The organism is Streptomyces sp. NPDC050418 (assembly GCF_044458745.1).
Lineage (GTDB): Bacteria > Actinomycetota > Actinomycetes > Streptomycetales > Streptomycetaceae > Streptomyces.
This window is the reverse complement of the sequence record NZ_JBITIG010000009.1, coordinates 228492-286162: the sequence shown is the minus strand read 5'-3', so window position 1 is coordinate 286162 and position 57671 is coordinate 228492. Positions and strand designations below refer to the sequence as shown.

Annotated in this window: 48 protein-coding genes and 2 tRNA genes (2 of these 50 cut by a window edge); 24 read left to right on the top strand and 26 right to left on the bottom strand. The window is 71.5% G+C overall.

The annotated features are described in order from the left end of the window. The 3 genes from aroA to ACIBI4_RS23520 form a co-directional block, all read left to right on the top strand. A protein-coding gene (aroA, locus tag ACIBI4_RS23530) for a 3-phosphoshikimate 1-carboxyvinyltransferase (RefSeq protein ID WP_399205957.1) crosses the window boundary here: on the top strand, positions 1-992 show its 3' portion. Its footprint begins 337 nt before the window's first position; the window shows 992 of its 1329 coding nt (coding positions 338-1329); its start codon lies off the left edge, out of view; it ends in the stop codon at positions 990-992. A gap of 13 nt (positions 993-1005) precedes the next feature. Continuing rightward, a complete protein-coding gene (gene rsgA, locus ACIBI4_RS23525; RefSeq protein WP_399205956.1) occupies positions 1006-2016 on the top strand; it encodes a ribosome small subunit-dependent GTPase A in 1011 nt (336 codons plus the stop codon). Between the two features lie 186 nt (positions 2017-2202). Beyond that, positions 2203-2526 carry a DMT family transporter gene (locus tag ACIBI4_RS23520; protein ID WP_399206088.1) on the top strand — a complete coding sequence of 108 codons (324 nt, stop codon included), beginning with the start codon at positions 2203-2205 and terminating at the stop codon, positions 2524-2526. A gap of 57 nt (positions 2527-2583) precedes the next feature. On the opposite strand, the gene ACIBI4_RS23515 is transcribed toward ACIBI4_RS23520, so the two are convergent. Continuing rightward, positions 2584-3189, bottom strand: coding sequence for a TetR/AcrR family transcriptional regulator (locus ACIBI4_RS23515; protein ID WP_399206087.1), 606 nt, complete (start codon positions 3187-3189; stop codon positions 2584-2586). 132 nt (positions 3190-3321) lie between these two features. On the opposite strand from ACIBI4_RS23515, the gene hisN reads away from it, so the two are divergent. The 6 genes from hisN to ACIBI4_RS23485 all read left to right on the top strand — a co-directional run bounded on the left by hisN (position 3322) and on the right by ACIBI4_RS23485 (position 8296). Continuing rightward, positions 3322-4122: a histidinol-phosphatase gene (gene hisN / locus ACIBI4_RS23510; RefSeq protein WP_399205955.1), complete on the top strand. Its 801-nt coding sequence runs from the start codon at positions 3322-3324 to the stop codon at positions 4120-4122. Between the two features lie 166 nt (positions 4123-4288). Continuing rightward, on the top strand, positions 4289-4693 hold the full coding sequence (locus ACIBI4_RS23505; RefSeq protein ID WP_399205954.1) for a cyclic nucleotide-binding/CBS domain-containing protein: 405 nt from the start codon (positions 4289-4291) through the stop codon (positions 4691-4693). Between the two features lie 127 nt (positions 4694-4820). Further along, a complete protein-coding gene (locus ACIBI4_RS23500) occupies positions 4821-5237 on the top strand; it encodes a Fur family transcriptional regulator (RefSeq protein WP_399205953.1) in 417 nt (138 codons plus the stop codon). Positions 5238-5439: 202 nt separating this feature from the next. Then, positions 5440-6264: an ABC transporter ATP-binding protein gene (locus tag ACIBI4_RS23495; protein ID WP_399205952.1), complete on the top strand. Its 825-nt coding sequence runs from the start codon at positions 5440-5442 to the stop codon at positions 6262-6264. Then, a complete protein-coding gene (locus ACIBI4_RS23490; RefSeq protein WP_399205951.1) occupies positions 6261-7127 on the top strand; it encodes an ABC transporter permease in 867 nt (288 codons plus the stop codon). The genes ACIBI4_RS23495 and ACIBI4_RS23490 overlap by 4 nt, the downstream gene beginning before the upstream one ends. 32 nt (positions 7128-7159) lie before the next feature. Then, entirely contained in the window at positions 7160-8296 is a 1137-nt protein-coding gene (locus ACIBI4_RS23485; protein WP_399205950.1) for an ABC transporter substrate-binding protein, read from the top strand. 61 nt (positions 8297-8357) lie between these two features. Here the strand turns inward: ACIBI4_RS23485 and ACIBI4_RS23480 are convergent. The 4 genes from ACIBI4_RS23480 to ACIBI4_RS23465 form a co-directional block, all read right to left on the bottom strand. Next, positions 8358-8431: transfer RNA gene (locus tag ACIBI4_RS23480), tRNA-Met, on the bottom strand. A 69-nt stretch (positions 8432-8500) separates the two neighbouring features. Then, the gene (locus tag ACIBI4_RS23475; protein ID WP_399205949.1) at positions 8501-10348 is read right to left on the bottom strand and encodes a tetratricopeptide repeat protein; all 1848 of its coding nucleotides are present in this window, start codon (positions 10346-10348) and stop codon (positions 8501-8503) included. Positions 10349-10624: 276 nt separating this feature from the next. Continuing rightward, a tRNA-Met gene (locus ACIBI4_RS23470) sits at positions 10625-10698 on the bottom strand. Positions 10699-10746: 48 nt separating this feature from the next. Further along, positions 10747-13659, bottom strand: coding sequence for a UPF0182 family protein (locus ACIBI4_RS23465; RefSeq protein WP_399206086.1), 2913 nt, complete (start codon positions 13657-13659; stop codon positions 10747-10749). A gap of 199 nt (positions 13660-13858) precedes the next feature. Between ACIBI4_RS23465 and ACIBI4_RS23460 the strand changes: the two genes are divergently transcribed. Continuing rightward, positions 13859-14416, top strand: a complete 558-nt coding sequence (locus ACIBI4_RS23460) for a PPA1309 family protein (protein WP_399205948.1) — start codon at positions 13859-13861, stop codon at positions 14414-14416. A gap of 61 nt (positions 14417-14477) precedes the next feature. On the opposite strand, the gene ACIBI4_RS23455 is transcribed toward ACIBI4_RS23460, so the two are convergent. The 4 genes from ACIBI4_RS23455 to ACIBI4_RS23440 form a co-directional block, all read right to left on the bottom strand. After that, positions 14478-15566, bottom strand: a complete 1089-nt coding sequence (locus ACIBI4_RS23455) for a PDZ domain-containing protein (protein WP_399205947.1) — start codon at positions 15564-15566, stop codon at positions 14478-14480. A 57-nt stretch (positions 15567-15623) separates the two neighbouring features. Next, a complete protein-coding gene (locus ACIBI4_RS23450; protein WP_399205946.1) occupies positions 15624-15812 on the bottom strand; it encodes a hypothetical protein in 189 nt (62 codons plus the stop codon). 164 nt (positions 15813-15976) lie between these two features. Further along, positions 15977-16438 (bottom strand): molybdenum cofactor biosynthesis protein MoaE, encoded by a 462-nt coding sequence (locus tag ACIBI4_RS23445; RefSeq protein ID WP_399205945.1) that lies wholly within the window; start codon positions 16436-16438, stop codon positions 15977-15979. Positions 16439-16654: 216 nt separating this feature from the next. Beyond that, on the bottom strand, positions 16655-17761 hold the full coding sequence (locus ACIBI4_RS23440; protein WP_399205944.1) for an SDR family oxidoreductase: 1107 nt from the start codon (positions 17759-17761) through the stop codon (positions 16655-16657). Between the two features lie 191 nt (positions 17762-17952). Between ACIBI4_RS23440 and ACIBI4_RS23435 the strand changes: the two genes are divergently transcribed. Together ACIBI4_RS23435 and ACIBI4_RS23430 are read left to right on the top strand one after the other, a co-directional pair. After that, on the top strand, positions 17953-19410 hold the full coding sequence (locus ACIBI4_RS23435; RefSeq protein WP_399205943.1) for a zinc-dependent metalloprotease: 1458 nt from the start codon (positions 17953-17955) through the stop codon (positions 19408-19410). Then, positions 19407-19931, top strand: coding sequence for an NUDIX hydrolase (locus ACIBI4_RS23430; RefSeq protein ID WP_399205942.1), 525 nt, complete (start codon positions 19407-19409; stop codon positions 19929-19931). Before ACIBI4_RS23435 ends, ACIBI4_RS23430 begins: the two co-directional genes overlap by 4 nt. Before the next feature lie 63 nt (positions 19932-19994). Here the strand turns inward: ACIBI4_RS23430 and ACIBI4_RS23425 are convergent, their stop codons facing one another. The 4 genes from ACIBI4_RS23425 to ACIBI4_RS23410 form a co-directional block, all read right to left on the bottom strand. After that, on the bottom strand, positions 19995-20750 hold the full coding sequence (locus ACIBI4_RS23425) for an AIM24 family protein (protein WP_399205941.1): 756 nt from the start codon (positions 20748-20750) through the stop codon (positions 19995-19997). A gap of 17 nt (positions 20751-20767) precedes the next feature. Beyond that, positions 20768-21448: an AIM24 family protein gene (locus tag ACIBI4_RS23420; RefSeq protein WP_399205940.1), complete on the bottom strand. Its 681-nt coding sequence runs from the start codon at positions 21446-21448 to the stop codon at positions 20768-20770. 13 nt (positions 21449-21461) lie between these two features. Next, positions 21462-23108 (bottom strand): TerD family protein, encoded by a 1647-nt coding sequence (locus ACIBI4_RS23415; RefSeq protein ID WP_399205939.1) that lies wholly within the window; start codon positions 23106-23108, stop codon positions 21462-21464. 124 nt (positions 23109-23232) lie between these two features. After that, positions 23233-23901, bottom strand: a complete 669-nt coding sequence (locus ACIBI4_RS23410; RefSeq protein WP_399205938.1) for a M48 family metallopeptidase — start codon at positions 23899-23901, stop codon at positions 23233-23235. Between the two features lie 165 nt (positions 23902-24066). Between ACIBI4_RS23410 and ACIBI4_RS23405 the strand changes: the two genes are divergently transcribed. Together ACIBI4_RS23405 and ACIBI4_RS23400 are read left to right on the top strand one after the other, a co-directional pair. After that, on the top strand, positions 24067-25290 hold the full coding sequence (locus ACIBI4_RS23405) for a ThiF family adenylyltransferase (protein WP_399205937.1): 1224 nt from the start codon (positions 24067-24069) through the stop codon (positions 25288-25290). Positions 25291-25377: 87 nt separating this feature from the next. Further along, positions 25378-26880 (top strand): ABC1 kinase family protein, encoded by a 1503-nt coding sequence (locus ACIBI4_RS23400; protein ID WP_399205936.1) that lies wholly within the window; start codon positions 25378-25380, stop codon positions 26878-26880. 71 nt (positions 26881-26951) lie between these two features. Here ACIBI4_RS23400 and ACIBI4_RS23395 read toward each other — a convergent pair whose 3' ends face one another. The 5 genes from ACIBI4_RS23395 to ACIBI4_RS23375 all read right to left on the bottom strand — a co-directional run bounded on the left by ACIBI4_RS23395 (position 26952) and on the right by ACIBI4_RS23375 (position 30975). Continuing rightward, positions 26952-27161 (bottom strand): hypothetical protein, encoded by a 210-nt coding sequence (locus tag ACIBI4_RS23395; RefSeq protein ID WP_399205935.1) that lies wholly within the window; start codon positions 27159-27161, stop codon positions 26952-26954. A gap of 116 nt (positions 27162-27277) precedes the next feature. Beyond that, entirely contained in the window at positions 27278-27622 is a 345-nt protein-coding gene (locus ACIBI4_RS23390) for a hypothetical protein (protein WP_399205934.1), read from the bottom strand. Further along, positions 27619-27984, bottom strand: a complete 366-nt coding sequence (locus ACIBI4_RS23385) for a WhiB family transcriptional regulator (protein ID WP_399205933.1) — start codon at positions 27982-27984, stop codon at positions 27619-27621. Before ACIBI4_RS23385 ends, ACIBI4_RS23390 begins: the two co-directional genes overlap by 4 nt. A gap of 173 nt (positions 27985-28157) precedes the next feature. Further along, positions 28158-28487 carry a hypothetical protein gene (locus tag ACIBI4_RS23380; RefSeq protein ID WP_399206085.1) on the bottom strand — a complete coding sequence of 110 codons (330 nt, stop codon included), beginning with the start codon at positions 28485-28487 and terminating at the stop codon, positions 28158-28160. A 235-nt stretch (positions 28488-28722) separates the two neighbouring features. Next, positions 28723-30975, bottom strand: a complete 2253-nt coding sequence (locus ACIBI4_RS23375) for an ATP-dependent DNA helicase UvrD2 (RefSeq protein ID WP_399206084.1) — start codon at positions 30973-30975, stop codon at positions 28723-28725. Positions 30976-31065: 90 nt separating this feature from the next. On the opposite strand from ACIBI4_RS23375, the gene ACIBI4_RS23370 reads away from it, so the two are divergent. Further along, positions 31066-31308: a mycoredoxin gene (locus ACIBI4_RS23370; protein ID WP_399205932.1), complete on the top strand. Its 243-nt coding sequence runs from the start codon at positions 31066-31068 to the stop codon at positions 31306-31308. A gap of 65 nt (positions 31309-31373) precedes the next feature. Further along, positions 31374-32285 carry an adenosine kinase gene (locus tag ACIBI4_RS23365; RefSeq protein ID WP_399205931.1) on the top strand — a complete coding sequence of 304 codons (912 nt, stop codon included), beginning with the start codon at positions 31374-31376 and terminating at the stop codon, positions 32283-32285. Here the strand turns inward: ACIBI4_RS23365 and ACIBI4_RS23360 are convergent. From ACIBI4_RS23360 to ACIBI4_RS23330, 7 genes are all read right to left on the bottom strand, one after another. After that, positions 32282-32725, bottom strand: a complete 444-nt coding sequence (locus ACIBI4_RS23360) for an OsmC family protein (protein ID WP_399205930.1) — start codon at positions 32723-32725, stop codon at positions 32282-32284. The two genes, ACIBI4_RS23365 and ACIBI4_RS23360, sit on opposite strands and share 4 nt — an antisense overlap. Before the next feature lie 75 nt (positions 32726-32800). Continuing rightward, the gene (gene nudC, locus ACIBI4_RS23355; RefSeq protein WP_399205928.1) at positions 32801-33748 is read right to left on the bottom strand and encodes an NAD(+) diphosphatase; all 948 of its coding nucleotides are present in this window, start codon (positions 33746-33748) and stop codon (positions 32801-32803) included. A gap of 68 nt (positions 33749-33816) precedes the next feature. Beyond that, positions 33817-35214 carry a dipeptidase gene (locus ACIBI4_RS23350; RefSeq protein ID WP_399205927.1) on the bottom strand — a complete coding sequence of 466 codons (1398 nt, stop codon included), beginning with the start codon at positions 35212-35214 and terminating at the stop codon, positions 33817-33819. 82 nt (positions 35215-35296) lie between these two features. Then, on the bottom strand, positions 35297-38890 hold the full coding sequence (locus ACIBI4_RS23345; RefSeq protein WP_399205926.1) for a UvrD-helicase domain-containing protein: 3594 nt from the start codon (positions 38888-38890) through the stop codon (positions 35297-35299). 93 nt (positions 38891-38983) lie between these two features. Then, positions 38984-39676 (bottom strand): hypothetical protein, encoded by a 693-nt coding sequence (locus ACIBI4_RS23340; protein WP_399205925.1) that lies wholly within the window; start codon positions 39674-39676, stop codon positions 38984-38986. Between the two features lie 75 nt (positions 39677-39751). Then, the gene (locus tag ACIBI4_RS23335) at positions 39752-43210 is read right to left on the bottom strand and encodes an ATP-dependent helicase (protein ID WP_399205924.1); all 3459 of its coding nucleotides are present in this window, start codon (positions 43208-43210) and stop codon (positions 39752-39754) included. A 290-nt stretch (positions 43211-43500) separates the two neighbouring features. Beyond that, complete coding sequence (locus ACIBI4_RS23330; RefSeq protein WP_399205923.1) at positions 43501-43878, bottom strand: MGMT family protein; 378 nt, start codon at positions 43876-43878, stop codon at positions 43501-43503. A 245-nt stretch (positions 43879-44123) separates the two neighbouring features. Here ACIBI4_RS23330 and ACIBI4_RS23325 point away from each other — a divergent pair, with 245 nt between their 5' ends. Then, complete coding sequence (locus ACIBI4_RS23325) at positions 44124-46790, top strand: flippase-like domain-containing protein (protein ID WP_399205922.1); 2667 nt, start codon at positions 44124-44126, stop codon at positions 46788-46790. A gap of 21 nt (positions 46791-46811) precedes the next feature. Here ACIBI4_RS23325 and ACIBI4_RS23320 read toward each other — a convergent pair whose 3' ends face one another. Further along, the gene (locus tag ACIBI4_RS23320; RefSeq protein WP_399205921.1) at positions 46812-47555 is read right to left on the bottom strand and encodes a YwiC-like family protein; all 744 of its coding nucleotides are present in this window, start codon (positions 47553-47555) and stop codon (positions 46812-46814) included. A gap of 156 nt (positions 47556-47711) precedes the next feature. Here ACIBI4_RS23320 and ACIBI4_RS23315 point away from each other — a divergent pair, with 156 nt between their 5' ends. The 7 genes from ACIBI4_RS23315 to ACIBI4_RS23285 all read left to right on the top strand — a co-directional run. Then, positions 47712-51371: a nitrate reductase subunit alpha gene (locus ACIBI4_RS23315; protein WP_399205920.1), complete on the top strand. Its 3660-nt coding sequence runs from the start codon at positions 47712-47714 to the stop codon at positions 51369-51371. Between the two features lie 4 nt (positions 51372-51375). After that, a complete protein-coding gene (gene narH, locus ACIBI4_RS23310; RefSeq protein ID WP_399205919.1) occupies positions 51376-52911 on the top strand; it encodes a nitrate reductase subunit beta in 1536 nt (511 codons plus the stop codon). Beyond that, positions 52908-53585, top strand: a complete 678-nt coding sequence (gene narJ, locus ACIBI4_RS23305) for a nitrate reductase molybdenum cofactor assembly chaperone (protein WP_399205918.1) — start codon at positions 52908-52910, stop codon at positions 53583-53585. The genes narH and narJ overlap by 4 nt, the downstream gene beginning before the upstream one ends. Next, positions 53585-54313, top strand: coding sequence for a respiratory nitrate reductase subunit gamma (gene narI / locus ACIBI4_RS23300; protein WP_399205917.1), 729 nt, complete (start codon positions 53585-53587; stop codon positions 54311-54313). The genes narJ and narI overlap by 1 nt, the downstream gene beginning before the upstream one ends. Continuing rightward, positions 54310-55470, top strand: a complete 1161-nt coding sequence (locus ACIBI4_RS23295) for a TIGR04053 family radical SAM/SPASM domain-containing protein (RefSeq protein ID WP_399205916.1) — start codon at positions 54310-54312, stop codon at positions 55468-55470. Before narI ends, ACIBI4_RS23295 begins: the two co-directional genes overlap by 4 nt. A gap of 123 nt (positions 55471-55593) precedes the next feature. Beyond that, positions 55594-56970 (top strand): protoporphyrinogen oxidase, encoded by a 1377-nt coding sequence (gene hemG, locus ACIBI4_RS23290; RefSeq protein ID WP_399205915.1) that lies wholly within the window; start codon positions 55594-55596, stop codon positions 56968-56970. An 84-nt stretch (positions 56971-57054) separates the two neighbouring features. Further along, positions 57055-57671, top strand: the start of a protein-coding gene (locus ACIBI4_RS23285) for an alpha/beta hydrolase (RefSeq protein ID WP_399205914.1). The gene runs 928 nt beyond the window's last position; 617 of the gene's 1545 nt are visible here — the first part of the coding sequence; it begins with the start codon at positions 57055-57057; its stop codon lies beyond the right edge, outside the window.

Genomic DNA, 57671 nt, shown 5'->3' with positions numbered 1-57671 from the left:
TCGCCACGCTCGCCGACGGCCCCATCCGCTTCGACGGCGACCCGCGTTCGTACGAACGTCCGCTGCACGGCGTGATCGACGCCCTGCGCGCGCTCGGCGCCCGCATCGACGACGACAGCCGGGGCGCGCTCCCCCTCACGGTCCACGGCAGCGGGGCCCTCGAAGGCGGCACGGTCGAGATCGACGCCAGCAGTTCCTCGCAGTTCGTCTCCGCCCTGCTCCTGTCCGGCGCCCGCTTCAACCAGGGCGTCGAGGTACGGCACACGGGCGAGCGGCTTCCCTCCATGCCGCACATCCGGATGACCGTCGACATGCTGCGCGCCGTCGGCGTCCAGGTCGACGAGCCCGAGACCGGCGGCGAGCCGAACGTCTGGCGGGTCACGCCGGGCGCCCTGCTCGGCCGCGACCTGGTCGTCGAGCCGGACCTGTCCAACGCGCAGCCGTTCCTCGCCGCCGCCCTGGTCACCGGCGGCCGCGTGACCATCCCGGACTGGCCCGCGCACACCACCCAGCCCGGCGACGCGCTGCGCGAGATCTTCACGGAGATGGGCGGCAGCTGTGAACTCACCGACCAGGGCCTGGTGTTCACCGGCTCCGGCCAGATCCACGGCATCGACATCGACCTGAGCGAGGTCGGCGAGCTGACCCCCGGCATCGCGGCCGTCGCGGCCCTGGCCGACTCCCCCTCCACGCTGCGCGGTGTGGCGCACCTGCGGCTGCACGAGACGGACCGCCTGGCCGCGCTCACCAAGGAGATCAACGAGCTCGGCGGTGATGTCACCGAGACCGCCGACGGACTGCACATCCGCCCGCGCCGCCTGCACGGCGGGATCTTCCACACGTACGACGACCACCGCATGGCCACGGCCGGCGCGGTGATCGGTCTCGCCGTGGACGGCGTGGAGATCGAGAACGTGGCGACCACCGCGAAGACCCTGCCCGACTTCCCCGCCCTGTGGACCGGGATGCTGACCGGGGCGGCCGGGGCGTAGGGGACACAGCGCCATGCGTCGCTACGGCAAGCACACCGACGAGGACGACATCCGCCAGCGTCCGGGCCGCAAGGGCACCCGGCCGCGGACGAACATCCGCCCCAAGCACGAGGACGCGGCCGAGGGCATGGTCCTCACCGTGGACCGCGGCCGGCTCACCTGTCTGGTCGAAGACCGCGCGGTCATCGCGATGAAGGCCCGTGAGCTGGGCCGTAAGGCCGCGGTGGTCGGCGACCGGGTCGCCCTCGTCGGTGATCTGTCCGGCAAGAAGGACACGCTCGCGCGCATCGTCCGGATCGAGCAACGCAGCTCGGTCCTGCGCCGCACGGCCGACGACGACGATCCGTACGAGCGCGTGGTCGTCGCCAACGCCGACCAGCTCGCCATCGTCACGGCCCTCGCCGACCCCGAGCCGCGCCCGCGCCTCATCGACCGCTGTCTCGTCGCCGCGTACGACGCGGGCCTCGAACCGCTCCTCGTCCTCACGAAGTCGGACCTCGCGCCGCCGGACAAGATCCTGGAGTCGTACGGGGCGCTCGACTTCCCGCATGTCGTCACCAGCCGCGAGGAGCTGGAGAACGGCGATGCGGCCGAGCGCGTACGGGAATTCCTCGCCGGTCGTACGACGGCCTTCGTCGGCCATTCCGGCGTGGGCAAGACGACCCTGGTCAACGCGCTGGTGCCCGAGGACCGCAAGCGCACCACCGGCCATGTCAACGCGGTCACGGGCCGCGGCCGGCACACCACGACCTCCGCGCTCGCACTGCCGCTGGCGGGCGCGGGCGGCTGGGTGATCGACACCCCGGGCGTACGGTCCTTCGGCCTGCACCACGTCGACCCGTCCCGGGTCATCCACGCGTTCCCCGACCTGGAGCCCGGCACCGAGGGCTGCCCGCGCGCCTGCAGCCACGACGAACCGGACTGCGCGCTCGACGCCTGGGTCGAGGAGGGGCACGCGGACCCGGCGCGGCTGTACTCGCTGCGCCGGCTGCTCGCGACGCGCGAGCGGCGCGACGGGGACTGAGCGCCGCGGCGGGCCAGGACTGGCCGGGGGCGGGCCGGGGCGGGCTGAAAGACCTCGCCTCCGCGCCGACTTTGCCTCAACTTTGTTTGCGCGCGCTGCGTCCCGGTAAGTGCATAATCGCACCAAGCCTGAGCAGTGCCGAGCGAGACAGACGACGCGGTCGACGAGTTCCTGGAGGCGTACACCATGGCGTGGCTGCTGGTCATCGTCGCCGGACTGCTGGAAACCGGCTTCGCCGTCTGCCTCAAGCTGTCGCACGGATTCACCCGGCTCTGGCCGACGATCTCGTTCGCCGCCTTCGCGCTCTCCAGCTTCGGTCTGCTCACCCTCGCGCTCAAGCGCCTGGACGTCGGCCCGGCGTACGCGGTGTGGACGGGCATCGGGGCGGCCGGCACCGCGATCTACGGCATGATCTTCCTCGGCGACGTGGTCTCCACGCTGAAGCTGGTGTCGATCTCCCTGGTCATCGTGGGCGTCATCGGCCTCCAGCTGTCGGGGAGCGCGCACTGAATCGGTCGGGGAGCGCGTACCGCATCGGTCGGGGAAGCGCGCACTGAGGCGGTGAGCTCACCGCCCCGCCTGCCTCGCCGCCCCCTCCAGCGCCTCCCGCACCAACCGCCCCACCCCGCCGTCGCCCGCGGGCGCCAGCACGCACGACAGGGCGAGGCGCAGGGCGAGTTCGCACTCGTGGCGCGTCCGTAACGCCTCCTCCTTCGCGAGCCCTGGCCCGCCCCGCAGCGCCGCCGCACGCTCCCGTACGAGCGCGACGAGTTCGGCGGGCGTCGGCAGCGGCCCGTCGGCGCGGCGCTGGGCGGGCACCGTGGACGTCGACGGCACCGCAGCGAGCCCGGGCGCGGGGAGCCGCGGGCTCCAGCAGCCGGTGAGGACAGCCCGTATCACCGCGTTCGTACGGGCTGAGCCGACCGTCCACTCGGCGAGCGAAGGCAGCCCTCCCTCGGTGAGCGCCCGGTCCGCACCGGCCAGATACGCGTCCGTCTCACGCCGTACGAGCGCGCGGGCGAGGCCGTCCTTGGAGCCGAACTCGTTGTACAGGGTCTGCCGCGAGACCCCGGCGTCGGCGGCCACGTCGACCATCCGGACTGTCGGCCACGGTCTGCGCCGGAGCGCGGTGGACGCCGCTTCGAGCAAGGACTCCCGTGCTGCGGGCATGATCGCCTCCCCTGCAGGGCTGCTATGGGGAGCGTTGACGCGCCTCTGCGTACTGTCAAGAGGGCGCGGAAGCCCCGGAGCCACGCGTCCAGGGGTCCTGTGGTCCCCGGCGGACGCGATCGCTACTGTTCGACCATGCCCGACTACCACGATGATCTGCGTCTCGCCCATGTCCTCGCCGACGCCGCGGACCGCACCACCATGGACCGGTTCAAGGCCCTCGACCTCAAGGTCGAGACCAAGCCGGACATGACGCCGGTCAGCGAGGCGGACAAGGCCGCCGAGGAGCTGATCCGCGGCCAGCTCCAGCGGGCGCGGCCGCGCGACGCGATCCTCGGCGAGGAGTACGGCATCGAGGGCACGGGCCCGCGCCGCTGGGTGATCGACCCGATCGACGGCACCAAGAACTACGTCCGCGGCGTGCCGGTCTGGGCCACGCTGATCTCCCTGATGGAGGCGGGCGAGGGCGGCTACCAGCCCGTCGTCGGGGTCGTCTCGGCGCCCGCGCTCAACCGCCGCTGGTGGGCCGCGAAGGGCGCGGGCGCGTACACGGGACGCAGCCTGTCCTCGGCGAGCCGGCTGCACGTCTCCGACGTGCGCCGCATCGAGGACTCCTCGTTCGCCTACTCCTCGCTGACCGGCTGGGAGGAGCGGGGGCAGCTCGACGGGTTCCTCGAACTGTCGCGGGCCGTGTGGCGCACGCGCGGATACGGCGACTTCTGGCCGTACATGATGGTCGCCGAGGGCTCGATCGACATCTGCGCCGAGCCCGAGCTGTCGCTGTGGGACATGGCGGCGTGCGCGATCGTGGTGACGGAGGCGGGCGGCACGTTCACCGGCCTCGACGGGCAGCCGGGTCCGCACAGCGGGAACGCGGCGGCGTCCAACGGACTGCTCCACGACGAGCTGCTCGGGTATCTGAACCAGCAGTACTGAGGACGCAAGGGTCAGGAGGCGTGCTTCCCGCACGCCCTCAACTGGCCGCGCACTCCCCCTTGTTGACCAACTCTTGACCTGCCACCCTGAGCCTACCCCCACATTGTGAACTTGTGAATCCATTCTCTAAGAGCGTGGATCCACGACTAGGAGGTGGCTTCAGCCCATGCTCGTCCGTGACGCCATGAGCACGATGGTCCTCACCATCGGCCCCGACCACACCCTCCGCCAGGCCGCCCGGCTGATGTCCGCACGCCACGTCGGCGCGGCCGTCGTCCTCGACGTCGACGCCGACGGGATCGGCATCCTCACCGAACGCGACATCCTCAACTCCCTCGGCTCCGGCCAGAACCCCGACTACGAGACCGCCGGGCGCCACACCACCACCGACGTCGTCTACGCGGCACCGGCCTGGACCCTCCAGGACGCCGCCGAAGCCATGGCACACGGCGGCTTCCGCCATCTGATCGTGCTCGACGACCGCGAACCGGTCGGCATCGTCTCCGTCCGCGACATCATCCGCTGCTGGGCACCCAGCCGACGCCACTCGACCACGCTCGCCGCCGGCTGAGCCCGCCGGGCCGGTCCACCGGCCCGCCGGCCTGCGCTCACCGTCTTGGACCCGGTCCAAGGCGGTGAGCGTTCCAAAGTCATACCCAATCGGGACCAAGGACCCTTGAGCTGTTAGGGTTCGGCCCATGAGTGACCTTTTGGAACGCCTGCGCGGACGCGGCTGGCGCATGACCGCGCAGCGGCGCGTCGTGGCCGAGGTCCTCGACGGGGACCACATGCACCTGACCGCCGACGAGGTGCACGCGCGCGCCGCGGACCGGCTGCCGGAGATCTCCCGGGCCACCGTCTACAACACGCTCGGCGAGATGGTCTCGCTCGGCGAGGTCCTCGAGGTCGCCACGGACCGCCGCGCCAAGCGGTACGACCCCAACGCCCACCGCCCCCACCAGCACCTGGTGTGTGCGCGCTGCGGTGCGATCCGGGACGTCCACCCGGCGGGGAACCCGCTGTCGGACCTGCCCGACTCGGAGCGATTCGGCTTCACGATCTCCAACGTCGAGGTCACCTACCGGGGCATCTGCCCGGACTGCGCCGGCGCCTAGCCTCTCGTACGCCCCGAGCCCCCTGCGTCCCTTACGCAGGGGGCTTTTGCGTGTCCGCGATCTCCCGTGCGCCTCGCCCTCCGTATGACTCCGACCCCTTCCCGAATCTGACGGGTCGTCATATTGTCATCGGCGGCCGAAACCCGTCGCTTCCAGCGCCCGATCCGGAAGATTCCGCAAGGAAATTCCGCAAGGAGATCCCGTGGGAGACCCGCACCCGACCCCACCCCATGCACCCCCGCCACGGACCACCACCCCGCCGCCCAAGCTCCACGCCACCGACCTCACCCGCACCTTCGGACGCGGCCCGAAGCAGGTGAACGCGCTCGGGCCGGTGGATCTCGCCGTCGCCCCGGGCGAGTTCACCTGCATCGTCGGACCCTCCGGCTGCGGCAAGTCCACGCTCCTGCGGATCGCGGCCGGGCTGCTCAGGCCCAGCGCGGGCACGCTGGAGATACGCACGGCCGACCCGCGTCCGGCCGCGATGATCTTCCAGGACTACGGCATCTACGACTGGAAGACCGTCCTCGCCAACGTCCGCTTCGGCCTGGACATCCAGCGCGTCCCGCGCAAGGAGGCCGATGCCCGCGCCCGCGACTGGCTGCGGCGGATGGGCCTGGCCGACTTCGCCGACGCCTACCCCTCCGCGCTCTCCGGCGGGATGCGCCAGCGCGTCGCCATCGCCCGCGCTCTCGCCGTCGAGCCGGAGATCCTGCTGATGGACGAGCCGTTCGCCGCGCTCGACGCCCAGCTGCGCACGATCCTCCAGGACGAGCTGCTGGAGCTCACCCAGACCACGCGCACCACGACCCTCTTCATCACGCACAGCCTGGAGGAGGCGATCGTGCTCGGCGACCGGGTGCTCGTGATGTCCGCGCGCCCCGGCCGGGTGATCGCCGAACGGCGCCCGCCGTTCGAACGGCCGCGCTCCGGCACCGTCCGCGACACCCCTGAATTCACGGCCCTGAAGAGCGAGTTGTGGGAACTCCTGCGTGGCGAGGTGCGGACGGAGGCGGTGCCGGTATGAGTCTCACCAAGACCCCGCGGACCGAGGACGGCCTCCTCGTCCGCAAACCGGGCCCGCAGGAACTGCGGCCCGCCCGCACCTACCGCCGCCGGCGCACCCTGGAGATCTCGCTGGCCATCGCGGTCCCGGTGGCCTTGGTCCTGCTGTGGCAGCTGGCCGCCGTCCAGGGCTGGATCGACGACCGCATCTACCCGGCCCCGCAGACGATCATCGAGGACGGCTGGGAGCGCGCGGCCGACGGCGACCTGTGGCCGGACGTCTGGGCCACGCTCAAGCGCGTCCTGGCCGGCTACGCGATCGGCACGATCGCGGGGTACGTCCTCGGCCTGCTCATGGGCTCGCTCTCGTTGGTACGGGCGGCCCTTGAGCCCCTCCTCGACGCGCTGTACGTCGTGCCGAAGCTGGCGCTGCTGCCGATCTTCCTGAACATGTTCGGGCTCGGCGAGGGACCGCAGATCGCCCTGGTCGCCGCGACCGTGTTCTTCTTCGTCTGGATCTCCACGATGGCCGCGGTGCTCGCCGTACCGTCCGGGCACCGCGACGCGGGCCAGGTCTTCGGGGCCTCGCCCTGGCAGATGTTCCGGCACGTCCTGCTGCCCGCGTCCCTGCCCGCCGTCCTGGTCGGCGCGCGGATCGCGGCGGGCGTCGCCGTCCTGGTGATCGTCGCCTCCGAGTCCATCGCCGCGGACAGCGGTCTCGGCAAGCTGATCTTCGAGTCCCGGGCGCTCTTCCAGAACGACGTGATGTTCGTCGGCATCGTCTGCGTCGCCGTCCTCGGCGTCGTCTTCTCCGAGCTGGTCCGCGTCGCGGGCCGGTTCCTCACCCCCTGGGCGCCGCGCGACCGCGGCCGCGGCCAGTCCTGAGTTCTCTTCTGTGCGTACGGAGGCACTGACCCATGCACCTGCGTAAGACACTCCCTGTCCTGCTGCTCGCGGGCGCTCTGCTCGCGTCGACGGGCTGCGCCAAGGAGGACGACGCGCCGCCCGCGTCGGCCTCCGGGCCGCGTGACATCAAGGCCGTCGAGGGCTGCGGCGAGGGCAGCTGGACGGATCCGGCCGATCTCGCCGAGGACCGCGAGCCCGCACGCTGCGAGAAGGGGGCACCGGCCCCGCAGAAGCTGAAGAAGGAGCGCAAGCTGGTCGTGGCGACCGGCACGCTGAGCGCCGAGTACGTGGCGCCGCTCCAAATGGCCGTCGAGAAGGGCGAGTTCAAGAAGGAGGGCCTGGACGTCGAGCTGAAGGTCCTGCCCACGCCGGACGCCCTGCCGCTGCTCGCCAAGGGCGAGATCGACGTCCAGTGGGCGGCGCCCGAGGCGGCCGTGATGAACGGCATCAACGGCGGCTTCGACATCAAGTGGGTGGCCTCCAACTTCGGCCCCGCACCCGAGTCCAAGAGCGGCCTGTGGGTGCGCCTCAAGGACGGCGAGAGCGCCGAGAAGGTGCCGATGGCCGGCCGCACGATGGGCACGCTGATCGGCAAGGGCTCCGTCATCGCGTACCCCATGAGCAAGGCGCTGACGAAGCACGGCGGCGGGCTCGACAAGGTCGACTTCCGCCAGCTCGGCTCGGCGGACGTGCTGACCGCCCTGGAGAACGGCGGGGTCGACTCGGCCTGGCTGCTCGACCCCGTGTGGAAGAAGGTCGACGGCAACGACACGTTCGCCTTCCTCGGCGGGCAGCCGCTCGGCGAGCCGCTGGGCGGCGCGCTGTTCGGCCCCAATCTGCTCACCAAGGACAAGGACGCCGGGGTGGCCTTCCTGCGCGCCTATGTCCGTACGGTCAACACGTACTTCGCGGACGACTACAAGTCGGACCCGGCCTTCGTGACGGAGCTGGCGAAGCTCCTGAAGATCGACGAGTCGGTGGTGAAGGCGACGCCGTCGCTGCGGATGGACTGGGAGATCCGCAAGGGCACGACGGACCGGCTGCAGGACGCGTACGAGGAGGCCGGGGTCGCGGAGGGTGACCGGGTGCCGGAGTCGGATGCGGTCGACCGCTCGTTCTACGCGGAGGCGGTCGGTCACAAGCTGTGACGGAGCGGTGCGGATACGACCAAGGGCCCGGATCCTGAGGATCCGGGCCCTTGGCCTTCAGTAGCGGGGACAGGATTTGAACCTGCGACCTCTGGGTTATGAGCCCAGCGAGCTACCGAGCTGCTCCACCCCGCGTCGGTGAATATGACTGTACGGGACGGTGGTGGGCCGGTGCAAATTGGTTACCCCGGGGCACCCCGAGCGTCACGCAGTGAGTTCCTGCTGGAGGGCCTCGCTCAGGCGGGCCGCGCGTTCCGTTACCTCCGGCGGGCCGTTCGAGACGGCCTTTGCGCACCACTTCTGTGCCTCGGGGAGATCGCCACGACGCGCGTAGAGCAGGGCCAGGCGCAGGGCCGCGCGGCCGTGGCCCGCGTCGGCCGCGCGCGTCCACCAGACCAGCGCCTCCGGCTCGGCGCCCTCGCGGGCCAGGAGCAGACCGAGGTTGAACGCGCCGCCGAGGCTGCCCGCCTCGGCCGCGGCCCGGTACCAGCGCGCCGCGGCGACCACGTCGTCGCGGGCCGCGGCGAACGTGCCCACCCGGACCTGCGCCCGCCGGTGCCCCAGCTCGGCCGCCCGCTCGTACCACTCCTCGCACTCGGTCTTGCCGCCCGCGGCCTCGCCGAGGATCACGTCCTCGCGCGGCCCGCGGTCGAGCACGGTGGCCAGCCGGTACGCGGCCTCGGCGCTGCCGCCGCCCGCCGCGCAGCGCAGATGGCGCTCGGCGGCCTGCTGGTCACCCTCGCGCAGCAGCACGATGCCGACCTGCAGCGCGGCCTCGGTGTGCCCGGCCGCGGCGGCCCGCTCGTACCACTCGAAGGCGACGGGCTCCTCGTCCCGGCCCGCGTAGAGGATGCCGAGGTTGAAGGCCGCGTCGACGCTGCCCGCCTCGGCCGCCTTGGAGAACCAGGGCTCGGCGCCCGAGGCGTCACCGGCCTGCATCAGCAGGACGGCGAGCGCGTTGGCCGCCTCGCGGTGCCCGGCGTACGCGGCACGGCGGTACCACTGCTCGGCCTGCCGGCTGCGCTTCTGCTCGGCGCAGAGCAGACCGAGGTTGTACGCGCCGTTCACATCGCCCGCGTCCATGGCGGCGCGGTACCAGCGCTCGGCGGTCTGGGTCTCGCCGCGCTCCGCGTGCAGCGCGCCGAGCGCGTTGGCCGCGTTGCCGTCTCCGTCCTGGGCGGCTTTCAGCCACCACACGGCAGCGTTGTCCTCGTCACCCGCGTCGCGCAGCAGGAACCCGAGCGCGCAGGCTGCGCGCGCCTCGCCGTCCTTCGCGGACGTGAGGTACCAGCGGCCCGCCTCCTTGAGGTCGCCGCGGCGCTCCAGGATCGCGCCGAGCTGCAGCGCGGCCCGGCGGTGCCCGCGCGCGGCGGCCTGCCGGTAGAACTGTTCGGCCTCGGCGAGCAGGCTGCCGCCGAGGATCCGGCTGCCGGTGTCGGGTTCGGCGCTCTCGCGCTCCGCGCCGGAATCCGTGGCGGTCGGGACGCCGCGGGTCTCGGCGGCGCGGCGCTCCAGGGCGCGCGCGAGCCGGTAGGCGGCCTCGCGGTGGCCGTGCTCGGCGGCGGCGCGCATCCAGCGCTCGGCGCCGACGTCGCTGCGGTGCTCCAGGAGGTCGGCGAGCGCGTAGGCGCCGAGGGCGTGGCCCTGCTCGGCGGACTGGCGCAGCCAGTACTCGGCGGCGGGCTCGTCACCGCGCTCGCGGTGGTGGCGGCCGAGCGCGTGCGCGGCGGCGGAGGAGCCGGCCACGGCGGCGATCCGCCACCAGCCGGCCGCCTCGTCGGCATGGCCGCGCTGGTGCAGCAGGACCCCGAGATTGTTGGCGGCGGCACGGTCGCCGTCCGCGGTGGCTCTGCGGAGATACGGTTCGGCGCCATCGAGGTCGCCGCGGCGCAGGAGCAGGGAGCCGAGCACGCTCATCGAGGCGATGTCGCCGCATGCGGCAGCCTCGCGATGACGTGCTTCATCGACGGCCGTGGCCGGATCCTCCCGGTCGGCCGACTGCGGAAGTCGCCCTGTCTCCAACAGAGTTGCCCTGTCCCCCATAGTTTCCATCGTCGCACCACCTGCAACCCGGGTACACCTGGTATACCCCGACCCGTGAGGTCACTTCAGCGTTTTGTCGACATGCCCACAGGGAGACAAGTCAAACACAGTTCTGCCAACTCCCCCCGCATGGCGCAGTTGTCACACGCGGGGTTGCCAACTGCCCCCACGTTCAAGGGACATGAGTGCGACGGGCCGGCCGGGTCCCGGACATGAGCGCGGACATGAGCCCGGACATGACGAAGGCCCGGATTCCTTTACGGAATCCGGGCCTAGGTCGTTCAGTAGCGGGGACAGGATTTGAACCTGCGACCTCTGGGTTATGAGCCCAGCGAGCTACCGAGCTGCTCCACCCCGCGCCGTTGTGCCAAAACCGTACCACGGCGCGAGGTGGTGCTCTGACCTGCTCAGTCCTCCTTGCGGGCCTTGCCCTCGGCCTCGACCGCCCGCTGGACGGCCTCCTCGGCCTTCTTCATGGCCTCGTCGTAGCCCGAGAGGTCGCCTTCCTTCAGCGCCTTGTCCGCCTCGTCGAAGGCCTTCTGCGCCTCGTCGAGCGCCTCCTTGACCGTCGGATCGCTGGAGGGCGGCGGTGTGGGCTTGTCCGGGTCCTCCTTGGGCGGATCCTCCGGATCCTGGCCCTGCGCACCGAAGACCGCGTCGAAGCTCTCCGCCAGCGTGTCCCTGAAGACGGGGTCACGCGCGCCCGTGTACGAGACGCCGACCTTCTTCAGAAGCGGATAGTTGGCGCTGCCGCCCTTCACGTAGACGGGCTCGATGTAGAGGAAGCCGTCGTCGATCGGGATCGTCAGGAGATTGCCGTAGACGATGTCCGAGTCGGTGCCTCTGAGGTCACGGACGAAGGTCGCGACCTCGTTGTTGCCGTTGAGCTCGGACTGGAACTGCTGGGGTCCCGGTACGTCCGATTTCACGTTGAGGACTCTTATCGTCCCGTACTCGCTGCTCGTGGCATCGGCATCGACCGCCATGAACGCCTGGAGATTGGGCCGTCCGTTGGGCGTGAACGTGGTCGTCAGCGAGAACTTCTGCTCCAGCTGCTCGGCCGTCTTGCCCTTCTGCGGCATCTTCAGGCTCTGGTAGTACGGCGGGACCGCGTTCTTCTCCTTGTTGGTCGGGTCGTCCGGCACCTGCCAGACGTCCGAACCGGAGTAGAACTGGCGCGGGTCCTCGACGTGGTACCGCGTGAGCAGCTCGCGCTGGACCTTGAACAGGTCCTGCGGGTAGCGCATGTGGTCCTTGAGCTCGGCCGAGATGGCGCTCTTCTTCTCGACGGTGCCCGGGAACGCGTTCATCCACGTCTTGAGGACCGGGTCCTTGTCGTCCCACTGGTACAGCTTCACCGTGCCGTCGTACGCGTCGACGGTGGCCTTCACCGAGTTGCGGATGTAGTTGACCTGGTTCTGCTGGGCCACCACCGCGCGCTGGTTGTTGGCCGCCGTGAGCGAGTCGGCCGTGGTGTCGCCGAGGGTCGTACGGGACGCGTACGGATAGCCGTTCGTCGTCGTGTACGCGTCGACGATCCACTGGATCTTGCCCTTGATCACGGCCGGGTAGGCGTCACCGTCGATGGTCAGCCACGGGGCGACCGCCTCGACGCGCTCCTTGGGCGTGCGGTTGTAGAGGATCCGCGAACCCTCACCGATCGCTCCCGAGTACATGATCTGCGGCTCGCTGAACGCGACCGCGTACGCCGCACGGTTGACCGGGTTGGAGAGGTTGACCCCGCTGTCGCCTTCGTAGCTGGTGGTCTTCTCGCCGTCCGACTCGTAGTCGAGCTCCTTCTGCGGACCGCCGACGATCGAGTACTGCTCGGTCTTCTCGCCGTAGTAGATCCGCTGCTCGTACGAGGGCAGCTGGCCCTTGGTCGGCAGGCCCTTGTCCGTGAAGTCAGGGGAGCCGGCCGGGTCGGCGTTGGGGTCGGTCTCGGTGCCCTTCGCCGTCACCGCGCCGTAGCCGTGGGTGTAGGTGAAGTGGTCGTTGATCCAGTTCCGCTTCGGGATGCCGTCGAGGTCCAGCTCGCGCAGACCGATGACGGTGTCCTGCTCCTTGCCGTCGACGTTGTAGCGGTCGACGTCGAGCGTGGTCGGGAACTGGTAGTACTTGCGCTTGCGCTCGAGCTGGTCGAACGTCGGGCCCACGACATTGGGGTCGATCAGGCGGTAACTGGCCTGTGTGTCGGCCTGCTTGCGCTGGTCGGCCTTGGCGGCGTCGGAGCCACCGGTCTTGCCCTTGCCTCCGTAGTCGGAGATCTGGGTGCCATCGATGTCGTACGCCTTGCGCGTGGCCTCGATGTTCTTCTCGATGTACTCCTGCTCCTTGGCCTGCTCGTTCGGCTCGACCTGGAACTTCTGCACGATGGCCGGGTAGAGGCCGCCGATCAGGATCGCCGAGAGCACCATCAGGCCGAAGCCGATGACGGGGAGCTGCCAGGTGCGGCGCCACAGCGTCGCGAAGAAGAGCACGGCGCAGATCGCCGCGATGCAGAACAGGATCGTCTTCGCCGGCAGATACGCGTTGGCGTCGACGTAGCGCAGACCCGTCCAGTTGCCCGTGGCCTTGAAGTCACTGGACTTCACCGCGAGCCCGTACCGGTCGAGCCAGTACGCCACGGCCTTGAGGGCCACGAACAGGCCGAGCAGCACCGAGAGATGGCCGGTCGCGGCCGAGGTGGCGCGGGCACCGCCGGTGACCCGCAGGCCCCCGTACAGGTAGTGCGTGAGCGCGGCGGCGATCAGCGAGAGCACGGCGGCCGCGAAGCCGAAGCCGAGCAGGAAGCGGTACCAGGGCAGGTCGAAGGCGTAGAACGCCACGTCCAGGCCGAACTGGGGGTCCTTCTGGTTGAACGGCACCCCGTTCACCCACATCAGCCACGTACGCCACTGGCCCGCCGCGGACGCACCGGCGATCAGGCCGACGAGCGCGGTGATCGCGAGCAGGATCCACTTCTTGAACGGGGCGATGCCCATCCGGTAGCGGTCGAGGCTCTGCTGTTCCAGCGACATGGCGCTCAGCGGCGGCCGGAGCCGGTGCGCCAGCCAGATGTTGACACCGACGGCGGCGGCCATGAGCAGGCCGAAGACGGTGAACAGGCCGATCTTCGTCCACAGCGTCTTCGTGAAGACCGACGAGTAGTTGACCGACCGGTACCACAGCCAGTCCGTCCAGAACCCGGCGAACATCACGAACGCCATGGCGAGCACGGCGAGGACGCCGAGCGTCATGAGCAGGGTGCGGACACGCCGGGACGGACGGCCCACTCTGATCCGTGGCCCCGACGGGGGGCCTGAGCCGCGGTCCGGCATCTGGAAAGCCAAGGTGCGCACCTCGAAGTTCGGCGTCGATTTGGGGGCTCCGCGATCGTAGAGCCCACTCGTGCAACTTACTGAAGCTTTACGCAGTTCCCGGACCCGGGTTGGCGTTTCCGATCCGTGATGTGGATTCACGGCGGCCCGGGGCGGCCGGATTCCAGTTCCGGGGTGCGAACCAGGCAGGATATGGCGCATGTCGAATGTTTCTGCCTCCGGCTCCCCGATGGCCGCGAGCCCGCTGACCCGTGCCGTACTCGAAATCGACGAGTACGTGGGCGGTCTCGGCTGGGATCAGCCCGCCCGACTCTTCGCCCTGGTGGACACCGCCAAACTGCGTGCGCAGGAACCGGGTCTGGCCGACCGGCTCGGCCTGACCGGTGAGGAGACGGCCGGTGCGCTGACCCCCATCGAGCAGGACGAACTCCCTGCGGGCGCCCCGCTCGACGAGTTCCTCGGCAAGATCGCCTGGCCTGACGCGGTGGCCGGCTGCGCGCTCACGGTCGAGCGTCTGATGCTGCCGCCGTCGGCTGAGGCGTCCGTGCCGGACGGTCTGAGCGCGGCGCAGCTGACGAAGTGGGTCGACGAGCACCCGGACCGCCAGGAAGTACGGATGACGGTGGGCGTGCTGCGCAAGGGTGGCCGCGAGTCGGCGCTGCGGCTGCGCGCGAAGGACACCCCGACGGAGGTCCTGACCGGCTCGGACCTGGTCCCGGGGCTTGCGGAGGCTCTCGCGGCGACGTTCGCCGACTGAGCCCGGGCCGTATCCCGGTCAGGCCTAGGGCCTGTCCGGCGGATCACGCCTGGGACGGGCCCTAGCTCTTCGAGCAGGACGGCAGATCCGAGGTCTTGCCCTCGCGGATCTTCGTCAGGGAGTCCAGCGCATCGTCGATGGTCTTCACCTTCACGAGGGTGAGGCCGTCGGGGATGTCCTGGGCGGCCGAGGCGCAGTTGGCCTCGGGGGTGAGGAAGTACTCGGCGCCCTTGCTGCGCGCGCCGACGGTCTTCATCTCGATGCCGCCGATCGGGCCGACCTTGCCGCTGTCGTCGATGGTGCCGGTGCCCGCGACGAAGGTGCCGCCCGTGAGGTCCTCGGGGGTCAGCTTGTCGACGATGCCGAGCGCGAACATGAGGCCGGCGCTGGGGCCGCCGACGTCGGCGAGCTTGATGTCGATGGTGAACGGGAACGTGTGGTCGGTCCCGGCCTGGATGCCGACGATCGCCCGGCCGTCCTCGGGCGCCTTCTCGGTGGTGACGGTGACCTGCTCGGTCGCCGTGGCCTCCTTGCCGGCCTTCTCGGCCGCGGCGGCGTCCGATGCGGGGACGATCGTGAAGACGACCTTCTCGCCCGGCTTGTGCTTGGTGACAAGCTTGGCCACGTCGGCGGGCTCCTCGACGACCTTGCCGTCCACGTTCTTGATCACGTCACCGGCGTGCAGGGTGCCCTCGGCCGGGCTGTCCTTGAGGACGCTGCCGACGACGACGCGGGACTTCACGGGGATGTCCAGCTCCCGCAGCGCCGCGACCTTGGCGCTCTCCTGGGACTCGCTGAACTCCTCGGCGTTCTCCTGCGTCGACTCCTCCTCCGTCTTCCCGTCGGGGTAGAGGGTGTCGTGCGGCACCACGAGGTTGTCGTGCGCCATCCAGCCGTAGACGGCCTCGAAGAGGTTCATCTTGTAATCGGCGCTGGTCACACGGACCGTCGTCATGTTGAGGTTGCCGGTCGTCGGGTACGTCTTGTGGCCCGAGATCTGGAGCACCGGCTCGCCGTCGTGCTCACCCAGGGTGTTCACCGTGGGGCCCGGGGTCATCTCCGAGTACGGCACTTTGATGAGCACACCGGCACAGAGCAGCGCGATCAGCAGCAGAGTGGAGGCGAGCATGGTCGCGGTGCGGCGAGGCATGGAACGACAGTACGGGACGCGCCTGTGGGTGCACCCCCGGGGCCGGTCCGTCCGGGGTCAGGCGGCGTCGGTGCCGGTGCCCGCCTTCGCGCCGCTGTCCATGGCCTCGCGGAACCGCGCATAGCCCGCGAGCTCGGTGACATCGCCCGTGCGTCCGGACTTACGGGCGCGCGTGGCCCAACTTCCCCACAGGGCCGCTCCGATCGCGGCGAAAAGCGGAATCAGCAGCCATGCGAGCGACCCCATGCCGACCTCCCGACCCCAACTGTCCGATCACTACTGAGTGATCAGCAGATTAACCATCCGTACCGACAACGCTCGCGGCAGGGGTCGGGTTACGCAACCGGAGGGGGGCCTGCGGGACGAACTCCCGCGCGGAAAGGAGAAATCCCCGCCCCGCGTGCGCGAATTCAGCAGGCGCCGACCCATTCCTCCGTACCGTCGGAGAATTTCTGGTGCTTCCAGATCGGCACCTCGTGCTTGAGGGTGTCGATCAGCTTGCGGCTGGCCTCGAAGGCCTCGCCGCGGTGCGGGCAGGAGACGGCGACGATGACCGCGATGTCGCCCACTTCCAGGTCGCCCACGCGGTGGACCGCCGCGAGCGCGCGCACCGGATAGTCGGCGACGACCTTCTCGGCGATCCGGCGCAGCTCGGCCTCGGCGGAGGGGTGGCACGAGTACCCCAGGGAGTCGACATCGGCGCCCCCGTCGTGATTGCGCACGGTGCCCACGAACAACGTGGTGCCGCCCGCGGCGCTGTCACCGACGGCCGCGTACACCTCGTCGAGGGAGAGCGGGGTGTCGCGGATCGCAAGCAGCCGGATCGGGTCGTGCGCCGCCTGCTCGCCTGGGTGGTCATACCGTGCAGCCATGCCGTCCATGGTGCCGTACGGGTGTGACATCGCGGAATAGCGCATTCGCCCGGGCGCGGGGGGTCGGACTCGGAGGGTCCTACAGGAGGTGGAGGGGGTAGGTGTGCGCTCGTGGCCGGACAGTCCCCTCCCGCCCGGGGGCCGAAGCCCTTTCCAGGCTATCGACGCCCACTGACAACGAGCCCGACCGCGGCGAAGCGCCGCCGCACCGGCCCCTCAGACCCCCCGCCGCTTCCGCGCCCGCCGGACCACCGCCGCCGCACCCAGCAGCGCCACCGTCGCGCCCGCCGCGCCCGCGGCCGTCGCGTCCTTGCGGCCGAGGCGGCGGCCCGCCACGGTGTGGCGGCCCTGGACCTCGTCGAGGAGTTCGGCGAGGACCTCCTCGTTCGTCCACTGCGGCCGCCAGCCCGCGTCGTGCAGCCGGCTGACGCTGACGACCCACGGGTGCATCGTGTACGCGAGGTCGCCCGCCGGGGACGGGGTGAGGCCGATGCGGTGCAGCCGGGCCGCGGCGCCGAGGGCGACCGTGGACGGCAGCTCCATGCGGCGGATGCCGCTCAGCTCCTCGACCTCCTCCTGCTCAAGCCACCCCTCGCAGCCGACGGCCAGCTCGCCGTCGACCTTCTCCAGGACCGCGTACTCCAGCGCGCTGCACAGATCGTCCACGTGGCAGAACTGCCAGGTGGGGCGCGAGCCCGCCACGACAAGGAGGCGGGGCGACTCGAAGTACCTGGTCAGGGCCGTGTCCGTACCGCCGACGAGGACGGCGGGGCGCAGGACCGTGACGTTGAGGCCGGGGTGCGCGCGAGGGGCGCGGCGGGCCAGGCGCTCGATCTCCAGGAGGTCGCCGACGCCCGTGGCCTCCGCGGTGGCCTTGAGCTCGGCGTCCTCGGACAGCGGCAGCTCGTTCTCGGGCAGCGCGCCGTAGACCATCGCCGAGGTGCACAGCACCACGCGGTGCACGCCGGCCGCGGCGGCCGCGGTGAGCACGGTCTGGGTGCCGCGCACGTTGTACGCGGTGCGGGCGGCGGCGTCCGTCTCCAGGTCCAGGTCGAGCGCCAGGTGGACCACGGCGTCGGCGCCGCGGAGCTTCTCGGCGATGGCCGGGTCCCGTACGTCCAGGATGTGCCACTGCGCGGCGGCGCACTCACCGCGCCGCTCGTCGATGGCGATGACCTGCTTGATCTCGTCGGATGCGGCCAGGCGCTCGACGAGGCGCGCGCCCACGCCCATCGCCGCGCCGGTCACGGCGACCACGGGGCCGCGGCCGGCGGGGGTTGAGCCGTTTCGCGCTGCGCGAACCTTCGGATCCGGGGAACTCACCAGGCGTCTCCAGCGGTTGTCTTCAGTACGTACGTGAATGACGCGTACGTACCAGGTGGCGTCCATCCTGCCGCAGCCCGTGCGGTGGCGGAGCACCGAGGCCCGAAGCGGGCCGGGTGTCTAGGCTGGGTGGTGAAAGACGGGCAGCCGCCGCCGGCACCAGCCGGCGGCCCTACGAGCCGAGGATTCCCGTGAGTGACACCCCATTCGGATTCGGCCTTCCGCCGGAGGAGCCCGACAACGGCGACGAGGGCAAGAAGAAGGATCAGCAGGGCGGCGGTGGCCAGGGCGGCGTTCCGGGGAACCCCTTCGGTTTCGGCTTCCCGGGAGCCGGCGGCCCGGGCGGTGACAATCCGTTCGCCGCGATGTTCGGGTCGATGAATCCGAATGATCTGGGCGCCGCCTTCCAGCAGCTCGGCCAGATGCTCTCGTACGAGGGCGGGCCGGTGAACTGGGACATGGCGAAGCAGATCGCGCGCCAGACCGTGTCGCAGGGCACCGCGGACGGCACGAAGGACGCGTCCGTCGGCACCGCGGAGCGCTCCGCGGTCGAGGAGGCCGTGCGCCTCGCGGACCTGTGGCTCGACGGGGTGACCTCGCTGCCCTCGGGTGCGAACACGGCGGTGGCCTGGTCGCGCGCGGAGTGGGTCGAGGCCACGATCCCGGTGTGGCAGGAGCTCGTGGACCCGGTCGCGGAGCGCGTGGGGAACGCGATGGGTGATGTGCTGCCCGAGGAGATGCAGGCCATGGCGGGCCCGCTCATCGGGATGATGAAGTCCATGGGCGGCGCCATGTTCGGCCAGCAGATCGGCCAGGCCGTGGGGGTGCTCGCGGGCGAGGTCGTCGGTTCGACGGACATCGGTCTGCCGCTCGGCCCGGCCGGCAAGGCGGCGCTGCTGCCGGTGAACATCGCGGCGTTCGGCAAGGACCTGGGCATCGACCAGAACGAGGTGCGGCTCTACCTCGCGCTGCGCGAGGCCGCACACCAGCGGCTCTTCGCGCATGTGCCGTGGCTGCGCTCGCACCTGTTCGGTGCGGTCGAGGGCTATGCGCGCGGCATCAAGGTCGACACCTCCAAGCTGGAGGACGTGGTCGGCCAGTTCGACCCGCAGAACCCCGAGGAGCTGCAGAACGCGCTGCAGCAGGGCATGTTCCAGCCCCAGGACACCCCCGAGCAGAAGGCCGCGCTCGCCCGTCTGGAGACGGCGCTCGCGCTGGTCGAGGGCTGGGTGGACGCGGTGGTGCACGAGGCCGCGAAGGACAGGCTGACCTCGGCGAACGCCCTGCGCGAGACGCTGCGCCGGCGCCGCGCGAGCGGCGGTCCGGCCGAGCAGACCTTCGCGACGCTGATCGGTCTGGAGCTGCGTCCGCGCCGGCTGCGCGACGCCGCGCGCCTGTGGGCCTCGCTCACGGACGCCCGCGGGCTCGACGGCCGTGACGGTCTGTGGGCGCACCCGGACATGCTGCCGACCGCGAAGGACCTGGACGACCCGGACGGGTTCGTGCACCGCGGCGAGAGCGCGGACGCGTCGGGCGAGGACGAGCCGAAGCTGGACTTCGACGCGATCGACAAGATGCTGGGTGAGGCGGCGGGCTCGGGTCCCGACCTCAAGAAGAAGAACGACGACGAGGACGACGACAGCAAGTGACCCTGCAGGAGAACGCCACGCTCGTACTGAAGGCGTACGAGGACCAGCCGGAGCTGCGCGAGCAGTATCTGGACCACTTGGCAGCGCACGACGACGGCATGTGGAAGGCCTGTGAGGCCGGGCATCTGACGGCCTCCGCCCTGGTGATCGACCCCACGCGGGGCAAGGTGCTGCTCACGCTGCACAAGAAGCTGAACATGTGGCTGCAGATGGGCGGCCACTGCGAGCCCGGTGACGTGTCGCTGGAGGCCGCGGCGCTGCGCGAGGGCGCCGAGGAGTCCGGGATCGAGGGGCTGACGCTGCTCGACGGCGGTCCGGTGCGCCTGGACCGGCATCCGATTCCGGGGCCGTGCCACTGGCATCTGGACGTCCAGTACGCGGCGCTCGCGCCGGCCGGTGCGGTGGAGGCGATCAGCGACGAGTCGCTCGATCTGAAGTGGTTCGCGTACGAGGAGGTGGCCTCCGTGGCCGACGACTCCGTCGTACGGCTTCTGGAGCGGACGCGGGCCCGGCTGAAGTAGGACCCACGCGTGAGGGGCGGGTGCCGGATGGCGCCCGCCCCTCACGTAGGTCCGACCGGTCCGCTACGACCAGGCGTTGCCCTGGTTCTGGCCGCGGGCGCCCTGCTGGCCCGCGCCGAACTGGGCGGCGACGCCGGAGCCGATCACCGCGTTCTGCGGCGGCATGACCTCGCTGGGCTGCACCAGGACGTAACCCTGGCCGAGGAAGCTGAGCTCCCAGCCCTCGCCGGTGTTGCCGCGGCGGCGGCGCACGCTGGAGTTGGTCGTCTGCGCCTGCATCTGCACGCGCAGGGAGGTCGACCAGGCGACGATCGCGTCGGCGTCGACGCTCACGTACTTCTCGGGCGTGACCTGCATCATCAGCGGCTGGCCCGAGGTCATGAGCGCGACCTTGCCGGTGCCGGTGATGTTCAGCTGGTACTTGCCGGATCCGGAGATCCCGTACTGGCTGTCCACCGCGACCACTTCGTGGTTGAGCTGGGTGTCCAGGGCGAGGACGTACGAGCTGTCCACCGTGAGGCCCTCGCGCTCGACGTCCACGATGTGGATGTACTGCGCGAGGTTCGCGAGGTAGATCGTGCCCTGGCCCGAGCAGCGCATCAGGTCGAGACCCTCGCCCGTGCGGGCGCGGGCACGGCGCTGGCCCTGCGACTGGTACTCGCCGTCGAACTCGACGAGGCCCTGGTAGGCGACCATCGCGCCCTTGCGGGCGAGGAGGTCGTCATGGCCCTGCAGGTTGACCCGCAGCAGCTGCGGGTTCTGCAGGGCGTAGCGCTCCTGCGTCTGGTTCTCGGTCTGGCTGAAAAGCGCACTCTGCATGATTGGTTCGCTCCCCCTCAGCCCCGGACCCGCAGGCGGTCGGAGCTGTCCTCGCTCGGCTGTACGACGACGATGCCCTGACCGGAGAAGGCCATCTGGTAGGCCTCTCCGCTGCCCCGCCCGACGAGGGAGGAGGCCTTGAAGCTGCGCTTGCCCTTCACCTTGAGGTTCGGGGACCAGGCGAGCAGGGCGTCGGGGTCGACGTACGTCTCGTCGTCGCCGCGGCCGCAGTCGACGACGAGCGGCGTGCCGCGCGAGGTGATGGCGACCCAGCCGGTGCCGGCGACCGACACGTTCCACAGGCCCTGGCCGGCGAACTTGGCCATGCCCTTGACCTTCTCGACGCCCCACTGCAGGTGGGCGTCGAAGGCCAGGAGGTTGGTGCCGTTGACCGAGATCGAGTCGTTGTTGAGGTTGATCACGACCACGTCGGCTCCGTAGTCGGCCAGGTAGAGCAGGCCGTCTCCGGTGCACTTCATGAGCGGGGCGCCTTCGCCGGTGATCCACTGCGAGGCGATCTGGCGGACGGCCGGCGGGTTGGGCTCGTACTGGATGAAGCCTTCGTACGACACCATCGAGCCGGTGCGCGCGTAAAGGTCCTGGCCGGAGGCCATGGCGACCTTCAGCATGGTGCGGCCGTGGTTCTCCATGCGAGCGGCCATCGGGGTCGGGGCGTAGCCCTGGAGTTGCTGCATCATTTTTCGGGCTCCCTCAGACCTCGTAGGGCTGGACAACGATGAAGTTCCCGGGCGCGCCCCGGAACTGGAGGTTGACGGTCTCGCCGCTGTGACCGGGGAACGAGTTCCGGCGCAGGCGGACCTGGCTGGAGATGATCACCTGGGCGGCGGAGGACCAGGCCACGATCGCGTTGCTGTCCGCGTACGTGGTGGGCGTGACCGGGAGGACCACGGGGATGCCGTGGGTCTTCACGATGACGGTGCCCGTGCCCTGGAACTGCATGGTGAACAGGGCACCGCCGGGAATGCCGTGACCCTCGATGCGCCGCACTTCGTGCTGCAGCGTCTCGTCGAAGGCGAGGACGTTCTCGGCGGAGACGCAGATGCCGTCGCCCTGCAGCTCGATGGAGTGCAGATGGGCGCCGTTCTCGGCGAGGAAGACCTGGCCGCGGCCGGAGCAGCGCATCAGCTGCATCTCCTGGCCGGTGGCGTTGCCGATGATGCGCCCGGCGAAACCGGCGCTCTTGTACGAGAAGTCGACCTTGCCCTGGTACATCACCATGCTGCCCTGGCGGGCCAGGACGGGGGTGCCGCCCATGTTGAGGTCGACCCGCATCATCTGCTGGTTCTGCGGGGTCCAGCGGGCGCCGGTCGCGGTCTCCTTGAACGGCTGGAGCGCGGCCTGCAGACCGGGAGCCGCCGCCTGCTGCGGCTGCATGCCGTACGCGGCGGGGGCACCGGCCTGTCCGGGCATGCCCGGCGGCTGGCCGAAGCCCTGCGGCGCGGCGGGCTGGCCCGGGACCTGACCAGGCACCTGACCCGGGACCTGACCGAACTGCGGCTGCTGCGGCGGCTGCTGGCCGTAGCCGGGCGGCGGCGCGGGCTGGCCGGGCGCGGGGGCCGGCGGCGGGACGGTGCCCGCGGGCATCGGCGCGACGACGGTGGGGGCCGTGTGGACGCTCGGCTGCTGCGGCTGCGGCGGCGGGGCCTGTTGCGGGGCCGGGGCACCGAAGTTCGGGGCCGGGGCGGGCGCGGGGGCCGGAGCGGGACCGCCGGCGGGAGCGCCGAAGGCCGGGGGTGCGGCGGGGGCCGGTCCACCCGCGGGAGCACCGAATGACGGCGCGGCCTGCGGCTGCTGGGCCTGGGGCTGCTCCTCGGCGACCTCGCCGCCGAAGTTCTTCAGCAGCGCGTCGAGGCCGCCGTCGAAGCCCTGGCCGATGGCGGCGAACCGCCACACGTCCTTCAGGTAGAAGTCGCCGAGCATCACGGCGCGCTCGGTGGTGAACTCCGAGCCGTCGAAGGCGTACCGGCACACCTCCTCGCCGCCCGCCACGATCCGGATGTAGCCGGGACCGATCTGCGACATCTGTCCGTTGCCGTCGATGGTCGCGGTGAAGGACAGCCGCTGGATCTGCTGCGGAATACGGTCGAGCGTGACCCGGAACGCTTCGGTGTCACCGGCCTGCGCACCGAGCAGCTGCAGCGACTCCTCGGGGGATTTGGGCTGGTTGAAGAAGATGAAGTACCGGTCGTCGGAGAGCTGTTCGTTGGCGTCGAGCCCGAAACAGCTGATGTCGAAAGTGAGCCCCGGGGCGTTGATCTGTACACCTACGTACAGATCTGTCCCCGAGGTGAGGTCACTGATCTTGGCCTTGTGGCCGCGTTGGAAGTCCCTGGCCATGCGTAACGACCGTCCCCCATCCCGATGGTGTGTGCGTCGCGCGTCAGGCTAACCGCAAATCCTGGGAACGGGCCAAGCCGGGACAGACTCGGTACACAGCGACACCTGTCGTGACAGGGTGCACCTACTCGCTGCGGGCCGCCGGGAGATGCGGCAGCCGTTCGGCCGCGACCACTCCTTCGAGGTAGCCACGTGCCCTTTCCGTACGAGGATAGGACTCCAGGAGACGCCAGAAACGGGGGCCGTGTCCTGGCACGAGGAGATGCGCAAGCTCGTGCAGGAGAACGTAGTCGACCACGTATTCGGGCATGCCCTGCAGGCGGTGCGAGAGGCGGATGCTGCCCTCGGCGGGTGTGCAGGAGCCCCAGCGCGTGTTCTGGTTCGTCACCCACCGTACGGAGGTGGGCTCGGCGCGGCCCTCGAAGTACTGCTCGGACAGGAGCTCCGCGCGCTCGGCGAGTTCGGCGTCGCCGAGGAGGCGCTTGCTCTCCTGCGCGGCGAGCTTGTCGAGCATCACACCGACCCAGCGCTGCTCCTCGGCCTCGGACATCCGGGCCGGAATGAGCACGATGGTGCGGTCGCCCTCGCGGTACGCGGAGACGGTGCGGCGCCGGCGGGCGCTGCGGCGTACCTCGACCGGGCCGTTGTCCGGGAGCTTCTGGTCCGCCCGCGTCCGGTCCGTTCTTGCCCGGTCCGTGCTCCCCTGGTCCGCGCTCGCCGCTGAGCCGCGTGGCGGCTGGTGCTTCGTGCTGCGCTGTGGGCTTCCGGCGCGGTGCAGTGGGTCGGCGGGCACGCCCCGACGTTACCGGCTGCGGGTGGCGGAAGTCCCGTCTCCGGGGCGGTTCGGAGTGGGTTCGGCCTGTGGACGGCAAGCACCGCTGCCACGTTAGTACGACTTATGCGGCGGCCTGTGGACAACTTTCTGCAGGGTCGGCGGCTTCTGGTCCAAGGTGTCCGCATGCATCCGCGACTCAAGACCTCGCTCCTGCGCGCCTGGCGCGATCTCACCACGCTGCAGTACGGCGTGACACCCGCCCATGCCCGCACCCTCGGGCCCGTCGGCCCGGCCGTCCTCGCCCTGTTCGGGCTGCTCGACGGGACCCGGGGGCTGCCGTTGTTACGGACGGAAGGCGCACGCCTGGGGCTGGCCGACGGCCAGGTCGACGCGCTGCTCGGACGGCTCGCCGCGTCCGGGCTGCTGGACGACGCGACGCTGGGCGCGGGCGATCCGGCGGTCGCCGCGCTGCGCGCCGGACCGGCGGGCGAGGGACGCCTCGCTCCCGAGCTCGCCGCGCTCTCCCTGCGGGACGCACGACCGGGCGGCGGGCCGATACGGCTCGTCGCGCGCCGGGAGCGCTGGGTGCAGGTGCGCGGAGCGGGGCGGGTCGGGGCCCAGGTGGCGGCGCTGCTCGCGGGCTCCGGGGTCGGGCGCGTCGATGTGGTCGACAGCGGTTTTGTGCAGCCGGTCGACGTGACGCCCGGCGGGCTGCCCGAGGCGGCGGTCGGGGAGCGCAGGTCGGAGGCCGCGCGACGGCTCGTACGGCAGTGCGCGCCCGGACTGCCCCCGCGCTCCCGGACACGTCGGCCCCGGCTGGGCACGTCGCGGCCGCCGGGCCGGCGGGATGCGGTGCGCCGGGCGGTGGTCCCCGGTCCGGCGCTCGTGGTGCTGACTCCGCGGGACGGTCTCGCGGCGTACGCACCCGACCCCGTCGAGGCCGAGCAGCTGATGGCCTCCGGCACACCTCACCTCTATGCGGGGGTCGTCGAGTCGACCGGCTTCGCGGGACCGCTCGTGCTGCCCGGTGCGACGGCCTGTGCCGGGTGCGTGCAGCGCCGGCGGATCGAGGGCGACAGCGCATGGCCGCGGCTCCTGGCCCAGTGGCGCTCCGGGCGGGCGCCGGGTGTGCCGGCCGCCGGTGAGCTGGTCCTCACCGCGGCCGTCGCCGGGCTCACCGCGGCGCACGCGCTCGCGTTGCTCGACGGGGAGACATCGGCCGCGGCGGGGCGGCGCTGGGAGCTCACCATGCCGGGGCTCGTCTGGCGTGCCGAGCCGCTGGGCGCGCATCCTCGCTGCTCATGCGGGGCACGAACCCGGAACGGAGGCCGGACCGGAGCGAACACCGACACCCCCTCCGAAGCTCAAGCGGCACAAGGGACAATGACCGAGCAGCCCATCGCGTGACAGGACGCGGCGGGCGTCCAACCGCCCGTCGAGGCGCGGCAGTCCGGGCTCCGGACTGGAAGTCCGGTATCCGGATCTGGAGGGCGCATGTCTGATCTTCCTCGGAAGGCGGTCACCCGTACCGCCAAGCTCGCCGCGCTGCCGCTCGGCATCGCCGGACGCTCCGCCTGGGGCCTCGGCAAGCGGATCGGCGGCAAGTCGGCGGAGCTCGTCGGCAAGGAGCTGCAGCAGCGCACGGCCGAGCAGCTGTTCAAGGTGCTCGGTGAGCTCAAGGGCGGGGCGATGAAGTTCGGGCAGGCGCTGTCCGTCTTCGAGTCGGCGCTGCCCGAGGAGATAGCCGGGCCGTATCGCGCGGCGCTCACCAAGCTGCAGGAGGCGGCTCCCCCGATGCCGACGCGCACCGTGCACACGGTGCTCGCCGAGCGGCTCGGTGATGACTGGCGCGACCTCTTCGAGGAGTTCGAGGACAAGCCCGCGGCGGCCGCGTCGATCGGGCAGGTGCACCGGGCCGTCTGGCACGACGGCCGGGAGGTCGCGGTCAAGGTCCAGTACCCGGGTGCGGGCGAGGCGCTGCTCTCGGATCTGAACCAGCTGAGCCGTTTCGCCCGGCTGCTCGGCCCGCTCATCCCGGGCATCGAGCTCAAGCCGCTGATCGCGGAGCTGCGCGACCGCGTGTCGGAGGAGCTGGACTACGGTCTTGAGGCCGCGGCGCAGCGGACCACGGCCGAGGAGTTCGCCGGTGACCCCGATGTGCTGGTGCCCGCGGTGGTGCACCAGGTCGAGCAGGTGCTGATCACCGAGTGGATGGACGGCATCCCGCTCTCGGAGATCATCGCCGACGGCACCGAGGAGCAGCGCGACCGCGCGGGCCAGCTCCTGACCCGGTTCCTCTACTCGGGCCCGGCCCGCACCGGGCTGCTCCACGCCGACCCGCACCCGGGCAACTTCCGGCTGGTGCCGAGCAGTTCGGCCACCGGTCCCGAGGACTCCGCGGACGGGCCGGACGGTGACGTCGAGGACGGCGCGGCCGGTGACGTCGAGGACGGCGCGGCCGGTGACACCGAGGGCGAGGTGACGTGGCGGCTCGGCGTGCTCGACTTCGGCACCGTCGACCGGCTGCCCGGCGGCCTGCCCGAGACCATCGGGCTCGCGCTGCGGATGGCGCTCGAAGGCGAGGCCGACGAGGTCTACGCGATGCTCTGCGAGGAGGGCTTCGTCAAGGAGAGCATCGACCTCGATCCGGAGGCGGTGCTCGACTATCTGCTGCCGATCATCGAGCCGGCGCTCGCCGAGGAGTACACGTTCACGCGCGGCTGGATGCGGGCGCAGGCCGCCCGGATCGGTGATCCCCGCTCCCCCGCCTACCAGTTGGGCAAGCGGCTCAACCTGCCGCCCGCGTATCTCCTGATCCACCGGGTCACGCTCAGCACGATCGGCGTGCTGTGCCAGCTGAACGCGACGGTCCGGATGCGGGAGGAACTGGAGGAGTGGCTGCCCGGGTTCGTTCCCGAGGACGAGTTCGAGGACGGTGAGCTCGAGGACGGCGAGTTCGAAGGCGACGCGTTCGAGGGCGAGGCAGTCGAGGCCTGAGGAGCGGGCCGCCCGAGCCGGAGCCTCACCACCGGGACGGGCCGGGACTCACCACCAGGACGGGCCCGGGCTCACCACCAGGATGAGTCCAACCGCCCCTCGATCGCGCGCAGATGTTCCCGCGAGCAGGCGTCGCAGAAGTACTGGCGGCGCCCGTTCTCGACGGAACAGGTCCAGGTCGGCCGGGGTGCGTCGGCCGTGGTGCCGCAGCGGGCACAGACGAGTCGTTCGCCGTCCGTGGAGCGGTCGGCGTCCGCGGCGTCCTCGGAGTGCTGGTCCACACCGCGACGATAACCCCGTCCCCGTAGGGACCGGGCGCACAACGCACCGCGGGGGCCGCCCGGTTCGGGCGGCCCCCGCGGCTCACGGAAGGTTCAAGCTCTCTGCGGTCGGACGGTCAGTGCATGACCGCCATCGCGAGGGCGCGGCGCGCACGGAGCGAGGCACGCTCCGCACGGCGCTGCATCCGGCGCGCGGTCACGAGGCGGACCGCCTCGCGCTCGGCGTCGGCCTCACGCAGTCGCTCGTGCATGTGTGCACGGGCCAGGGCTTCTGGTTGGAGTTGCATCTCGCGGGTCCTGTTCTGACGTGAGTCGTTCACGCCGGTGTGGGAGAAGTCAGTGGAGGCAGCGGAGCCGTGCGGCTCGGTGGATGCCAGGAATCGGTGGGGCATGGGGGCCTGCTTCATGGGGTCGTGCGTCTGAGGGCGGTCGATGGTTCCGATGGCTGCGGCGGTGCTCATGCGACGACCGGGTTCTTGCGCGGACGGCCACGGGGCCGCTTCCGGGCGACAACGACACCCTGGACGAAGAGCTCGCCACCCCAGACGCCCCAGGGCTCACGCCGCTCCTTCGCACCGGCGAGGCAGGCCTCGACCAGCGGGCAGGTACGGCAGAGGGACTTGGCGTACTCGACATCGGCCGGCGACTCGGCGAAGAAGACCTCCGGGTCGAAAGAACGGCAGGGGACGGGCACGCCGAGGTTCTCGATGGCGTCGTCGAGCGCGGTGAGCGCGGTGAGGGGAGTCAAGGTGTTCTCCTGAAGGCCGGGCGGGGGGTTCGTCACTGAAGGCGGTACTGACGGGGCGTGCGTATCGGTAGGCACGGTGTGTGTCGTCCTCGTCTGGTCGTTCCGGCCGGTCGGCCGGGTGGCGGCTGGTACCAGGTACTGCATTTCCATGGCTCCTTGTGGCTCGTCCGTCCTGTCGGGGACAAACGAAAGGGCCGCGGATCCCGGTTGGGGTTCCGCGGCCCTGAAGGCGCCTGCCTGATCGGCGATCAGGCTGGATCACTCCAGGGTTCGAGCCCGCGGAAGGCCCACATGTGCTGCGTCGTCGTCTGCTTCCGGAATCCGGCACCGGCTGCTGCAAAGGCATAGGCCTGCGCCTGTGCCACTACTGCTGCTTCCAGTGCCTTGGTCGGTCGCTCATTGCCGCCATTGCTGCCGAGGAGACGCTCACTGGCGAGCAGCGAGACGGAATCCACGGAGCCAATGGAGCCGATGGCAGGGGCGGCCAGATGACCGGCGCGAACGCCGGACAGACCGGTGCCCTGAGCCGAGATACCGAGCGGGCAGGTGGCGACGACCGAGCGGTCAACGTCGGTCATTTTGGTGCGGTTGATGATGCTGATCACTGGACTCGCCTCCTCTCGGCGTCTCGGGACCGATAGCTGTGTCACCACAAGCGATCGGTCGCTGATGTTCAAGGTCTTCAAGTACAACACGGAATCCGGGCTTCAGGAAGCATCCGTTTCAGGGCCTCAGGAAGCGCCCCTCTCCGTGCTTGAAGAACCTATGGGTCTTCGTCGGGCGCGCGCAAACTATTTTTTCGACGAGTTTTTCTCAGCCACTCTCGTCGACATCTACAACTCCGGTCGCACGCTCCTCACCTGCACAGATGGCGAGGACGTCGGCGCCGAAGCGCTCGAGCTTCCGTCGGCCGACCCCGGGGATGCGCGCGAGGCCGTGCGCATCGTCCGGAACGTTCTCCGCGATCGCTATGAGCGTTTTGTCGGTGAACACGCAGTATGCGGGCTGGCCGATCGCCCCCGCCGCCTCCGCGCGCCACTCGCGCAGCCGCTCGTAGAGCCCCTCGTCCATGTCGGACGGGCAGTCCTCGCAGCGCATCAGTTTCAGTTCGCCCGCGTCGGTCAGGGTGCGGCCGCAGACCCGGCAGTGCACCGGGCCGCGCGGCTTGCGGGCGGGTCCGCGCACGCCGCGCTCGACGGAGGAGCCGCCGGCGGACGTGAGCCGTCGGGCGCCGCCGCCCGAGCCGGTCCGCAGCCCGTCGAGGAAGCGGCTCGGCCGCCGGTTCGCCCGGCCGCCCGGCGAGCGGGACAGCGCCCACGACAGGGAGAGGTGGCGGCGGGCGCGCGTCACGCCCACGTACAGCAGACGGCGTTCCTCCTCGACCTGCTCGTCGGTCGTCGCATACGCGATGGGGAGCATGCCCTCGGTCAGGCCGACCAGGAACACCGCGTCCCACTCCAGGCCCTTCGCCGCGTGCAGCGAGGCGAGCGTGACGCCCTGGACGGTGGGTGCGTGCTGGGCCGCGGCGCGTTCGTCGAGTTCGGCGACGAGGTCGGCGAGGGTGGACTCGGGCTTGGCGGCGGCGAAGTCCTCGGCGAGGCGGACCAGGGCGGCCAGCGACTCCCAGCGGTCGCGGACGGCGCCGGAGCCGGCCGGTGCCTGGGTGGTCCAGCCCTTCGTCGACAGGACGGCCCGCACCTGCGAGGGCAGGTCGACCGTGTGGTCGAGGAGCGTGTCGTTGCCGCCGAAGCGCGCCGCTCCGCGCAGGGCCGCGCCCGCCTCCCGTACTTCCTGACGCTCGAAGAAGCGCTCGGCGCCGCGCAGCTGGTAGGGGATCGCGGCGTCGGCGAGGGCCTGTTCGTACAGCTCGGACTGCCCGTTCGTACGGAAGAGGATCGCGATCTCGCTCGCCGGGACGCCCTCGTCGAGCAGCCCTCTGATCTTGCGTGCGGTGCGCTCGGCCTCCACGGGCTCGTCGCCGTACTCCGTGTAGACCGGCTCGGGTCCCGCCTCGCGCTGCGAGACGAGCTCCAGGCGGTGCTCGGCGGCGCGGCCCTTCGCGGACGCGAGCAGCCCGTTGGCGAGGTGGACGACCTGCGGGGTCGAGCGGTAGTCGCGGATGAGCTTGACGACCGTGGCGTGCGGGTGGCGCGTACGGAAGTTCAGGAGGTGGTCGGGGGTCGCGCCGGTGAACGAGTAAATCGTCTGGCTCGCGTCGCCCACCACGCAGAGGCTGTCGCGCTCCCCGAGCCACAGGTCGAGCAGACGCTGCTGGAGCGGGCTGACGTCCTGGTACTCGTCCACCACGAAGTGCTGGTACTGCGAGCGGACCTGCTCGGCGATGTCGTAGCGGTCCTGGAGGATCGCGACTGTGAGGAGCAGCACATCCTCGAAGTCGATGACCCCGCGCTCCTGCTTGAGCTGCTCGTAGTGCGTGTAGATACGGGAGATCTCGGCCGGGTCGCGCGGGGCGTCGCGGCCCGCCTTCACCACGGCCGCCGGGTAGTCCTCGGCGACGGTCTGGGTGACCTTGCACCACTCGATCTCGCTGGTGACGTCCCGCAGCTCACCGCGGTCGAGGCGGATCCGGCAGCGGGCTGCGGCCTCCGCGACCAGTTGCGCCTTGCGTTCGACGAGGCGGGGCAGGGCGCCGCCGACGGCCTTCGGCCAGAAGTACTGGAGCTGGCGGAGCGCGGCCGAGTGGAAGGTCCGCGCCTGCACGCCGGTCGCGCCGAGCTGGCGCAGCCGGCCGCGCATCTCGCCCGCGGCGCGGTTCGTGAACGTGACGGCGAGCACACTGCCCGGCTGCAGGATCCCGGCCCGCACCCCGTACGCGATGCGGTGCGTGATGGCGCGCGTCTTGCCGGTGCCGGCGCCCGCGAGGACGCACACCGGCCCGTGCAGAGCGGTGGCGACCGCGCGCTGCTCGGGGTCGAGTCCGTCGAGCACGGCGTCGGCGCTTCCCGGGACGTCCGGGAACAGCGAGGAAGGCGTTGCAGCTGTCACCCCGCCATGCTGCCAGGTCCGGCGGGAAGGCTGCGCCGCTTGTCCACAGGGGGCCGCTATTGGTCGTACTAATACGGGAATGGCGCACGCCTCGCGTACGTTCTCCCGAGGTGCGACCACGCACCGGGACCGTGAAGGAGCGCGAGAGACATGCCGGGCACTGTGACGATGTACAGCACCACGTGGTGCGGCTACTGCCAGCGGCTGAAGAAGCAGCTGGACCGCGAGGGCATCGCGTACAAGGAGATCAACATCGAGCACGACCCGGAGTCGGCGGCGTTCGTGGAGAAGGCCAACGGCGGCAACCAGACGGTGCCGACCGTGCTTTTCGCTGACGGTTCGACGCTGACGAACCCGTCGCTCGCGCAGGTCAAGCAGAAGGTCGGCGTCTGAGCTCCGCACGGCGCTCGCAGGACCCCCACTTATGCCCGGACCCTTCCGTACGGAAGGGTCCGGGCATGACTTTTGAGACCGACATCCTCGTCCTGGGCGGCTCCGGTGTGGACACCGTCGTGCAGGTGCCCGAGCTGCCGCTGCCGTACGCCGACAGCTACATGATCCGGCCGGGGATCGTGGCGCGGGCGGGGCAGAGCGGGGACTTCGTGGCCGTCTCCGTGAGCGCGCTCGGGCTGCGTACCCACCATGTCGACATGGTGGGTGACGATCACGAGGGCGAGCTCGTGCGGACGCTGCACCGTGACCGGGGCATCCCGTTCACCTGCGTACCGTCGCCCGCGGGGACGAAGCGGGCGGTGAATCTCGTCGGGCCTGACGGGCGGCGGCTTTCGCTGTACGACGACTCGCGCGCCCAGGAGACCGACCGCCTCCCCGAGGCCGTGGTGCGGAAGCTGGCGGCAGGGAGCCGGCACGCCCATGTGGTGATCACGTATCCGTGCGCGTACGCGCTGCCGCTGCTGCGGGAGGCGGGGGTGACGGTGTCGACGGATCTGCACAACTGGGATGGCGAGAATCCGTATCACGAGGAGTTCGCGCTCGCGGCGGACCTGGTCTTCCTGTCCACCACCGCGCTCGCCGATCCGGAGCGGACCATGCGGGACATCGCGGAGCGGGGCCGCGCGAAGGCCGTCGTCGCGACCGCCGGGGCCGAGGGTGCCCTGATGCTCGTCGACGGTGAGGTCACCCACGTGCCCGCGGTCGCGCCGCCCGCGCCCGTCGTGGACTCCAACGGCGCGGGGGACGCCTTCGCCGCGGGCTTCCTGTTCGGGTGGCTCGGTGGTGAGGACGTACGGCGGTGTGCGCTGTACGGGGCGATCGCCGGGGCCTACGCCTGTACGGTGCCGTCGACCAGGACCGATGCGGTCGGCCGGGCCGAACTGGTGGCTCGCGCGGCCGAGTTGCCGGCTCCTTAGCCCTCGAACCCCACCGAGCCGTCCGGCAGGATCGCCTCCACGCGGGCGCCGTGTTCCACCGTGCGGCTGACCGTGCAGTGCTGGGCGTGGGTGAGGCGGACGGCGCGGGCGAAGACCTCGGTGGCCTTGCCTCCGTTGGCGTCCGCGGGGATGTCGAGTTCGTACGTGACGCGGATCCTGCCGATCCGGCCGTCGTCCTCGGGGGTGGAGAAGGAGTCGACGACGATCCGCAGGTCGTCGTGGTCGACTGCTCGGGCCGTACGGTCGACGACCATGCCGCCGCAGCCGCCCATCGCCGCGAGCAGCAGCTCGACCGGGGTGAAGGACGGCTGGGCCGACTCGTCGTCGGCCGGGCCGATGCGGACCTCGGCGCCCCGGTCGTTGCGGGCGAGCCAGGTGCGGTAGCCGGTGCGGACGGTTTCGATGCGGTAGTCGGCCATGGCGTCAGGGTACGGGCGCGGCGCCCGGCAAGCGCGTCGTGGGCGCCCTCACCAGGGGCGCCCACCACGCGAGTGCTACTTCGCGGGCAGCGGCTTCGGCAGCGGCTTGCCGTACCAGAGTTCGATGAGGCGGGCCGCGATCGAGATGCCGTACGGCGGGATGACCTCGCCGGATTCGAAGGCGGCGCGCAGTTCGTCGCGGGAGAACCAGCGGGCCTCCTCGATTTCCTCGCCGTCGACCGTGATCTCGGGCGAGGTGGCCCGCGCCATGAAGCCGAGCATGAGGGAGGAGGGGAAAGGCCAGGGCTGGGAGGCCACGTACTCGACGTCGCCGACCGTCACGCCCGCTTCCTCGAAGACCTCGCGGCGCACCGACTGCTCGATGGACTCGCCCGGTTCGACGAAGCCCGCGAGCGTCGAGAAGCGGCCCTCGGGCCAGTGGACCTGGCGGCCGAGGAGGATGCGGTCCTCCTCGTCCGTGACGGCCATGATCACGGCCGGGTCGGTCCGCGGGTAGTGCTCGGCTCCGCAGGCCGGGCAGCGCCGGATGTGCCCCGCGGCGGCGATCTGGGTGCGCTCGGCGCAGCGGGAGCAGAAGCGGTGCATGCGCTGCCAGTTCTCGAGCGCGACCGCGTGCACCATCAGGCCCGCGTCGCGCGGCGAGAGCAGCAGGCCCGCCTCGCGCAGCCCGGCCGGGCGCGCGGACTGGTCCATGCGGCCGGGCAGCGTGTCCTTCTGCAGCGCGAAGTAGCGCACGCCGTCCTCGTCGGTGCCGAGGAAGTAGCGGTGGGTCTCGGTGACCGGGGCCTCGAAGGCCGGGGTCATGACGAGTTCGGTGCCGCCGTCCGCCGTGTCGTCGATCAGGGCCTGGCCGCCGGAGACGACGAACACCCGCGTGGTGGGGTGGCTCCAGGCGGCGGCGAGCCACGCCTCGTCGAGGCGGTGGTGCGCCGCACGGTCGATCCCGGTCGGTGCGGTGAGCGGGATGGGCCGGTCAGCTGTGCGGTCGGTCCAGGTGGTCACAGGAACTTCCAACTCCCCCGGTGGAAAGGGCGCTCAGGCGGCAGGGCGGCAGGACGGGCTCGTACGGGTCAGGTGCGCAGGGACTCCGCGAGGTCCGTCCAGAGGTACGCGGTCGTCTCGACGCCCTTCATGAGCAGATCGAGCTCGACCTTCTCGTTCGGGGCGTGCCAGCCGTCCGACGGTACGGAGATGCCCAGGAACAGGACGGGTGACGCCAGGACGTCCTGGAGATCGGCGGCCGGTCCCGAACCGCCCTCGCGCGTGTAGCGGACGGGCTGTTCGAAGGCCCGGCCCATGGCGCGCGAGACGGCTTCGAGCGCCGGGTGGTCGAGCGGGGTGAGGCAGGGGCGGGTGGCGCCGCTGAAGGTGAGCGTGTGCCGGATCCCGGCGGGCACCTGGCTTTCGACCCACTGGGTCACGGCGGCCTCGATCCGGGCCGGGTTTTGGCCCGCGACGATCCGGAACGAGAGCTTGAGGGTGGCGGCGGACGGGATGATCGTCTTGCCGCCGGGGCCCTGGTAGCCGCCGCCGATGCCGTTGACCTCGGCGGTCGGGCGGGCCCAGATGCGCTCCAGGGTGGAGAAGCCCTCCTCGCCCTGTGCGGCGTAGGACTTGGCGGTGCGCAGCCACTCCTGCTCGTCGAAGGGCAGCTCGGCGAAGAGGGCGCGCTCGCGGTCGGTGAGCTCGATGATCCCGTCGTAGAAGCCGGGGACCGCGACCTTGCCGTGCCCGTCGTGGAGGGCGGCGACGATACGGCCCGCGACGGTGGCCGGGTTGGGTACGGCGCCGCCGAACGATCCGGAGTGGATGTCCTGGTCGGGGCCGCACAGCGAGAGCTCGCACTCGACGAGGCCGCGCATGCCGGTGCACACGGTCGGGGTGGTCTCGGACCACATGCCGGTGTCGGAGACGATCACCACGTCGGCGGCGAGGCGGTCGCGGTGCTTCTCGACGAGGGTGCGGAAGTGCGGGGAGCCGGACTCCTCCTCGCCCTCGATGAGGAGCTTGAGGTGGACGGCGGGGGTGGTGCGGCCGGTCGTCGCGAGGTGCGCCTGCACGCCCAGGGTGTGGAAGAAGACCTGGCCCTTGTCGTCGGCGGCGCCGCGCGCGTACAGCCGGTTGCCCTTGATCTCCGGCTCGAAGGGCTCGGTGTCCCAGCCGTCCTCGCGGGCGGCGGGCTGGACGTCGTGGTGGCCGTAGACCAGGACGGTCGGGGCGTCGGGGTCGTCGCTCGGCCACTCGGCGAAGACGGCGGGGGCGCCCTTGGTCTCCCACACCTCGGTGGCCGGGAAGCCGGTCTCCTTGAGCTGTGCGGCCAGCCAGTCGGCGCTGCGGCGTACGTCGTCGGCGTGCTCGGGCTGGGCCGAGACCGAGGGGATGCGCAGCCAGGCCGTGAGGTCCTCGAGGAAGCTCTGGCGGTGCTCGGCGATGTACTGGCGGACGGCGTTGTCCGGGGACTGGCTCATGTGTTGAGCCTAACCGGAGGGTGCGGAGTGGTTTTCGGGGGCGGGTCGGCCGGGCGTCGGCGGCGGCCGTGAGGGCCGCGGCTCATGGGCCGTCCTGCGGGGGCGGCGCGAAGAGGCGTTCCAGGTCCTCGCGGGACGGAAGCCGGTCGGGGTGGGTGACCTTGCCGGTGCGGACGAAGACGAAGGCGGCCGTGACCGATTCCACCGGGATCTCCAGCTGCTCGGCCCACGCGAGGCGGTAGATCGCCAGCTGGAGCGGGTTGGCCGAGCCGCCGTGGCCGGTCTTCCAGTCGACGATCTCGTACGTGACGCCCTCGGTGCTCTCGGTGCGGTACACCGCGTCGATCCGGCCGCGGATCACCCGTCCGGCCAGCGCGAACTGGAACGGTGCCTCGATCGCGTACGGCGTGCGGTGGGCGTACGCCGTGTGCTCGAAGGCTTCCTTGAGGGCCGCGAGGTCGTGTTCGTCGGCGATCTCCGCGTCGGCGCCGGGGAGCTCATCGGGATCCAGGAGCGGGAGCTCCAGGGCCTCGAAGCGGGACTCGACCCACGCGTGGAAGCGGGTGCCGCGCCGGGCGGCCGGGGCGGGCGGGCGCGGCATCGGGCGGGCCAGCTCGCGGGCGAGACCGTCGGGGTCGGCGGACAGGCGCAGCACCTGCGAGGCGCTGAGCGACGCCGGCAGCTCGACGTCCCGCACGGTACGGCGGGAGCGCTGCAGCTCGACGGCGAGCGCGTCGAGGTCACGGTCCCAGGAGGCGATGGCTCGGAGGTCCTCGGGGGTGCGGGGGGTGCGGGCGTGGGGGATGTGGCGGGGGTCCTGGGTCCGGGGCGCGGGGTCCGGGGTGCGCGCGGGTGCGTGGTCCGGGGTGCGCGCGGGTGCATGGTCCGGGCGTTGGCGCGGCAGGTTCTCCCAGGCGTCGCCCGCGAGCTCCTCAGCGGCGGGCGGCTCCTCGGGTCCGTCCCAGTCCTCAGGCCCGTCCCACTCCTCGGCCTCGTCCCACTCCCCCGGCTCCTCCAAGTCCTCAGGCCCCTCCAAGTCCTCCGGCTCCGGTGGCCACTCCGGGTCGTACGCCGTCTCGTGGGCCTCGTCCGTCGGGACCGGGCCCGCCGGGTGGGGCGCCCGGGACGACAGGCGGGGCGCCCGGGACGACGACGGATGGGGTGCGTCGTGGCCGGGTGCGCGCAACGCGTCCAGGTGGGCCAGGACCGTCGCTGCCGCCGCGCGGCGGCGGGCCAGGGCCTCGTCGTCCAGCGGGAGGGGCCAGGCGTGTTCGGCGGAGGCCTCGGCGAGGGCCGGGTTCTCCGTGTCGTCGGCGGGCTCGTCCGCCCAGACCTCGATCTCGCCGTGGCCCGCCACGCAGTGGTCGTACAGCGCGGCGAGGAAGTCCGACGGGCCGCGCTTGCGCTTCTGCGTCGGGCCCCACCAGTGCCCGGAGCCGAGCAACAGGGAGCGGGGGCGCGTGAACGTCACGTATCCCAGGCGGAGTTCCTCCGTGCGCTGGTGGTCCTTCATCTCGTCGTGGAAGGACTTGAGGCCCCGGCTGTCCCAGGCGCCGACCTCGGGCAGCGTCGCCGCGTCGCCGCGCAGCGCGTGCGGCAGGACCTTGGCCTGCGCGGTCCACTTCTCGCGGCCCTGGCCGGACGGGAAGGTGCCGGTGACCAGACCAGGGACGACGACCACATCCCACTCGAGGCCCTTCGACTTGTGCGCCGTGAGCACCTTCACCGTGTTCTCGCCGCCGGGCAGCGCGTTGTCGAGGCCCTTCTCGTACTGCGCGGCCGTCCGCAGGAAGCCGAGGAACGCGAGGAGGGAGGCGGTGGGCTCGCCCGCGGCGAACGAGGCCGCTATGTCGAGGAAGTTGGAGAGGGTCTCGCGGCGGCGGGCCGCGAGCGCGTGCGGGGACGCGGAGAGCTCGACATCGAGGCCGGTGACCGCGAGCACGCGGTGCAGGACGTCCATCAGCGGATCGGCGAGCGAGCGCCGCAGTTCGCGCAGCTCGGTGGCGAGGCGGGCGAAGCGGACGCGGGCGTCGGGCGAGAACGGGAGGTCGTCCTCGGCGGACTCCGTGGTCTCCAGGAACGTGTCGAGGGCGTCCGCGAGCGAGATGACCTCGGCGGGGTCGGTGCCCTCGACGGCCGCGGCCAGGCGCGCGTCCGCGTCCCCGTCCTCGGCCCGGGTGTGGTGCACGAGCAGCCGGGCCCGGCGGCCGAGGAGCGCGAGGTCGCGGGCGCCGATGCGCCAGCGCGGGCCGGTGAGGAGCCGGACGAGGGAGGCGTTGGCGCCCGGGTCCTGGAGGACCTCGCAGACGGCGACAAGGTCGGCGACCTCCGGCAGGTGGAGGAGTCCGGACAGGCCCACGACCTCGACCGGGATGTCCCGCGCGACCAGCGCTCCCTGGATCTCGGCGAAGTCACCCGCCGTACGGCACAGGACCGCGATGTCGCTCGGCTCCTTGCCCGTACGGACGAGGTGGGCGATCGAGTCCGCCAGCCACGCCATCTCCTGGCCGTGGGTCTCGGTGAGCGCGATCCGTACGAACCCGTCCTGCTCCGCGCCGGGCGCAGGGCGCAGCGCCTCGACGCCTTCGTGCAGCGCGCGCAGCGGCTCGGCGAGCGTGTTGGCGAGGTCGAGGAGGCGGCCGCCGCTGCGGCGGTTCTCGCTGAGCGCGAAGCGGTCGGCGGGGCGGCCGTCCGCGTACGCGAAGTGCTCGGGGAAGTCGTCGAGGTTGGCGACCGAGGCTCCGCGCCAGCCGTAGATCGCCTGGCAGGGGTCGCCCACGGCGGTCACCGGGTGGCCGGTGCCGGCGCCGAACAGCCCGGAGAGCAGGATCCGCTGGGCGACGGACGTGTCCTGGTACTCGTCGAGGAGCACCACACGGAACTCGTCCCGCAGGATCGCGCCGACCTCGGGGCGGGTGGACGCGAGGGTGGCGGAGAGGGCGATCTGGTCGCCGAAGTCGAGCACGTCCTTCGCGCGCTTGGCGCTGCGGTAGCGCGTGACGAGCTCGGCCAGCTCACGGCGGGCCGCGGCGGTCTCGGGGACCTTGCGCAGTGTGTCGTTGCTGAGCTTCGCGCCCTCCAGGTCGTGGAGCAGCTCCTGGTCGTAGGCGCGCAGCCGCTCGGGGCGTACGAGGTGTTCGGCCAGCTCCCCGTCGAGCGCGAGGAGATCGCTGACGAGGTCGGCGAAGGAGCGCGTCAGGGAGGGATACGGGCCCGGGGCCTCGCGCAGCACCTTCGCGGCGAGCTGGAAGCGGGTGGCGTCGGCGAGGAGGCGGACGGTGGGCTCGATGCCGATGCGCAGGCCGTGGTCGGTGATCAGGCGGCCGGCGAACGCGTGGTACGTGGAGATCAGGGGCTCGCCCGGGGGGTCCGCCAGATTCTCGGGGGCTTCGGGGTCGGTGATGCCCGCCTTGACGAGGGCGGTGCGGACGCGTTCGGCGAGCTCGCCCGCGGCCTTGTTCGTGAACGTGAGGCCGAGGACCTGCTCGGGGGCGACTTGGCCCGTGCCGACCAGCCACACCACGCGTGCGGCCATCACCGTGGTCTTCCCTGACCCGGCGCCGGCCACGATCACCTGCGGGGCGGGCGGTGCGGTGATGCAGGCCGTCTGCTCCGGGGTGAACGGGATGCCGAGCAGCTCCTTGAGCTGGTCGGGGTGGGTGAGTCGTGCGGGCACGGGTCGAGGCTACTGGGGTGGTCCGACAATCGGGGTCCGGCGGGGGTTCGGGTGGAGGTGGGCTCCCCACCCGGAGCCGCCGGGGCCGCCGGTTCAGGACTGCGGCTTGCCCTCGACCACCTCGGCCGCCGGCGGGGCCGCCACCTCGATCGGGGAGTTGAAGGACGAGAACGTCGCCGTCGTCTTCGACGCGCCCTCCGTCACCACCCGCAGGATGTACGGCTTGCCCTCGGTCGCGACGTGGATCGTGGACTTGCCGCCCTGCTCGGACTTCTCCAGGGTCGCCGTCTTGTGGCCGTCGACCTGCGAGTCCGCGCCGCGCGTCGCGCCCTTGAGCGCGTCCTTCTTGAAGAGGGCCTCGATGCGGCAGGTGGACTCCTTGGGCTTCTCCGGGGACTTGACCCAGCGGCCCGCCGCGTCCTTCGCCGCGGCCTCGCTGCCGAGGACGACCTTCATGTACGCGGGGCCGCCCTTCGAATACGCGGCACCGTCCGCGGTGACCGACTCGACCTTGCCGACCGACGGCAGCACCATCGTGGTGCGGCAGCTGCCGCTCGGCGCGACCTCGAAGGTCGCCGTGGACTTCTGGCCCTGCTGCACGCCCTCCGTGGTGACGCGCACGGACTTCGCGGACTTCGTCGCGGCCATCGCCTCGTCCGCGATCGTCCCGGCGCTCTTGCCGTCGAAGTAGGCGGAGTCACTGCCCGAGCCGGAGCAGCCGGTCAGGGCGAGGCCCGCGGCGGTGAGGATTCCGGCGGCGGTGAGAGGCTTTGCGTAGAACTTCATGGGTGTACTGGATCTCCGGTTCCATGCCGTGCGACGGCATTTGTGTCTTACGTCACGGTGACCCTAGTGGCGTATTCACTCCACGATGTGGCGCCCCTCCGGGCGCGCGCTGCACGAGGACTGGAACGAGCAGTGGGTGCAGTGCTGGCCGGAGGACGGCGCGAAGCGTTCGTCGAGGACCTTGCCCGCCGCGTTCGCGAGCAGGTCGCCGACCCATTCGTGCTCGGCGAGCGGCCCCTGCGCCTGGACGCGGGGCAGCGCCTCGCCGCCCTCGCGGCGGGGCGCGGGCTGGCGCAGATGGACCAGCTCGGCGCCGCCCGGCAGCGGACGTTCGCCGTCGAAGGCCTCGTCGAGCGCGCCCTCGCGGACCGCGAGCTGGTAGACGGCGAGCTGCGGGTGGCGCTCGACCTCGGCGGCGGTCGGCGCGTTCTTGCCGGTCTTGAAGTCGACGACGTAGGCGCGGCCCTGGGCGTCGGTCTCCACGCGGTCCATGGAGCCGCGGATGCGGACCTCGACGTCGCCGGTCTCCAGGGTCACGTCGAAACCGTGCTCACTGGCGACGGGTGTACGGGCCGCGTTGGAGTCGACGTGCCAGCGCAGGAAGCGTTCGAGCGCGACGCGGGCGTTCTGCTTCTCCTGGACGGACTTCCAGGGGGCGTCGAAGGACAGCGCGTCCCATACGGAGTCGAGGCGCGCCATGAGGACGTCGAGGTCGGCGGGGGTGCGGCCGGAGGCGACCTCGTCGGCGAGGACGTGCACCACGTTGCCGAAGCCCTGCGCGGCGGTCGCCGGGGCGTCGGCCTTCACCTCGCGGCCCAGGAACCACTGCAGGGAGCAGGTGTTGGCGAGCTGGTCGAGGGCGCTGCCGGAGAGCGCGACAGGACGGTCGCGGTCGCGCAGCGGGACCTTGCTGTGCGTGGGCTCGTACATGCCCCACCAGCGGTACGGGTGCGCGGAGGGGACGAGCGGACGGCCGTCGTCGTCGCTGAGCGCGGCGAGCTTCGCCAGGCGCACGGCGGCGGCCTCGCGCAGAGCGTCGGAGGCGCGCGGGTCGACGGTGGTCGAGCGCAGCTCGGCGACGAGGGAGGCGACGGAGAGGGGGCGGCGGGGGCGGGACGTTATGTCCTTGGGTTCGACGCCAAGTTCGGTGAGGAAGCGGGAGGGCTGGTCGCCGTCCTCGGCGGGTGCCTTGACCGCGGTGACGACGAGGCGTTCGCGGGCGCGGGTCGCGGCCACGTAGAACAGACGCCGCTCCTCGGCGAGCAGGGCGCCGGGCGTGAGCGGGTCGGCGAGCCCGTCGCGGCCGATCCGGTCGGCCTCCAGGAGCGAGCCGCGGCGGCGCAGATCGGGCCAGAGGCCCTCCTGCACCCCGGCGACCACGACGAGGCGCCACTCCAGGCCCTTGGAGCGGTGCGCGGTCATCAGGCGTACGGCGTCGGGGCGCACGGTCCGCTTGGTGAGGGTGTCCGCGGCGATGTCCTCGGCCTCGGCCTCCGCGAGGAAGTTGAGCGCGCCGCGGCCGCCGGTGCGCTCCTCGGCGCGTGCGGCGGTCGCGAACAGGGCGCAGACGGCGTCGAGATCACGGTCCGCGTTCCGGCCCGCCGCGCCGCCGCGGTACGAGGCGCGCTCCAGGCGCTGCGGCCACGGCGTGCCGTCCCACAGCTCCCACAGCGCGTCCTCGGCGGTGCCGCCGCCCGCGAGCAGTTCGCGGGTGCGGCGCAGCAGCGCGCCGAGCCGCTGGGCCCCCTTCGCGTACGCGGGGTCGTGCGCCGCGAGCCGTTCGGGCTCGGCGAGGGCGCGGGCGAGCAGGTCGTCGGAGGGCGCCGGGGTGCGGTTCCCGCCGTCCCGCTCCTCGTCCCGCAGCGCCCGTCCGAGCCGCCGCAGGTCGGCGGGGTCCATGCCGGCGAGGGGGGAGGTGAGGAGAGTGAGGGCGGTGTCGGTGGGGAGCCAGGGGGGAGCGATGCGCGTCGCGGGAGCCTCCGGGCCGGGCTCGGCCTCGTCCGCCTCGTCCGCCTCGTCCGCCCTGGGCTCCGGCTCGCCAGGATCGGCCTCCGCCTCGTCCCGTACGCCGGTCTCCGCCCCTTCCCGTACGAGATCCGCCTCACCCCGCCCGTCATCCGCCGCCCCCTCCCGCTCCGACGCCACCGCCTCCGCCACCGCTCGCAGGGCGAGGAGCAGCGTGGCGACGGCCGGTTCGTCGCGCAGGGGGAGGTCGTTGCCGTCGATGTCGAGGGGGACGCCCGCGGCCGTCAGGGCGCGGCGGACCGCGGGGATCGTGGCGGCGCCCGCGCGCAGCAGGACCGCCATCTCGGACCAGGGGATGCCGTCCTCGAGGTGCGCGCGGCGCAGCAGGTCGGCGATGTTGTCGAGTTCCGTGCCCGGGGTCGGGTACGTGTGCACCTCGACCGAGCCGCCCTCGTGGACCGCGCTCAGACCTCGGTGGCGGCGGACCTTGTCGACGGGCAGCCGGGGCAGCGGCATCCGGCGCGTGAGGAGCCGGGTGGCGTCGAGGAGCGCGGTGCCCGAGCGGCGTGAGGTGGTGAGCACCTCGACGGGGGCGGGGCGTCCGTCCGTACGGGGAAAGGCGTCGGGGAAGTCGAGGATGCCGTTGATGTCGGAGCCGCGGAACGCGTAGATCGACTGGTCCGGGTCGCCGAACGCGGTCAGCGTGCGGCCGTTCCCGGCGAGTGCCTGGAGGAGGCGGACCTGGGAGGGGTCGGTGTCCTGGTACTCGTCGACGAACACCGCGTCGTACCGCGTGGCGAGCTGCGCGGCGACCTCCGGGCGGCGGGCGAGCAGGACGGCGCGGTGGACGAGTTCCGCGTAGTCGAGGACACCCTGCGCGTCGAGTACGTCCAGGTACTCGGCGAGGAAGCCGGCCGCCGCGGCCCAGTCGGAGCGGCCGCTGCGGCGGGCGAACGCGGCGAGCGCGTCCGGGCCGAGGCCCAGCTCGCGGCTGCGGGCGAGCACCGCGCGGACCTCGTCGGCGAAGCCGCGGGTGGTGAGGCAGGCGCGCAGCTCCTCGGGCCAGCGGATGCCGGCGTGGCCGGTGGCGGCGAGGTCGAGTTCGCCTTCGAGGAGCTCGCGGACCATCACGTCCTGCTCGGGTCCGGAGAGCAGCCGCAGCGGGTTGACGAAGAGATCGACGTCCTGGTGGGCGCGGACGAGCGCGTAGCAGAACGAGTGGAACGTGGAGGCCTGTGGCGCGTTCACGCCGCCGATGCGCAGCGCCATCCGGTCGCGCAGTTCGACGGCCGCCTTGCGGCTGAAGGTGAGGACGAGGACGCGCGCGGGGTCCGTACCGGCCTCGATGCGCCGGGTCACGGCCTCGACAAGGGTGGTCGTCTTGCCCGTGCCCGGCCCGGCGAGCACCAGAAGCGGGCCGCCTTCATGGTCAACCACCGCGCGCTGAGCTGCGTCCAGACGAGGGGGATCCACGCGAGGCGGCTGGGTACGCACCAGGCGGTACGCGCCGTGGGTCCCCGGACGCACGGAAGCGTCCGGAGTGCGCCGGTCGGAAGTGGAGGAGCTCACGTGGATCGCCGGTCCTGGTGGGTGTACGAGGGGCTGTGCGGTGGCCGGTCCTGCCGTGGCCCGAGGGCCGCGGCGTGGCTGCCGGGTGCGGTGGCGGCATGGTGACCGCGGGGAGCATCGGCACCGCGGTGACCGACGCTACGCCAGTGTGCGGGAGGGTCCGCCCCGTTCCCGCACTTCGGCCTTCCGGCCTGCGCGAACGCCGTATCCTGCGGCCCTGCGCCCGCCCGGCGGCTTTTCATCCGGACGGGCCCGCCACCGCACCTGCGGCCGCCGGATGGCGGAAGCTGTCATGTGTGAGTGGGCCCCTCAGCGGGTGCGCCGTCCCAGCGCGCCCGTCGCATGTCGAGCCGTTGGCTGCCGTCCGCGGCCGTGCGCAGCGGTGTGGCCTCCATCCGGTACCGCTCGAGCGCGCGCCGTTCGTGGCCCGGCAGCAGCACGCCGTCGGAGCGGACCACGCGCCACCACGGGACGGGGCCGCCGTAGAGCGCCATCGCCCGGCCGACCTGACGGGGGCCGCCCTCGCCGAGCCACTCCGCGACATCGCCGTAGGTCATGACGCGGCCGGGCGGGATGCGTTCGGCGACGTCGAGCACCCGCTCCACGTACGCGGGAAGTTCCGGGAACGCGGCGGCATCGGGGGTGCGCTGCTGGCTCATCCGCTCCATGGTGCCGCACCCCACCGACAGCGGGCCGGGCGGCAAGGGCGGGGCAAACTCTCACAACAACGGCACGCTGTGTCTCCCGATTGCACCCTGATGCCCCCTGACGTCGGTGGCTCATGCCACCATCATCCGGGCGGTGACTGGTGATACGAGATCAAAAAGCGACGGAATCCGAAGGTTCGCAGGGGGCGGAGCCCGAGAAGGGCGACGGTTCCGCTGCCGCTTCGTCGCGCCCGGACCCGTATGAGATGACGACCGTCCCGTCCGCCGAGACCGGCCACACCGCCCGCGCCGGCCACCCCCACGGTGACCACGATCACGACCACGAGCTGGCCGAGGTCGAGCGCGTCGAGGGGGACGAGCCGCTGCTGCCCGCGCGCGTGCACCGGCCCTCGGACCTGATGCGGCTGCTCGTCGGCATCCTGTCGATCGCGCTGGTGCTCGCCATCGCCGCGTTCGCGCACGGCACGACCTCGGGCCTGGAGTCGGACTTCGCGTCGCGGACCGCCGAGGCCCCGGACCTCCTGATCAAGTTCGCGGGGCTCGCGTCCAGCATCGCGGTGCTGCTCGTGCCCGTGGCGTTCGCGATCGAGCGGCTGATCAAACGCGACGGGCTGCGGATCGCGGACGGGGTGCTCGCCGCGGTCCTTGCGCACGGCGTGACCCTGGCCACCGATCTGTGGGTCATGAACGCCGCGCCGGAGTCCGTACGGGACGCGCTGACCCGGTACAACGAGGCGGGCGATCTCACCGACCCGGTGCACGGCTATCTCGCGCCGGTCATCGCGTACATGACAGCGGTCGGTCTCTCGCGGCGGCCGCGCTGGCGGGTGCTGCTGTGGGCGGTGCTGCTGCTCGACGCGCTCTCGATGCTGGTCGCCGGGTACACGACCCCGTTCTCGATCATCCTGACCGTCCTGATCGGCTGGTCGGTCGCGTACGGAACGCTGTACGCGGTCGGTTCGCCGAACGTGCGGCCCACCGCGCAGAACCTGCTCAGCGGGCTGCGCCACGTCGGCTTCAAGCCGGTGAGCGCGGCCCGTGCCGAGGAGCTCTCGGACGGTCCTTCGGCCGACGGCGGCGACCGCGGCCGGCGCTACTTCGTGACCCTGGAGGACGGGCCGCCCCTCGACATCACGGTCGTCGACCGCGAACAGCAGGCGCACGGCTTCTTCTACCGCGTCTGGCGCCGGCTGACCCTGCGCACGGTCACCACCCGCCGGTCCCTGCTCTCGCTGCGCCAGGCCCTCGAACAGGAGGCGCTGCTCGCGTACGCGGCGATCGCGGCGGGCGCCAACGCGCCGAAGCTGATCGCGACGTCCGAGCTCGGCCCCGACGCGGTGATGCTCGTGTACGAGCACACGGGCGGCCGTTCGCTGGACTCGCTGCCGGACGAGGAGATCACCGACGGGCTGATGCGCGACACCTGGCTGCAGGTGGAGGCGCTGCAGTCGCGGCGGATCGCGCACCGCAGGCTGGCCGGCGACGCGATTCTGGTGGATCGTTCCGGCAAGGTGATCATCACCGATCTGCGGGGCGGTGAGATCGCCGCCGGTGATCTGCTGCTGCGGATGGACATCGCGCAGCTCCTGACCACGTTCGGCCTGCGGGTCGGGGCGGAGCGGGCCGTCGCCGCGGCCGTCGGTGTGCTCGGCGGTGACACCGTCGCCGACTGTCTGCCGCTGCTGCAGCCGATCGCGCTGTCGCGCTCCACGCGGGCCGAGCTGCGCCGGCTCGGCCGCGAGCGGGCGCAGCGTGAGCGGGACGCTGTCCTCGAGGCCTCGCGGCTCGCGAAGGAGGCGCGGGCCGCCGAGTCCGGCGAGCCGGAGCTCCTGCACAAGAGCAGCAAGGCCGAGCGGCAGGCGGAGAAGCGGGCGATGGACGAGGCCGTCGAAGGGGCTCGCGAGGAGGATCTGCTCACCCAGATCCGCCACCAGGTGCTCAGCATCCGTCCGCAGGCGCCGGTGGAGCCGGCCCAGCTGGAGCGGATCAAGCCGCGGACGCTGATCAGCTGGATCGCGGGCGCCTTCGCCGCGTACATCCTGCTCGGCCAGCTGACGAAGTTCGAGTTCTCGCAGCTGCAGTCCGCGCAGTGGGGCTGGGTGGCGGCCGCCGTGGCGTTCTCGGCGCTGAGCTACCTCGCGGCCGCGATGAGTCTGCTCGGCTTCGTGCCCGAGCGGGTGCCGCTGGTGCGGACGATCGCCGCTCAGGTCGCCGGTTCCTTCGTGAAGGTGGTGGCGCCGGCCGCGGTCGGCGGTGTCGCGCTCAACACGCGCTTCCTGCAGCGGGCCGGGGTGCGCTCCGGGCTCGCGGTGGCGAGTGTCGGCGCCTCGCAGCTGTTCGGACTTGGCTCGCACATCCTGCTGCTTCTGACGTTCGGCTATCTGACCGGTACGGAGAACACCACGGACTTCACGCCCTCGCGTGCCGTGATCGCCGGTCTGCTCACGGTCGCGGTGCTGCTGCTCGTGGTGACCGCGGTGCCGTTCCTGCGGAAGTTCGTGTCCACGCGGGTGCGGTCGCTGTTCGCAGGCGTGGTGCCGCGCATGCTGGATGTGCTGCAGCGGCCGCAGAAGCTGCTCACCGGTATCGGCGGGATGCTGCTCCTGACGGCGTCCTTCGTGCTGTGTCTGTACGCGTGCCTGGAGGCGTTCGGCGCCGATGCCACCCAGCTCAGCCTGGCCGGGGTCGCCGTGGCGTTCCTCGCGGGCAACGCCATCGGCTCGGCGGCGCCGACGCCCGGTGGTGTGGGCGCGGTGGAGATCGCGCTCTCCGGGTTCCTGGTGGCGTTCGCGGGTGTGCCGGCGGAGATCGCTACGCCGGCGGTGCTGTTCTATCGGCTGCTGACCCTGTGGTTGCCGGTGCTGCCGGGGTGGCTCGCGTTCAATCACCTGACGCGTAAGGGTGCGCTGTAGGGCCCGGACCCTGAGTGTGTCCTAGAGGCTGACGGCGAGCACCGTCGCCAGCAGCGCCAGTGAGCCCATGACCTCCAGCGCGCCCACCACCGGTACTTTCACCCCGCGCCCCGGCAGCACCGCCGCCCGTACGAGGTACGCCGTGAAGGGGAGGGCGAGCCAGGGGTTCAGGAGGGTCGCGGCGGCCAGGGCCGCCGCGTGGTAGGCGACCGAACCCCGGTAGTACGCACGTGAGTTGCGCTCGCGGATCATCGTCTTCACGTACGGGACCGTGCCCGCGAAGTACAGCAGGCACGCGAGCGCAGGGGCCCAGGCGCCCCAACTGCCTTCGCCCAGGCGGTAGGTGACCAGGAGCATGCCGCAGGCCGGGACCACCGCGAGCAGGCCGTTGAGGAGGGCCCGTTCCTTGTTGCGCCACGCGTAGTACGTGTTGGCGAGGACGAAGGGGGCGGCGGCCGCGCACGCCAGGAGGAGCCAGGGGTACGCCACGGCGAGGGGGATGCCCAGCGCCGCGAAGCCGGCCGCGAAGGTCAGGGCCGGGCGGATGTGGCGGCGCGGGGCACGCGGGTTGCGGGAGACGCGGCGCAGCCGGAGCCACTGCTGTGCGTGGTACGTCGCCATGTAGCCGAGGAGCCAGGCCGCGAGGAGCGGCAGATGCGCCCGGCGCGGGCTGCCGAGGAACGTCCCGGCCGCGAAGGGGACCGCGAGCATCGCCCACGCCCCGTGCTGGTCGGGCAGCCAGCGGCTGCCGCGTTTCCGGCTCACCTTTTCTCCTTTCGACCCGTCCACTTTCCCACCGCACCCCACGGCGAAGTGAGGCAAGAGGTCCTGGCCGTACGGGACTTCTGTCACCGGGACACGCCGGAACGCGGGCATAGCCTCGGTGGAGTCAATTCCACAGGTGTCCGGAGGGACGAGGCGTTGCAGCAGCAGGACAGCAGAAGCGCTGCCGAAGCACTGGTCAGGGCCGGCGGATTCTTCCGCCGTTCCGCGTCGGCCACGGTGTCCGAGGACCTGCGCACGATCACGCATACCGGCGGCCGCGCCGCCGAGGTCTTCTACCGTGACCGCTGGAGCCACGACAAGGTCGTGTATTCCACGCACGGGGTGAACTGCACCGGATCGTGCCGCTGGAAGGTGTACGTCAAGGACGGCATCATCACCTGGGAGACCCAGGCGACGGATTACCCGTCCACGGGCCCCGACCGGCCGGAATACGAGCCGCGCGGATGTCCGCGCGGGGCGTCCTTTTCCTGGTACAGCTACTCCCCCACACGCGTCCGCCATCCGCATGTCCGCGGCACGCTCCTGGAGATGTACCGCGAGGCGAAGAAACGCCTCAAGGACCCGGTGCTTGCCTGGGCCGACATCCAGAAGGACGACGGGCGCCGCCGGAAGTACCAGAAGGCGCGCGGCAAGGGCGGCCTGGTCAGGGCGACTTGGGACGAGGCCGTCGAGATCATCTCGGCCGCGCATGTCCACACCATCAAGGAGCACGGCCCCGACCGCGTCGCCGGCTTCTCGCCGATTCCCGCGATGTCGATGGCCTCGCACGCGGCCGGTGCGCGTTTCCATTCGCTGATCGGCGCGCCGATGCTCAGTTTCTACGACTGGTACGCGGACCTTCCGGTGGCTTCCCCGCAGGTATTCGGCGACCAGACGGACGTACCGGAATCAGGTGACTGGTGGGACGCCGCATATCTCATGATGTGGGGCTCGAATGTGCCGGTGACGCGGACCCCGGACGCGCACTGGATGGCCGAGGCGCGTTATCGCGGCCAGAAGGTCGTCACGGTGTCGCCGGATTTCGCGGACAACACCAAGTTCGCCGACGAGTGGATGCATCCGCATCCCGGCACGGACGGCGCGCTGGCCCTGGCCATGGGGCATGTGATTCTCAAGGAGTTCTTCGTCGAGAAGAAGACGGAGTTCTTCGAGAACTACGTGCGGCAGTACACCGATCTTCCCTTTCTGATCAGCCTCACCGAGGGCGAACAGGGGCTTGTTCCCGGAAAGTTCCTCACCGCGAAAGATCTCGGCCGGGAGACCGAGAACGCGGAATGGAAGACCGTGCTCGTCGATGACGTGACCGGTGAACTCACCGTCCCCAACGGCACGCTGGGCCACCGGTGGGGCAGCAACGAGCAGCCCGAGTGGAATCTCGACCTCGGCGGCGTCGTCCCGCGGCTCACCTTCATCGACGAGGACGAGCGGGCCGAGATCACGCTCCCCCGGTTCGACGAGGACGGCGCCACGATGCGCCGCGGCGTCCCCGTCCGCCGCGTGGACGGCCGGCTCGTCACCACCGTCTTCGATCTGCTGCTCGCCCAGTACGGTGTCGAGCGCGAGGGCCTGCCCGGCGAGTGGCCCGCCTCGTACGAGGACGCGCGGACCCCGGGCACGCCCGGCTGGCAGGAGACCCTCACCTCCGTGCCCGCCGCCCAAGTGACGCGGGTGGCACGGGAGTTCGCGCAGACCGCGGTGGACTCCGAGGGCCGCTGCATGATCCTCATGGGCGCGGGCACCAACCACTGGTTCCACTCCGAGACGATCTACCGCGCCTTCCTCGCCCTGCTCACGATGACCGGCTGCCAGGGCCGCAACGGCGGCGGCTGGGGCCACTACGTCGGCCAGGAGAAGTGCCGCCCGGTCACCGGCTGGGCGACCCTGGCGAGCGCGAGCGACTGGGGCAGGCCGCCGCGCCACATGATCGGCGCGGGCTGGTTCTACCTGCACACCGATCAGTGGCGGTACGACTCGCTGCCCGCCGACGCGCTGGCCTCGCCGCTCGGCGCGGGCCGCTTCGAGGGCATGACGGGCGCCGACTGCCTGGCCGCGTCGGCGCGGATGGGCTGGATGCCCTCGTATCCGACCTTCGACCGCAATCCCCTGGAGCTGGGCTCCCACGACGACCCCGTGCAGAACGCCGTACGGATGCTCAAGGACGGCGAGCTGGGCTTCGCCGGCGAGGACCCGGACGCGCCGCGCAACTGGCCGCGCGTGCTCACCGTATGGCGGGCCAATCTTCTCGGCTCCAGTTCGAAGGGGAACGAGTACTTCCTCAAGCATCTGCTCGGCACGCACTCCAACCTGCCCGAGGACGGGCCGCGTTGTGTGCCGCGCGATGTGACCTGGCGGGACGAGGACGTGGAGGGCAAGCTCGATCTGCTGCTCGCCATGGACTTCCGTATGACCTCGACGACCCTGCTCGCCGACATCGTGCTCCCGGCGGCCACCTGGTACGAGAAGCACGATCTGTCGTCCACCGACATGCACCCGTTCCTGCATGCCTTCACCCCGGCCGTGGACCCGCCGTGGCAGGCGCGCTCCGACTACGACGCGTTCCACGCGATAGCCCGGCGCTTCGGCGAGCTGGCGAAGGAGCACCTCGGCGTACGGCGCGATCTTGTCGCTACCGCGCTGCAGCACGACACCCCTGGTGGCGAGATGGCGCAGCCCGGCGGGGTGGCGCTCGACTGGTCGCAGGGCGAGTGCGAGCCCGTACCGGGCCGGACGATGTACAACCTCACGGTCGTGGAGCGCGACTACGGGGCCGTCGGCGAGAAGTTCGCCGCGCTCGGACCGCTGGTCGACTCCCTCGGGGTGACCACGAAGGCGATCACGTTCGAGGTCGGCGAGGAGGTCGCGTATCTGAAGGAGAAGAACGGGACCGTACGCGGCGGCGTCGCCGACGGGCGGCCCCGGCTCGAGACCGCGCAGCAGGCGTGCGAGGCGATCCTGCGGCTGTCCGGCACCTCCAACGGGCGCCTGGCCACGCAGGGTTTCGAGACCCTGGAGAAGTCCACGGGTCAGGAGATGGCGCATCTCGCCGCCGAGGCCGAGGGCAAGCGGATCACCTTCGCCGACACCCAGGCCCGGCCCACTGCGGTGATCACGTCGCCCGAGTGGAGCGGCAGCGAGTCCGGCGGCCGCCGCTACACCGCGTTCACCGTGAACACCGAGCACCTCAAGCCCTGGCACACGCTCACCGGACGCCAGCACTTCTTCCTCGACCACGACTGGATCCACGAGGTCGGCGAGGCGCTGCCCACGTACAAGCCGCCGCTGGACATGAGCAAGCTGTACGGGGAGCCGAGGCTCGGCACGGTCGACTCCGCCGGGAAGTCCGTGGCCGTCCGGTACCTGACCCCGCACAACAAGTGGGCGATCCACAGCCAGTACCAGGACAACCTGTTCATGATGACGCTCGGCCGCGGCGGCCAGACCGTATGGATGTCACCGCAGGACGCCGAGTCCATCGGGGTCAGGGACAACGACTGGATCGAGGCCGTGAACCGCAACGGCGTCGTCACCGCCCGCGCGATCGTCTCGCACAAGATGCCGCCCGGCACGGTCTACATGAACCACGCGCAGGAGCGCACGGTCGGCGTCCCGAAGACGGAGAAGACCGGCCGGCGCGGCGGCATCCACAACTCGCTGACCCGGATCATGCTCAAGCCCACCCATCTCGTGGGCGGCTACGCCCAGTTGACCTGGGCCTTCAACTACCTCGGCCCGACCGGCAACCAGCGCGACGAAGTCACGGTCATCCGCCGCCGCAACCAGGATGTGGAGTTCTAGAACCATGCGCGTAATGGCACAGGTAGCCATGGTCATGAACCTCGACAAGTGCATCGGCTGCCACACCTGCTCGGTCACCTGCAAGCAGGCGTGGACCAACCGCAAGGGCACCGAGTACGTCTGGTTCAACAACGTCGAGACGCTGCCCGGCCAGGGCTACCCCCGGCGCTGGGAGGACCAGGAGAAGTGGAAGGGCGGCTGGGAGCGCACCCGCTCCGGACGGCTGCGGCTCAAGGCGGGCGGCAAGGCGAAGCGGCTCGGGCAGATCTTCGCCAACCCCGAACTCCCGCAGATCGAGGACTACTACCAGCCCTGGACGTACGAGTACAAGAACCTCACCGAGGCCCCGGCGGGCGATGACATGCCCGTCGCGCGGCCCGTCAGCCAGGTGACCGGTGAGCCGATCGACAAGATCGAGTGGGGTCCCAACTGGGAGGACAACCTGGGCGGCGCGCCCGAGCACGCCGTCAAGGACCCGCTCGTGGAGAAGGTCAACGCGGTCCGTGACGAGGTCGGCGACCGGATCCGTATGGAGTTCGAGCAGAGCTTCATGTTCTATCTGCCGCGCGTGTGCGAGCACTGCCTCAACCCGGCCTGTGTGTCGGCCTGTCCGTCCGGCGCGATGTACAAGCGCGTCGAGGACGGCATCGTCCTGGTCGACCAGGACCGGTGCCGCGGCTGGCGGATGTGCGTCTCCTCCTGCCCGTACAAGAAGGTCTACTTCAACCACTCCACCGGCAAGGCGGAGAAGTGCACCTTCTGCTTCCCGCGCGTGGAGGTCGGTCTGCCGACCGTGTGCTCCGAGACCTGTGTGGGCCGGATGCGCTACCTCGGCGTGATGCTGTACGACGCGGACAAGGTCACCGAGGCCGCGGCCGTCGAGGACGAACAGGACCTCTACCCGGCCCAGGTGGAGGCCTTCCTCGACCCGCACGACCCGGCGGTGCAGGCGGCCGCGCGGGCGCACGGGATCACCGACGAGTGGCTGGACGCCGCCCGCCGCTCCCCCGTGTACGACCTCATCGCCACGTACCAGGTCGCGCTGCCGCTGCACCCGGAGTACCGGACGATGCCGATGGTCTGGTACGTTCCGCCGCTCTCGCCGGTCGTCGACGCGGTCGCCGCCACCGGCAGCGACGGTGAGGACGCGGGCAACCTGTTCGGGGCGATCGACGCGCTGCGGATACCGGTCGAGTACCTGGCCGAACTTCTCACCGCCGGGGACACGTACGCCGTCGAGGCGGTGCTGCGGCGGATGGCGGCGATGCGCGCATACATGCGGCGGGTCAATCTGCGACAGCCGCGCGACGAGTCGATCGCAGCGGCCGTCGGGCTCACGGGAGTCGAGATCGAGGACCTGTTCCGGCTGCTCGCCATCGCCAAGTACGAGGACCGGTACGTGATCCCGACGGCCGCGCGCGCCGACGCGGACGCGCTGGCCGGGACGCATCCCCTGGACGACTCCTGTCCGGTCTCCGCCGAGGCCCTCTCGGGCAGCCGCCCCCTCCTCAACCTCTCCCCGACGCGGAGGAGCGCATGACCGCGCACACCACCGAGGAGCACATGACCCCCGATGCCGTCGTACGCCTGGTGGCCGGCCGGCTGCTCCAGTACCCGGACGCGCGCCTGGCCGAGGAACTCCCGCGATACGAGGCGGCCCTCGCCGGGGCGGCCCCCGAACCGGCCCGCCTCCTCGCCTCGTTCCTCGGCCACGCGCGCGAGACGCCCGAGCTGGACCTCGCCGCGCACTACACCGACACCTTCGACACCCGGAACCGCCGCTGCCTCTACCTCACGTGGTGGACGGACGGGGACACCCGCAACCGCGGCCTCTCCCTGGTCCGGCTCAAGCGGATCTACCGGGACTTCGGCCTGGAGTACGCGGGCGACGAACTGCCCGACTTCCTGCCCGTGGCCCTGGAGTTCGCGGCGCTGCACCCCGAGGCCGGGACGCTGCTCCTGGAGGAGCACCGGGCCGGCATCGAGCTGCTCCGCCTCGCGCTGACCGCCGCGGACACCCCGTACACCCAGGTCCTCGAAGCGGTCTGCGCGACGCTGCCCGGGCCCTCCCCCGAGACGAAGGCCGAGGCGAAAGCGCTGGCCAGGCGCGGTCCGCGGCATGAGTCGGTCGGGCTCTCGGATCCGCTCGAACCCTTCGGCCCGGGAGTCGACCTGCCCTGGCCGACCCTCTCCCCGGAAAGGAGCCCGGCCTGATGGACCTCATCCTGTGGGGGGCGTTCCCCTATGTCGTCCTCGTGCTGCTGATCGCGGGGCTCGTCTGGCGGGCGCGCCACGACCGCTTCGGCTGGACCACGCACTCCACGCAGGTCCATGAGTCGCGGCTGCTCCGTATCGGCTCGCCGCTGTTCCACTTCGGGATGGCGTTCGTGGTCGTCGGGCACGTGGTCGGGCTGCTCGTCCCGAAGACCTGGACCGACGCGGCGGGGCTCAGCGACCACACGTACCACCTGCTCGCGGTCACCACGGGCTCGGTCGCGGGTGTGGCGGCGGCCGCCGGCATCGGGATCCTCGTGTACCGCCGCTTCACCGTCCCGGCCGTGAAGAAGGCGACGCTCAGGAGCGACCACCTGATGTACACGTTCCTGCTCGGCGCGATGGCGCTCGGGATCGTGGCCACCCTGCTCAACTCGACCGGCGCGATGGGCGATTACAACTACCGCGAGGGCGTCTCGCTCTGGTTCCGCTCGCTCTTCACGTTCCAGCCGGACTACGCGCTGATGGGGAAGGCACCCCTCGCCTTCCAGCTGCACGTCCTGTTCGGCCTGTGTCTCTTCCTCCTCATCCCCTTCTCGCGTCTGGTGCACATGTTCAGCGCGCCCGTGAAGTACCTCTTCCGCCCGTACGTCGTCTACCGCAGCCGCGACCCGCACCAGCTCGCCCACCGGCCGGCGCGGCGCGGCTGGGAGAGGACCGGCTCGTGAAGCACGTCGTCCGCAGCCCGAAGCACCCGGTCGACGAGCGGCCGTTCATCGTCATCTGGGAGGCGACCCGGGCCTGCCCGCTGGCCTGCCTCCACTGCCGCGCGGAGGCGCAGCTCACCCGCGACCCGGCGGAGCTGAACGGCGAGGACGCGCGCTCGCTGATGCGCCAGATCGCCTCCTTCGGCAAGCCGAGCCCGCTGTTCGTCATCACGGGCGGCGATCCCTTCCAGCGGCCGGACCTGTGCGAGCTGATCCGCTACGGGACCTCGCTCGGTCTGCGCATCGCGGTCTCCCCGTCGGGGACGCCGACCCTCACGTACGAGAACCTCGTCGCCGTACGGGAAGCGGGCGCCGTGGCCCTGTCGCTCTCCCTGGACGGCTCGACCGCCGAGCGGCACGACGCGTTCCGCGGGGTGCCCGGGGTGTACGACTGGACGCTCGACGGCTGGCGCATGGCCCGCGAACTGGGCCTCAAGGTGCAGATCAACACGACCGTCACCCGGCACAGCCTGCACGATCTCGCGGACATCGCGGCGGTCGTACGGCGCGAGGGCGCGATGATCTGGAGCGGCTTCCTGCTGGTCCCCACGGGCCGCGGCGAACAGCTCGACGCGCTCACGCCCGAGGAGGTGGAGGACGTACTCCACTTCCTCTACGACTGCGGGGCGGTCATGGCGACGAAGACGACGGAGGGTCACCACTTCCGGCGCGTGGCGATCCAGCGGACGATCCTCGCGCGGCACGGCGAGCTCCCCCAGACGGGTCCGCTGTACGCCTCACTGACCGCCCGCGCCACGGAACTCGGCCTGTTCTCGGGCCCGGCACGCTCGGTCCGCCGCCCGCCCATGGACGTCGGCTCCGGCCGCGGCTTCGTCTTCGTCTCGCACACGGGAGAGGTCCACCCGAGCGGCTTCCTGCCGCTGTCGGCGGGCAACGTGAAAAACCACCCGCTCCCCGCCATCTACCAGGGCTCGGCCCTCTTCAACTCCCTGCGCGACCCGTCGCTCCTGGAGGGCAAGTGCGGGCGGTGCGAGTTCGCGACGGTGTGCGGGGGGTCGCGGTCGCGGGCTTATGGGGTGACGGGGAGGACGCTGGCGGCGGATCCGTGGTGTGCGTACGAGCCGGGCACGTTTGAATTCAGCCCCGCCGGCGTTTGAGGCGCACCGCACCACAAATGGCCAACCGACCCCCCGGCGCCGGCCAAAAGCATGAGCCCCTAACCCCCCACCCCGCCGTAGCGTCGAAAACGCGGACAGACCCCCACCCGCGGGAGACCCCACATGCGTGAAGCGATCGTCATCGGCGGAGGCATCACCGGCCTCGCCGCAGCCTGGCAGCTGCGAGGGACCGCCGACGTCACCGTCCTCGAGAGCGAGCGGCGCATCGGCGGCAAGCTGCACACCGCCACCATCGGCGGCACCCCCGTCGACACCGGCGCCGAGTCGATCATGGCGTTGCGCCCGGAGGCCGTGGAACTGGCACAGGAGGTGGGCCTCGGCCCGGACCTGTGCGACCCGGCCACCGCCCCCACCACGGTGTGGACGGACGACGCGCTGCGCCCGATGCCCGCGGGCCATGTCCTCGGCATCCCCACGGAGCCGCGCGCCCTCGCCGGCACGGGCCTCCTGTCCGACGAGGGCCTGGAGCGCCTCTGCCAGGAGGAGAGCCGGCAGTCCGCGCCCCTCCCCCGCGACGCCGACATCTCCGTGGCCGCGTATCTCCGCGACCGCATCGGCCAGGAGGCCGTCGACCGGCTCGTCGAGCCGATGCTCGGCGGCGTGTACGCGGGCCGTGCCGACCAGCTCTCGCTGCGCTCGGCGATGCCCCGCCTCGCCGCGGTCGCCGAGCACGGCGGCTCGCTCGTCGGCGCGCTGCGCCGCGTGCGGGCCGCGGGCGCCCCGAAGGCCGCCGCGGTCCAGGGTGTGCGCGGCGGCACGGGCCGTCTCCCGCTCGCCGTCGCCCGGTCCTGCGGCGCCCGGATCCTCACGGGCACGCGCGCCGACGAACTGCAGCGCACCGCGTCCGGCCGCTGGCGGGTCCGCGCGCTGACCGCGGACGGCCCGCTGGTGATGGAGGCGGACGCGGTGATCCTCGCGCTGCCCGCCTTCGCCGCCGCCGAGCTGCTCCGCGGCCACTCGCCCGCCGCCCACGAGGAGCTGGGCCTGATCGAGCACGCCGGTTCGGCCGTGGTCACGATGGCCTTCGACCGGTCCCGGGCCTCCTTCCTGCCCGACGGCAACGGCTTCCTCGTCCCGCCGGCCGACGGCCGGACCATCAAGGCCGCCTCGTTCCTGACGAACAAGTGGGGCTGGCTGCGGGAGTCCGCGCCGGGCTCGTTCGTCCTGCGGGTCTCGATCGGCCGCGCCGGCGAGGAGGCTCGACTCGACGTCCCCGACCGGCACTTGATCCGTACGGCCATCTCCGAACTGCATCTCGCGGCCGGCCGCATGGGCGAGCCCACGGCCGCCCGTGTCACGCGCTGGGACCGCGCGCTGCCGCAGTACGGCGTCGGGCACGCCGACCGGGTCGCCCGGATCCGCGAGGCCGTGGCGAAGCTGCCGGGCATCGACGTGTGCGGGGCTGCGTACGAGGGCGTCGGGGTGGCGGCCTGTGTCGCGACGGGCCGCAAGGCCGCCCGCCGGGTCTTCGAAGGCTGAGCCACCACCGCCCGCCTCCGGTGATGATCACACGGACGGCCCGCGCCAAAGGCGACCCCCACGAAGCGCCCGCAGGATGGGGGCATGCCGAAGCCCCGCACCGTGCGTACCGCCCTGCCCGTGGTCCTCGCCCTCACCGCCGCCCTCGCCACCGGCTGCGGCGACGACTCCGGCGGGAACAAGGAAGCGGACCTCACCGCACAGCAGCTGAAGTGGAAGGACTGCCCGGCCCCGAGCGCCGCGCAGGGCGGCGGCGAGGCGCCCACCCCGCTGCCGGGCGGCACGGAGTGGCAGTGCACCACGATGAAGGCGCCCCTCGACTGGGACGAGCCGGACGGCGACACCATCGGACTCGAACTGGTCCGCGCGAAGGCGAGCGGCAAGGACCGCATCGGCTCGCTGATCTTCAACTTCGGCGGCCCGGGCGGCTCGGGCGTCACCACCCTGCCCGCCTTCGGCGAGGACTACGCGAAGCTGCGCACCCGCTACGACCTGGTGAGCTTCGACCCGCGCGGCGTCGGCCGCAGTGAACCGGTGATCTGCTTGGACGACGTCCAGCTGGACGCGTACCACCAGGAGGACGCGACCCCTGACGACGCCGAGGAGGAGCAGACGCTGCTCGACGGCGTGGAGGAGTTCAACCAGGCCTGCGACGAGCGGTCCGGGAAGATCCTGCCGCATCTGGCGACCACCGACGCGGC

What these genes read in the sequence shown, in the direction of transcription:
- rsgA (WP_399205956.1), top strand. Translation starts at nt 1,006, where the DNA reads ATGCGTCGCTACGGCAAGCACACCGACGAGGACGACATCCGCCAGCGT.
- ACIBI4_RS23520 (WP_399206088.1), top strand. Translation starts at nt 2,203, where the DNA reads ATGGCGTGGCTGCTGGTCATCGTCGCCGGACTGCTGGAAACCGGCTTC.
- hisN (WP_399205955.1), top strand. Translation starts at nt 3,322, where the DNA reads ATGCCCGACTACCACGATGATCTGCGTCTCGCCCATGTCCTCGCCGAC.
- ACIBI4_RS23505 (WP_399205954.1), top strand. Translation starts at nt 4,289, where the DNA reads ATGCTCGTCCGTGACGCCATGAGCACGATGGTCCTCACCATCGGCCCC.
- ACIBI4_RS23500 (WP_399205953.1), top strand. Translation starts at nt 4,821, where the DNA reads ATGAGTGACCTTTTGGAACGCCTGCGCGGACGCGGCTGGCGCATGACC.
- ACIBI4_RS23490 (WP_399205951.1), top strand. Translation starts at nt 6,261, where the DNA reads ATGAGTCTCACCAAGACCCCGCGGACCGAGGACGGCCTCCTCGTCCGC.
- ACIBI4_RS23485 (WP_399205950.1), top strand. Translation starts at nt 7,160, where the DNA reads ATGCACCTGCGTAAGACACTCCCTGTCCTGCTGCTCGCGGGCGCTCTG.
- ACIBI4_RS23475 (WP_399205949.1), bottom strand. Translation starts at nt 10,348, where the DNA reads ATGGAAACTATGGGGGACAGGGCAACTCTGTTGGAGACAGGGCGACTT.
- ACIBI4_RS23465 (WP_399206086.1), bottom strand. Translation starts at nt 13,659, where the DNA reads ATGCCGGACCGCGGCTCAGGCCCCCCGTCGGGGCCACGGATCAGAGTG.
- ACIBI4_RS23460 (WP_399205948.1), top strand. Translation starts at nt 13,859, where the DNA reads ATGTCGAATGTTTCTGCCTCCGGCTCCCCGATGGCCGCGAGCCCGCTG.
- ACIBI4_RS23455 (WP_399205947.1), bottom strand. Translation starts at nt 15,566, where the DNA reads ATGCCTCGCCGCACCGCGACCATGCTCGCCTCCACTCTGCTGCTGATC.
- ACIBI4_RS23450 (WP_399205946.1), bottom strand. Translation starts at nt 15,812, where the DNA reads ATGGGGTCGCTCGCATGGCTGCTGATTCCGCTTTTCGCCGCGATCGGA.
- ACIBI4_RS23445 (WP_399205945.1), bottom strand. Translation starts at nt 16,438, where the DNA reads ATGGCTGCACGGTATGACCACCCAGGCGAGCAGGCGGCGCACGACCCG.
- ACIBI4_RS23425 (WP_399205941.1), bottom strand. Translation starts at nt 20,750, where the DNA reads ATGCAGAGTGCGCTTTTCAGCCAGACCGAGAACCAGACGCAGGAGCGC.
- ACIBI4_RS23420 (WP_399205940.1), bottom strand. Translation starts at nt 21,448, where the DNA reads ATGATGCAGCAACTCCAGGGCTACGCCCCGACCCCGATGGCCGCTCGC.
- ACIBI4_RS23415 (WP_399205939.1), bottom strand. Translation starts at nt 23,108, where the DNA reads ATGGCCAGGGACTTCCAACGCGGCCACAAGGCCAAGATCAGTGACCTC.
- ACIBI4_RS23405 (WP_399205937.1), top strand. Translation starts at nt 24,067, where the DNA reads ATGCATCCGCGACTCAAGACCTCGCTCCTGCGCGCCTGGCGCGATCTC.
- ACIBI4_RS23400 (WP_399205936.1), top strand. Translation starts at nt 25,378, where the DNA reads ATGTCTGATCTTCCTCGGAAGGCGGTCACCCGTACCGCCAAGCTCGCC.
- ACIBI4_RS23390 (WP_399205934.1), bottom strand. Translation starts at nt 27,622, where the DNA reads ATGAGCACCGCCGCAGCCATCGGAACCATCGACCGCCCTCAGACGCAC.
- ACIBI4_RS23380 (WP_399206085.1), bottom strand. Translation starts at nt 28,487, where the DNA reads ATGACCGACGTTGACCGCTCGGTCGTCGCCACCTGCCCGCTCGGTATC.
- ACIBI4_RS23370 (WP_399205932.1), top strand. Translation starts at nt 31,066, where the DNA reads ATGCCGGGCACTGTGACGATGTACAGCACCACGTGGTGCGGCTACTGC.
- ACIBI4_RS23365 (WP_399205931.1), top strand. Translation starts at nt 31,374, where the DNA reads ATGACTTTTGAGACCGACATCCTCGTCCTGGGCGGCTCCGGTGTGGAC.
- ACIBI4_RS23360 (WP_399205930.1), bottom strand. Translation starts at nt 32,725, where the DNA reads ATGGCCGACTACCGCATCGAAACCGTCCGCACCGGCTACCGCACCTGG.
- ACIBI4_RS23350 (WP_399205927.1), bottom strand. Translation starts at nt 35,214, where the DNA reads ATGAGCCAGTCCCCGGACAACGCCGTCCGCCAGTACATCGCCGAGCAC.
- ACIBI4_RS23340 (WP_399205925.1), bottom strand. Translation starts at nt 39,676, where the DNA reads ATGAAGTTCTACGCAAAGCCTCTCACCGCCGCCGGAATCCTCACCGCC.
- ACIBI4_RS23330 (WP_399205923.1), bottom strand. Translation starts at nt 43,878, where the DNA reads ATGGAGCGGATGAGCCAGCAGCGCACCCCCGATGCCGCCGCGTTCCCG.
- ACIBI4_RS23325 (WP_399205922.1), top strand. Translation starts at nt 44,124, where the DNA reads ATGACGACCGTCCCGTCCGCCGAGACCGGCCACACCGCCCGCGCCGGC.
- narH (WP_399205919.1), top strand. Translation starts at nt 51,376, where the DNA reads ATGCGCGTAATGGCACAGGTAGCCATGGTCATGAACCTCGACAAGTGC.
- narJ (WP_399205918.1), top strand. Translation starts at nt 52,908, where the DNA reads ATGACCGCGCACACCACCGAGGAGCACATGACCCCCGATGCCGTCGTA.
- narI (WP_399205917.1), top strand. Translation starts at nt 53,585, where the DNA reads ATGGACCTCATCCTGTGGGGGGCGTTCCCCTATGTCGTCCTCGTGCTG.
- hemG (WP_399205915.1), top strand. Translation starts at nt 55,594, where the DNA reads ATGCGTGAAGCGATCGTCATCGGCGGAGGCATCACCGGCCTCGCCGCA.